This window comes from Ruegeria sp. HKCCD7251 (genome assembly GCF_013031165.1).
Lineage (GTDB): Bacteria > Pseudomonadota > Alphaproteobacteria > Rhodobacterales > Rhodobacteraceae > Ruegeria.
Window position 1 is genome coordinate 1 of sequence record NZ_WPZC01000004.1, and the last position, 57,671, is coordinate 57,671.

Annotated in this window: 51 protein-coding genes (1 of these 51 running past the window's edge); 14 read left to right on the plus strand and 37 right to left on the minus strand. The window is 53.4% G+C overall.

Going from position 1 to position 57,671, the window contains the following annotated elements:
* From GOX75_RS11555 to GOX75_RS11590, 8 genes are all read right to left on the minus strand, one after another.
* Nucleotides 1-775, minus strand: a 775-nt coding sequence (locus GOX75_RS11555) for a DUF6538 domain-containing protein (protein WP_371808174.1), incomplete at its 3' end; no start/stop codon positions are given.
* Nucleotides 776-811: 36 nt separating this feature from the next.
* A complete protein-coding gene (locus GOX75_RS11560; protein ID WP_171123236.1) occupies nt 812-1,003 on the minus strand; it encodes a hypothetical protein in 192 nt (63 codons plus the stop codon).
* Complete coding sequence (locus GOX75_RS11565) at nt 996-1,163, minus strand: hypothetical protein (protein WP_171123238.1); 168 nt, start codon at nt 1,161-1,163, stop codon at nt 996-998. The genes GOX75_RS11560 and GOX75_RS11565 overlap by 8 nt, the downstream gene beginning before the upstream one ends.
* A 795-nt stretch (nt 1,164-1,958) precedes the next feature.
* Nucleotides 1,959-2,909 (minus strand): sulfotransferase, encoded by a 951-nt coding sequence (locus GOX75_RS11570; protein ID WP_171123240.1) that lies wholly within the window; start codon nt 2,907-2,909, stop codon nt 1,959-1,961.
* 64 nt (nt 2,910-2,973) lie between these two features.
* Nucleotides 2,974-3,351 carry a hypothetical protein gene (locus GOX75_RS11575; RefSeq protein WP_171123242.1) on the minus strand — a complete coding sequence of 126 codons (378 nt, stop codon included), beginning with the start codon at nt 3,349-3,351 and terminating at the stop codon, nt 2,974-2,976.
* A gap of 8 nt (nt 3,352-3,359) precedes the next feature.
* On the minus strand, nt 3,360-3,611 hold the full coding sequence (locus GOX75_RS11580; RefSeq protein WP_254428790.1) for a hypothetical protein: 252 nt from the start codon (nt 3,609-3,611) through the stop codon (nt 3,360-3,362).
* A gap of 15 nt (nt 3,612-3,626) precedes the next feature.
* On the minus strand, nt 3,627-4,970 hold the full coding sequence (locus GOX75_RS11585; protein WP_171123244.1) for an arylsulfotransferase family protein: 1,344 nt from the start codon (nt 4,968-4,970) through the stop codon (nt 3,627-3,629).
* Between the two features lie 394 nt (nt 4,971-5,364).
* Nucleotides 5,365-5,934: a TetR/AcrR family transcriptional regulator gene (locus GOX75_RS11590; protein ID WP_171123245.1), complete on the minus strand. Its 570-nt coding sequence runs from the start codon at nt 5,932-5,934 to the stop codon at nt 5,365-5,367.
* 125 nt (nt 5,935-6,059) lie between these two features.
* Between GOX75_RS11590 and gntH the strand changes: the two genes are divergently transcribed.
* Together gntH and GOX75_RS11605 are read left to right on the plus strand one after the other, a co-directional pair.
* Complete coding sequence (gene gntH / locus GOX75_RS11600; RefSeq protein ID WP_171123249.1) at nt 6,060-7,253, plus strand: guanitoxin biosynthesis MBL fold metallo-hydrolase GntH; 1,194 nt, start codon at nt 6,060-6,062, stop codon at nt 7,251-7,253.
* A 9-nt stretch (nt 7,254-7,262) separates the two neighbouring features.
* Nucleotides 7,263-9,074, plus strand: a complete 1,812-nt coding sequence (locus tag GOX75_RS11605; RefSeq protein ID WP_171123252.1) for a hypothetical protein — start codon at nt 7,263-7,265, stop codon at nt 9,072-9,074.
* Nucleotides 9,075-9,340: 266 nt separating this feature from the next.
* On the opposite strand, the gene GOX75_RS11610 is transcribed toward GOX75_RS11605, so the two are convergent.
* The 12 genes from GOX75_RS11610 to GOX75_RS11665 form a co-directional block, all read right to left on the minus strand.
* Nucleotides 9,341-9,955: a transmembrane anchor protein gene (locus GOX75_RS11610; protein ID WP_171123253.1), complete on the minus strand. Its 615-nt coding sequence runs from the start codon at nt 9,953-9,955 to the stop codon at nt 9,341-9,343.
* Between the two features lie 12 nt (nt 9,956-9,967).
* Nucleotides 9,968-10,621, minus strand: coding sequence for a HupE/UreJ family protein (locus GOX75_RS11615; RefSeq protein ID WP_254428805.1), 654 nt, complete (start codon nt 10,619-10,621; stop codon nt 9,968-9,970).
* A 123-nt stretch (nt 10,622-10,744) separates the two neighbouring features.
* Entirely contained in the window at nt 10,745-11,098 is a 354-nt protein-coding gene (locus tag GOX75_RS11620; protein WP_171123257.1) for a hypothetical protein, read from the minus strand.
* A 29-nt stretch (nt 11,099-11,127) separates the two neighbouring features.
* On the minus strand, nt 11,128-12,093 hold the full coding sequence (gene dmeF / locus GOX75_RS11625; protein ID WP_171123259.1) for a CDF family Co(II)/Ni(II) efflux transporter DmeF: 966 nt from the start codon (nt 12,091-12,093) through the stop codon (nt 11,128-11,130).
* 29 nt (nt 12,094-12,122) lie between these two features.
* Complete coding sequence (locus GOX75_RS11630; protein ID WP_171123261.1) at nt 12,123-12,395, minus strand: metal/formaldehyde-sensitive transcriptional repressor; 273 nt, start codon at nt 12,393-12,395, stop codon at nt 12,123-12,125.
* Between the two features lie 88 nt (nt 12,396-12,483).
* Complete coding sequence (locus tag GOX75_RS11635) at nt 12,484-13,362, minus strand: CopD family protein (protein WP_171123263.1); 879 nt, start codon at nt 13,360-13,362, stop codon at nt 12,484-12,486.
* Nucleotides 13,359-13,703 carry a copper resistance CopC family protein gene (locus GOX75_RS11640; protein ID WP_171123264.1) on the minus strand — a complete coding sequence of 115 codons (345 nt, stop codon included), beginning with the start codon at nt 13,701-13,703 and terminating at the stop codon, nt 13,359-13,361. Before GOX75_RS11640 ends, GOX75_RS11635 begins: the two co-directional genes overlap by 4 nt.
* Before the next feature lie 12 nt (nt 13,704-13,715).
* The gene (locus GOX75_RS11645; RefSeq protein WP_171123266.1) at nt 13,716-14,180 is read right to left on the minus strand and encodes a cytochrome c; all 465 of its coding nucleotides are present in this window, start codon (nt 14,178-14,180) and stop codon (nt 13,716-13,718) included.
* The gene (locus GOX75_RS11650) at nt 14,180-14,515 is read right to left on the minus strand and encodes a DUF411 domain-containing protein (protein ID WP_254428789.1); all 336 of its coding nucleotides are present in this window, start codon (nt 14,513-14,515) and stop codon (nt 14,180-14,182) included. Before GOX75_RS11650 ends, GOX75_RS11645 begins: the two co-directional genes overlap by 1 nt.
* 190 nt (nt 14,516-14,705) lie before the next feature.
* Nucleotides 14,706-15,041, minus strand: coding sequence for a hypothetical protein (locus GOX75_RS11655; protein ID WP_171123270.1), 336 nt, complete (start codon nt 15,039-15,041; stop codon nt 14,706-14,708).
* 209 nt (nt 15,042-15,250) lie between these two features.
* Complete coding sequence (locus GOX75_RS11660) at nt 15,251-15,790, minus strand: luciferase family protein (RefSeq protein WP_171123272.1); 540 nt, start codon at nt 15,788-15,790, stop codon at nt 15,251-15,253.
* A gap of 65 nt (nt 15,791-15,855) precedes the next feature.
* A complete protein-coding gene (locus GOX75_RS11665) occupies nt 15,856-16,446 on the minus strand; it encodes a YceI family protein (RefSeq protein ID WP_171123274.1) in 591 nt (196 codons plus the stop codon).
* 124 nt (nt 16,447-16,570) lie between these two features.
* Here GOX75_RS11665 and GOX75_RS11670 point away from each other — a divergent pair, with 124 nt between their 5' ends.
* The gene (locus GOX75_RS11670) at nt 16,571-17,152 is read left to right on the plus strand and encodes a TetR/AcrR family transcriptional regulator (protein ID WP_171123276.1); all 582 of its coding nucleotides are present in this window, start codon (nt 16,571-16,573) and stop codon (nt 17,150-17,152) included.
* A gap of 535 nt (nt 17,153-17,687) precedes the next feature.
* Complete coding sequence (locus GOX75_RS11675; RefSeq protein WP_171123278.1) at nt 17,688-20,426, plus strand: cation-translocating P-type ATPase; 2,739 nt, start codon at nt 17,688-17,690, stop codon at nt 20,424-20,426.
* A gap of 246 nt (nt 20,427-20,672) precedes the next feature.
* Here GOX75_RS11675 and arcC read toward each other — a convergent pair whose 3' ends face one another.
* The 6 genes from arcC to GOX75_RS11705 form a co-directional block, all read right to left on the minus strand.
* Complete coding sequence (arcC, locus tag GOX75_RS11680) at nt 20,673-21,611, minus strand: carbamate kinase (protein WP_170555729.1); 939 nt, start codon at nt 21,609-21,611, stop codon at nt 20,673-20,675.
* 3 nt (nt 21,612-21,614) lie between these two features.
* The gene (argF, locus tag GOX75_RS11685) at nt 21,615-22,613 is read right to left on the minus strand and encodes an ornithine carbamoyltransferase (RefSeq protein ID WP_171123280.1); all 999 of its coding nucleotides are present in this window, start codon (nt 22,611-22,613) and stop codon (nt 21,615-21,617) included.
* 55 nt (nt 22,614-22,668) lie between these two features.
* Nucleotides 22,669-23,895, minus strand: coding sequence for an arginine deiminase (locus GOX75_RS11690; protein WP_171123281.1), 1,227 nt, complete (start codon nt 23,893-23,895; stop codon nt 22,669-22,671).
* Nucleotides 23,892-25,271, minus strand: coding sequence for an amino acid permease (locus tag GOX75_RS11695; RefSeq protein ID WP_171123283.1), 1,380 nt, complete (start codon nt 25,269-25,271; stop codon nt 23,892-23,894). Before GOX75_RS11695 ends, GOX75_RS11690 begins: the two co-directional genes overlap by 4 nt.
* Nucleotides 25,272-25,280: 9 nt before the next feature.
* Nucleotides 25,281-26,768 carry a YfcC family protein gene (locus GOX75_RS11700; protein WP_171123285.1) on the minus strand — a complete coding sequence of 496 codons (1,488 nt, stop codon included), beginning with the start codon at nt 26,766-26,768 and terminating at the stop codon, nt 25,281-25,283.
* 370 nt (nt 26,769-27,138) lie between these two features.
* A complete protein-coding gene (locus GOX75_RS11705; RefSeq protein WP_171123287.1) occupies nt 27,139-28,518 on the minus strand; it encodes an amidohydrolase family protein in 1,380 nt (459 codons plus the stop codon).
* A 162-nt stretch (nt 28,519-28,680) separates the two neighbouring features.
* Here GOX75_RS11705 and GOX75_RS11710 point away from each other — a divergent pair, with 162 nt between their 5' ends.
* The 3 genes from GOX75_RS11710 (at nt 28,681) to GOX75_RS11720 (ending at nt 34,255) form a co-directional block, all read left to right on the plus strand.
* Nucleotides 28,681-29,643: an AraC family transcriptional regulator gene (locus tag GOX75_RS11710; protein ID WP_171123289.1), complete on the plus strand. Its 963-nt coding sequence runs from the start codon at nt 28,681-28,683 to the stop codon at nt 29,641-29,643.
* A gap of 129 nt (nt 29,644-29,772) precedes the next feature.
* Nucleotides 29,773-31,398, plus strand: a complete 1,626-nt coding sequence (locus GOX75_RS11715; protein WP_371808173.1) for a murein L,D-transpeptidase — start codon at nt 29,773-29,775, stop codon at nt 31,396-31,398.
* Nucleotides 31,399-31,510: 112 nt separating this feature from the next.
* A complete protein-coding gene (locus GOX75_RS11720; protein ID WP_171123291.1) occupies nt 31,511-34,255 on the plus strand; it encodes an AsmA-like C-terminal region-containing protein in 2,745 nt (914 codons plus the stop codon).
* Nucleotides 34,256-34,265: 10 nt separating this feature from the next.
* Here GOX75_RS11720 and GOX75_RS11725 read toward each other — a convergent pair whose 3' ends face one another.
* Complete coding sequence (locus tag GOX75_RS11725) at nt 34,266-34,766, minus strand: hypothetical protein (RefSeq protein WP_171123293.1); 501 nt, start codon at nt 34,764-34,766, stop codon at nt 34,266-34,268.
* Between the two features lie 101 nt (nt 34,767-34,867).
* Between GOX75_RS11725 and GOX75_RS11730 the strand changes: the two genes are divergently transcribed.
* On the plus strand, nt 34,868-35,320 hold the full coding sequence (locus GOX75_RS11730; protein WP_174825852.1) for an SOS response-associated peptidase: 453 nt from the start codon (nt 34,868-34,870) through the stop codon (nt 35,318-35,320).
* Nucleotides 35,321-35,541: 221 nt separating this feature from the next.
* On the opposite strand, the gene GOX75_RS11735 is transcribed toward GOX75_RS11730, so the two are convergent.
* The 3 genes from GOX75_RS11735 to GOX75_RS11745 form a co-directional block, all read right to left on the minus strand.
* On the minus strand, nt 35,542-37,518 hold the full coding sequence (locus GOX75_RS11735) for a bifunctional 2',3'-cyclic-nucleotide 2'-phosphodiesterase/3'-nucleotidase (protein WP_170388910.1): 1,977 nt from the start codon (nt 37,516-37,518) through the stop codon (nt 35,542-35,544).
* 496 nt (nt 37,519-38,014) lie between these two features.
* Nucleotides 38,015-38,506: an ATP-binding protein gene (locus tag GOX75_RS11740; protein ID WP_170388911.1), complete on the minus strand. Its 492-nt coding sequence runs from the start codon at nt 38,504-38,506 to the stop codon at nt 38,015-38,017.
* A 16-nt stretch (nt 38,507-38,522) separates the two neighbouring features.
* The gene (locus GOX75_RS11745; RefSeq protein WP_171123296.1) at nt 38,523-39,422 is read right to left on the minus strand and encodes a LysR family transcriptional regulator; all 900 of its coding nucleotides are present in this window, start codon (nt 39,420-39,422) and stop codon (nt 38,523-38,525) included.
* Nucleotides 39,423-39,518: 96 nt separating this feature from the next.
* Here GOX75_RS11745 and GOX75_RS11750 point away from each other — a divergent pair, with 96 nt between their 5' ends.
* Nucleotides 39,519-40,166, plus strand: a complete 648-nt coding sequence (locus GOX75_RS11750) for a class I SAM-dependent methyltransferase (RefSeq protein WP_171123298.1) — start codon at nt 39,519-39,521, stop codon at nt 40,164-40,166.
* Between the two features lie 282 nt (nt 40,167-40,448).
* Nucleotides 40,449-42,821: an autotransporter outer membrane beta-barrel domain-containing protein gene (locus tag GOX75_RS11755; protein WP_254428788.1), complete on the plus strand. Its 2,373-nt coding sequence runs from the start codon at nt 40,449-40,451 to the stop codon at nt 42,819-42,821.
* A gap of 371 nt (nt 42,822-43,192) precedes the next feature.
* Here the strand turns inward: GOX75_RS11755 and GOX75_RS11760 are convergent, their stop codons facing one another.
* The 4 genes from GOX75_RS11760 to GOX75_RS11775 form a co-directional block, all read right to left on the minus strand.
* Entirely contained in the window at nt 43,193-44,497 is a 1,305-nt protein-coding gene (locus GOX75_RS11760) for a DUF6538 domain-containing protein (protein WP_171123300.1), read from the minus strand.
* A gap of 40 nt (nt 44,498-44,537) precedes the next feature.
* A complete protein-coding gene (locus GOX75_RS11765) occupies nt 44,538-44,729 on the minus strand; it encodes a hypothetical protein (RefSeq protein WP_171123302.1) in 192 nt (63 codons plus the stop codon).
* A 357-nt stretch (nt 44,730-45,086) separates the two neighbouring features.
* Entirely contained in the window at nt 45,087-45,956 is an 870-nt protein-coding gene (locus GOX75_RS11770; protein WP_171123304.1) for a class I SAM-dependent methyltransferase, read from the minus strand.
* Between the two features lie 768 nt (nt 45,957-46,724).
* A complete protein-coding gene (locus GOX75_RS11775) occupies nt 46,725-47,615 on the minus strand; it encodes an AraC family transcriptional regulator (protein ID WP_171123306.1) in 891 nt (296 codons plus the stop codon).
* A gap of 161 nt (nt 47,616-47,776) precedes the next feature.
* Here GOX75_RS11775 and GOX75_RS11780 point away from each other — a divergent pair, with 161 nt between their 5' ends.
* The gene (locus tag GOX75_RS11780; RefSeq protein ID WP_171123308.1) at nt 47,777-48,730 is read left to right on the plus strand and encodes an SDR family oxidoreductase; all 954 of its coding nucleotides are present in this window, start codon (nt 47,777-47,779) and stop codon (nt 48,728-48,730) included.
* A 527-nt stretch (nt 48,731-49,257) separates the two neighbouring features.
* On the opposite strand, the gene GOX75_RS11785 is transcribed toward GOX75_RS11780, so the two are convergent.
* Nucleotides 49,258-49,584 (minus strand): hypothetical protein, encoded by a 327-nt coding sequence (locus GOX75_RS11785; RefSeq protein ID WP_171123310.1) that lies wholly within the window; start codon nt 49,582-49,584, stop codon nt 49,258-49,260.
* Nucleotides 49,585-49,830: 246 nt separating this feature from the next.
* On the opposite strand from GOX75_RS11785, the gene GOX75_RS11790 reads away from it, so the two are divergent.
* The gene (locus GOX75_RS11790; protein ID WP_171123312.1) at nt 49,831-50,733 is read left to right on the plus strand and encodes an FkbM family methyltransferase; all 903 of its coding nucleotides are present in this window, start codon (nt 49,831-49,833) and stop codon (nt 50,731-50,733) included.
* Nucleotides 50,730-52,850 carry a glycosyltransferase family 2 protein gene (locus GOX75_RS11795; protein WP_171123314.1) on the plus strand — a complete coding sequence of 707 codons (2,121 nt, stop codon included), beginning with the start codon at nt 50,730-50,732 and terminating at the stop codon, nt 52,848-52,850. The genes GOX75_RS11790 and GOX75_RS11795 overlap by 4 nt, the downstream gene beginning before the upstream one ends.
* Nucleotides 52,851-53,604: 754 nt before the next feature.
* Here the strand turns inward: GOX75_RS11795 and GOX75_RS11800 are convergent.
* Nucleotides 53,605-54,267 carry a substrate binding domain-containing protein gene (locus tag GOX75_RS11800; RefSeq protein WP_171123315.1) on the minus strand — a complete coding sequence of 221 codons (663 nt, stop codon included), beginning with the start codon at nt 54,265-54,267 and terminating at the stop codon, nt 53,605-53,607.
* 354 nt (nt 54,268-54,621) lie between these two features.
* On the opposite strand from GOX75_RS11800, the gene GOX75_RS11805 reads away from it, so the two are divergent.
* Nucleotides 54,622-56,679 carry a DEAD/DEAH box helicase gene (locus GOX75_RS11805; RefSeq protein WP_171123317.1) on the plus strand — a complete coding sequence of 686 codons (2,058 nt, stop codon included), beginning with the start codon at nt 54,622-54,624 and terminating at the stop codon, nt 56,677-56,679.
* 757 nt (nt 56,680-57,436) lie between these two features.
* On the opposite strand, the gene GOX75_RS11810 is transcribed toward GOX75_RS11805, so the two are convergent.
* A protein-coding gene (locus GOX75_RS11810; RefSeq protein ID WP_371808330.1) for an SMP-30/gluconolactonase/LRE family protein crosses the window boundary here: on the minus strand, nt 57,437-57,671 show its 3' portion. The gene runs 134 nt beyond the window's last position; the window shows 235 of its 369 coding nt (coding positions 135-369); the start codon falls outside the window, past its right edge; its stop codon occupies nt 57,437-57,439.

Consider the following 57,671-nt stretch of genomic DNA (forward strand, 5'->3'; position numbering starts at 1 on the left):
CATCGTCCGTTGGAACTGCATAGGGTTGAGGACGCACCTTGCGATCGAAGAGAACAGTTCGGAAGGGGTTAACCTCCAGATGTCCCTCATAGACCACCCAGTCGAGGAAGTGATTGACCTGAGACCAGATCCGCCGCTGGGTTCTGGCCGTTATGGTCACCGACCCACGAGACGAGAACTCGACTAACTGGTCCAGGGTCAGCCCTCGGGTCCGTTCCGACTTGCCAATCATCGGAGACAGTTGGGCTATGGCGCTCAGAAAGTCGCGTCCGTCAGCCCTCGTCAGACTGCAAACCGGCTGGTCACCAAATTGGCTGGAGAATAGCCCGACAGAGTATCGGACCGATTTGAACCCGCTGGGTCGAAGTTCATTACTCCGCTTGTTCAGATAGGCTCGGCTCAAGTCACGAACCGGCACCTTTACGGGCTCTGATGGCCTGATGAACGCCGACCGCTCCAGATTGCATCCAGAGTCCTCCAGAGTGGCCCGGAGACGGGCGAGAGAAGTCTCTGGTTGGTCAACCCAATCAGGAACGTCAGCAGTGCTCTCCAGGGCAGACAGAGTCTCCTCTGCCTGCGATCGAACCTGTTCCACTAGTGTCTCGAACCGGGCATTAACTTCAGCGGCACGAACACGGGCGGTGTTACGATCACTGGTCTTGAGGCTCTGCTTCAGCGCCTGAGCGCCCAGCGCAAGAGCCACGTCAACGGGATAGTTGCGTCTGAACAGCCACGTATGGCCCTTCAGATAAGCATAGCGAATGTGAGCAGACATGGGCCTCCTCCTTTTCTGTTTTGATTTTTTAGGGTGTTAGTCGTAAGGGACGATCCGCAGGATCATCTCGAGTGCCGGTTCGCCATAGGACCCAGCCAAAGGGCCAGTGACGGCAAAGCCGGTCACACAGTCTTCGAACACCTCTTCCACGCGGAACAGATGTTCAGGGACGTCATCAAAGGCCTGGATGACCACGACGTCACCGGGGTTCAGTTCCAGCTCAGTCATCGTTGGGCCTCCACGTCCAGAGAACCGCCAGTAGAACCAGAGCCGAGACAGCGGGGTGAGACCGAGCAACCACCCAGAGCATCGTCGTCAGGACAGCCTTGGGCGGTGGGTGCAAAAGAAAACCCCCGACGAGAACGCCGAGGGCAGACAGGTACTTCATGGATCAAACTCCTGCAGTTGCTTCTTTATTTAGATGCAGGAGGGTCCTCGGTTTCTGGGGGGGGAGGTGTGAGTGATACTCGCTGGCTTGTTTGCGCCCGACACCTGCGTTAGCGTGCATGTCCCAAGGCGAATACTGGGTGAGGCCAGAGCAGGTCCATTGCACAGGGTTGAGTTGTCAACGATTTCGCGGGGTATGAAAATGGCCGATACTGAATGCAACTATCAACGGATAGTCTCGGTTGAGGAAGTCAGGTGCGCTCTTGAAGAGGCGCAGTGTCAACAATGTGGCATCACCACCAAAGAGTTAATGTGGCGCGGGGAGTTGCTCGAGATTTGCGGTGAGGAACTTTGCTCCGACATCTCAACGGGCAAGAAAACGTTCATCACGATTGCACTATGCCCAAGTTGTCATGCACGGGCTCATCAGGACGCCGAGAACACGCATAACCCCTGCCAGATAAAGGCTCGGTGGAGTCGAGAGGGCCTAGCGTAGCGGGTTGCCGGGCACCCGCCTCTCGCTTTGTTTTCTTACTTTCTACAAAGCGGACGTTGGTTGAAGGCGGGCTGAATGACGGCTCTGCGGACAAAACAGTCGTATGCTGACTTTCAAACCGATGGACGTACTTAGCTTAAGAAAAGAAAAACGATCGAGTTAAACTTTTAACGCGTGTCTCGGCCGTAAAAGCGATTTCGCTGAGGTGAGGGGTGGATCGCTGATCAAAGGCGTTAGTGCTGATGCCATGATTAAAAAAATGCTGCGGGATGTAGGACAACTTCGCCCGCGCCAACAGTTTCACAGCGCTTTCTCTGACAAGATTTGATACAATTCGGTACAGTCCGAAAGAAGTTGGGCAGAACAATCGATTTCGTTTTGAGACTCGCGCAAGGAAAGGTCAGGTATGTCTCCAGATGACAACTCCAAATGCTCACAAAGCGCAGGCCACACGTTTGCAGTATCTTCGCAGATCCGCTCGTATGAGACAAATACGCAAGAGGCATTGGCTTGTGCAATCAGGTACTGGTACGTGTCTCGCCACAGCTTTAACCAATAATCCACCGTAAGTGTTTCAATTGCCAGTTCGGCAGGTTTTGTCTCTTCTTTGAATTTAAACGGTCGATGGTCCATGCCAAACTCATGGTGAACGAGCCAGCGCATGTAATCGAGGGAGAATGGATCTTTTGCATGTTTTTTTGTGAATAGCAGGTGCTGCCGAAGCAACGAGATTGCGTGTTGTAAAGGGTTGCGAAACGGAACAAGAAGTGCCGCGCGTGGAAAGCAATCGGCAAGTGCCTGAAGTCGAAGAATATTGTTGTTGTTTTTTGACAAGTACCGCGTACGTTTGTCGGAAGCCAGAATGTTGGCAACGTATCTCACAAAGGCCGTTTTCGTTTCTTTTGTGACACGTATAGGGACGAGCCGGTCGGCGAGAATGTAACTATCACCGCAGAAAACGCGCCAAAAGACTTCTTCAAGGGCTTCCGGGCTATCGAAGTCGACATAGACTCCGTCGCCATGTGCCCTTTCTGAAGCAGATTTGAAGCGAGTTTTTGTTGGCATTACCCTGCTCCACAGGTTGGGAGCCAGAACAAAGGGCATGTCCCTGTACGTCAGCGAGCGATACATCCCGGTCTCATGCAAGCTACGCATCAGCACAGTCGTTCCGGCCCTCGCCAGCCCGGAAACGAAGACATGTCTTTCGTTCTTTACTCCGTCAAGATTGGACTTCACCAACAATTGATCCATGTCGAATGATAGCTCCGCCAAAGGCTTGCTGAGTGCAATTCGGTGCAAAAATCTCGAAGCCGCGTTATAGTTTTTTTTTGACATAGGAACCGCGCAATTTTGCAAAACCGACACTGCAGATCGTCATGAAAACCATGCCACGCCACGTGGCGACAAACGACAAGAAATTAATTTCAAGTACTTGGCCAATATAGCTTAACACCAGCACTGGAACGCAAGCGGTCAAAATGATCAAAAAAAGCACGACTGACGACAAAAGAATCCTCATCGCGTAGCGAGGTAAGGACTTCTCTTTCCAATGGTCCGAGATATTGCCTGAACGCATCACTCTGCTGACGCGTCCAATCGTGCCGTTGAACCGAGCCAGTGTTTCAAAGAATGGCAACCTGCATATTGTTTCAACAAAGAAAACGCTGGCCAATACCGCAAAAAGCCATGTCATTGCCCGACCTATTTCGCTTCCTTGTCGGATTCACTTTCACTTCCAGCTGCTCGACGCTTTCTGAGTATTCGTTTGGCCGGATACCAAATAATTGCGAATATCGCCAGGAAGATGGATCCGATAACACCAAGAACAACGGCGATAGTACCCAAGCCAAGCCCAGGTCCGACATACGCCTGCGCTGTACCCGCCGACAAAATAAATGCAGCAGTAGAAATCGCAAGCAAACAACTAAATGAAAAAAAATTGGATGCCTTCATATTTGCGCTCCATTCTTAGCACTCGTTTTCCAGCCAAGCTTCAGCGGTATCAGACTTCACAACAAATGCTTCACTTACATGTAGCGTGATCCCTTTCTCCCAATCGTACGCGTTGATGAAATCAAACACAACATCGCCTGAAGCACGGTCAACTTCAAATATGCGTCCCTGCGTGGAACTAGATATGATAACAGTACCAGCCTCGGTCACATGCTGGCGACCGTTGAATTGGGAGTAGAAGTCAAAATCTTCACCGTCAACGACTACGTCAAATTTGTTGTGGACCGGATCGATCGCAACGATCCGCGAGTAAGCCGGAATACCTCGCTGCTCAGCTCTGAAACGATTATCGAACACCACGATTGTCCCGTCTGCCTGCCAATCTGGATCGTGGCCGCCATCCGCCGCTCCCAGATGCCACCACTTTATCTTCAGGTCATCCGGGTCCACAACGAACACAAGATTGGTTGCTTGGTAGTTGAGCACAAGATCACCCACATCAAACATAGGGAAGGCCTCAGCCAGATGACTTGGCAGCGGTTCCAAATCATTCGAATGCGTTGGATGTACTGTGCCGCTGGGCTGTCCGCGGAAGAGATTTAAGATCGCAATGTCCGGGTTTGCCTTCTCAACATCAGCCATGCTGATTTCCTTGATAGTTTCCCCGGTCGACGCGTCGAGCAAAATAAGAACGGAATGCATATCACGCTGAGCGCCGCCCAGCGTCCATAAGGCTTCAAAATTCTCGGTCGGTTCAGCGGAATGATGAAACTCACCCGGTTTTGTCCAAACAAGCTCACTACAATAGGACCGTTTGATCAATCCGCCGCCGCGTTCCTGTAAGTTGTAAATTATGGAACCGTCGCGCAAAACTGCAATGCCATAGGCGTTTTTCAAGGTGTCGGGCTGGTCGCTGAGCTGTTCAATCTCCCCATTCAGTTTCCACGAATGGACTACCTTGCCGTTAGGATCCAAAAGAATAGCGCCCCAGAACGCATCTTCGAAATCAAAAGCGCCTACTAAAATCCGATGAAAATCGGCTGAATTCGCAGAAAGCATGAGCCTTGGTTGATTACGCCTGGATTTCAGACCAGCAACTTCTACCTCAAAATAGACGGACCTGTCCTTCGGGCTGAACGTCCGGATCATGCGCTCTGGTCTTCCACCAAGATCATTTCTCAGTTTTTGAATGACACTTGTGTTCTCGGTGGAGTCGCCAGCTACAAAAGAGCTTATCTCATTTTTAACCGAAGCCATAACCCTTGCGGGCGGGAACATATAGCGCCCGGCTGCGAAGCCCCAAGCAAAAAAAGACATCGCCACCAAGTAAAATAGACCAAAAAAGGCTATCAATCGCACATGAAAAATCCAAACGTGAGTTGCTGCTAGCGCAGGCTCATGTTACGGCTTCTGGCCGTTTCTGGCAAAGCGTTTCCAGTTATTGTGGAAATTCCTCTAAGTTTAGGGGCGAATGGACATGAAACGGTTGCTTTCAGAGGTGTGTGCTAATGGAAAGTCATCGAAGTTCCAATGCGCCACTAACCGGCCTTTGGTAACTTCCGCTTTGGGCTCGAAGGGGTCATTCAACAAATTCGCTGGTATGTCGGGTATGCGGACGAAGCGGACCTTGATGGTCACAGACTGAACGTCGGCTTCTGGCATTGTTGCGTGAGCTGTTTCTACAGGGCAATTAAAAACTGGCTGTCCGCTTCGAGCAAACTTACAATGCCGGGCAACTTTCTTGTTCTATCTTCTACTTTCCGACAAGAATTGCATGTTCCCGCTCTATAACCTTTTCCCAATCGCCTCGCGCTTTCAGACCTGTCGAAGAGTCTCCCATTAGCGAAGTAACCATCAACCTTCCACGCGCTTTCGCTTCTTCTTTCGAAAACCCGGCCTGTTCAAACATCCAGGCGGCGAACTGGAATCGTTTGCCGATGGTTCTTTGATAAGCTTCTCTTACCTTCTCATCGGTATTCGCCCACACTGAGACAGCATGATCTGGCAACGCGGCGTCCTCTTCGATGACCTTTTTCATGAGAAGAAGAATGCGGTCTTCCGGGGGACCGCCAAATGTCTTTGCCTGTGTGATCACTTTGTCAGTCAGTTCCTGCTCCCAATATCTGAGAACCTCATCCAAAAGCTCACGGACGTTCTTGAAATGCCAATAAAAGCTGCCGCTTGTCAGGTTCATTCGCTTTGCCATTGGCACGACCTTTATCGCGGAAACGCCGCCCTCGTTGAGAACTTTGTAGGCCAGCAATATCCAGTCTTCCTTGGTCGCGGCGTTTTTGGGTGAGGCTCGGGTGACAGTTTCTGACATTCAGATTACAGCATTCTTTATTTGACATAGAGCAGTCTATGGAATTACCGTAGAGAAGTCTATGGTGAACGAGAGGTTCACGGTTTCGTGTTCTCTTACGAGGCTTCGCTTTGAAGGGGGGATCAATGAATAACTTAATGAAAACCGCAGCCGGTACATTGATGGCATTAGGCATGACGCTGGCTGGCACAGCCACGGCGCAAAACGCCTTGCCGACAGGTCGGAGTGCCACTGAAATCGAAAACGGTGTATATCCCGCTTCTTACTTTCCCAACACTGAAATCCTCGGCGAGGATGAGATGCGTATCACGGCATTGGGGACGGGGATGCCAAACCAAACCAAGGCAGCCGTTTCGATTTCGTTTTATGTGGAACTTGGGAATGGGGACGTCTTTCTGTTTGACGTAGGAACTGGCGCAACGGGAAACCTGTTCTCGCTGCGACCGGACTTCGCAAAGATCGACAAGGTCTTCTTCAGCCATTTGCATGTTGATCACGTTGGAGACTTCATGGGCCTCCACGTTGGAGGTTGGCTTTCCGGCAGATATACCCCGCTCCGCATCTTCGGCCCGTCCGGATCAGAAGATGAACTGGGCACCAAAGCCTATGTTGAGGGCATGTCCAAAGCTTACGCCTGGGACTTGGCCACGCGAACGGGCGCGCTGCCGGATGATGGCGCCAAGCTTGAAGTCACTGAATTCGATTACATGCAGGAAAACGAGATTGTTTATCAGGAGAACGACGTAACTATCCGTTCCTGGCCCGCGATCCACAGCCTAGATGGCTCGGTAAGCTACTCTCTAGAATGGAATGGGCTGAAATACGTCTTTGGTGGCGATACATACCCGAACAAATGGTATGTAGAATATGCCAAAGGGGCAGACATCGCGTCTCACGAGGCCTTCCTGCCACCGGATGCGCTAGCCCCTTATTTTGGCTGGGACATGAAACAGGCGACTTATGTAGCTACGCGCGTTCATACGGAACCTGCGGCTTTCGGCAAAGTTATGTCCGCTGTCGAGCCACGCATGGCCCTAGGGTATCACTCTGTTCTTTCGCCCGAAAACTATCAGGCAATCCTGGAAGGTGTCCGTTCGACATACGATGGACCGCTGACTCTGGCGCGAGACCTACAGGTGATAAACGTAACCAAGGATCAGATCGTTGTTCGGGAAGCGAGTGTTGACGAATATGCTCTGCCACCAGCTGTGAGCGACGAATACATCAATGCACCGCGTTCAAAAGAAAAAGAGCCTTCTGAAAAGGTTCAAGCCGGCAAATGGGATGGTTACACGCCACCGCCAATGCCGGAAAATTAACGTTCAGGGGTGAACAAAATTCTAATTTGGCGGTATCTGTGCCGACTATTCCTGATGCTGAGCGTGATGGTCTCGGGTGCACTGGCCGTTTCAGCAGATGTCGTTTTGACAAACGGTTCGGAAGTCGCACCCAATATTGCTGTCCTTCATGTCAAAGATGATGGGGTTTACATCGACCTTGAGATCTACGTCGAAGATATTCCGTTGTTTGCGGATATGTTACCAATCGGTTGGTCATCGGATTTCGTTGAGGGTGAGCCGGAGGCTGAACGGGAGTCCAATCAAGGCTCTGCCCAAACCGAAAGTCGGGCGCTGTCTATTGTTGCAAGGGACGAACAGCACCTACACGCTGAAATCAGAAAGTTAGAATACCGAACGCGCATCGACCGGGCCTCGCCGCTTGCAGGTCAGCGCGATCCATTCTCGGGCAAAATTGTTCCCAGCCCGCCAAAAGATCCGCGTGTTCTGTTCGTCGAAGTGTTCTTTCCGTTTCAAAACTCAGTTCCCAACGAGCTGACCATAATGCCTCCATCGCAGGATGGCGAACCACTGGTAACAATCGGGATGCAGGTTTTTGACCGAGAGGTTCCGGTCACGGATTTCCGCTTCTTGTCAAAGCCAGCAGAGTTAAAGATTCACTGGCCTGACCCTTGGGAAACCCGATTTTCCGCTGCGAGTCTGAATCGAAAAGCGCAGGACGGGACATCGACATTTCTTTATATCGAACCCCGAGAAGTTCGGCACGAGACCCTGATCCGCTTGCGTGAACTGGCGCCTTGGATTGATGAAACCATGGAAGTGGGACAAACGCTTTCGCCACAGCGTAGCGCCTTGATCGTAAACCAGGCGGCGTCCTTCCTGGCTTCACGTAACCCGGTGACAATTGATGGCAAATCAGTGCAACCGTCAAACGCAACCGCAAAACTCCTCGAGCTAACATCGCAGGGTTTTCAGGTTGTCGAGCCTGGAAAGGAAGTGTCCGTGAACAATGCGTTTATCGGCGCCATCCTGTCTTTCTCATCGGCAGAACTTCCCGATCATGTGACAGTCACATGGGATATGTTTGACGAGGAAATTTCCCGCGTTGCGACCATATCAAACGATATCGCTGGGCCATTCTTTGGAGCTGTGACACCAGCGGATCCACAGTTCCACTGGCGGAACCACTTGCTCCAATACGAAAAAGCATCTGTCATTCAGGTTCCAGTTGAGCGGCAGACGCAGCAGTACCCGGCAATCGCTTTGATCACTGGGATTGTCAGCGCCGTCTCACTTGGTTTTTTCCTAATGTGCAGAGGCAGAGTTGCAAAGCACGCCAGTTGCGTAACCATGCTTGTCGCGGCTTCAGCAACCGTCGCGTTTTCGGGATATTTGCCAGAATTACCTTGGAAGAAGCCTACCCACCCTGAGCCACAGGTTGCGGAAGATATACTGCGCTCGATGGTCGAAAACTTGAACACAGTGACCCTGGAAATATCGCCGGCAGCAAGAAAGGCAGAGCTGACACACATTGTGACGGAAGAGTCTCTGAGTGACATCGCAACAGAGGTTGAACGTGGTCTCGTGATCCGAACGCCAGGAGGCAGTCTTGCTGAAGTTACTGAAATTAGAGACCTGAATTTAGAGCGCGTTGACCCGACCCTCAAGCCGGGTGGATTTAGCACTCTGGCCAAATGGACAGTGAAAGCCCAAGGCGGTCATTGGGGGCATGCCCACATGCGCGCCGTTACGTTTCGGGTGCTGGCCGAGGTTGTACCTGAATCCGGGCAATGGAAGCTGGATGGATTAACTGTGATCGAGGCTCGCGATCCAAATGCATAAGTGTTTAAGACCAAAGGTTTTTGCTTTCGGCGCTCTGTTTGTCGGTGTGTTTTTGTCACTGACGCTGTCAGCCTCGGCGCATTTTTTGCTTAATCTCAACGTTCGAATTTCGCATGTCGATCATTCAGAAGGCGGCCTGCGTGTCTAATTGATGAGGCAGAGGTCATTCCGTGACCTCTGCCATTCTGGCTGATCAAATGCGGGTTGGCGCGACCATAGCCGCTTCGATGCCGCGCACCCGGTTCCTGGATGCGCGGCATGCGGATTTACTCGCTTCGAACAATTTCTGAGTAAGCGCCATTTAGGTTCAGTGTGACGGTAACCGCCTTATCGTCCCTGTTTCGCCAGAACCAGCCGTGATCACCGGCGAAGGGGGTTTCAAAACTGCCCTCGCCTTCGATTTGACCGCGCCCCTTCTCGTAGGTCACGTTTTGGTCGCCAGCATGCGCATGGAGGTCGAAGTTGATACGACCACCTTCAGCAACCCAGGAGTAAAACAGTGTCTCGCCCTCTTCCATGGTTGCCTTGATCTCGGTGAACTCACCCGGTTCGAGCGTGAACGTGATTGTATCCTGCCACGCCTCCTGAGCGAGTGCTGTGCCAACGAACAGACCGAATACGTTATCCCATAGGCTGGACGACTGTTCAGCGCCGTGAAGCTGTTGGTCTTGTTCGGCTTCATCCGCGAGTTCCTGCTTGATTTCACCCATCTCGGTCAGTCCAAGCACGCGGCCCGCCCCTGTTGCGTCAATGCCATATTCAGCGGGCAGCACAACAGCGACCAGTATTACCATAGCGCTGACGGCCGCGATGATGGTGGACCGAAGGAGTTGGGCTGAGCTTGGTAACTCTTCGAGGCTCGGTTTCTTTGCGTTAAACATTTGTGCTGTTCCTTATGCGGCCACGAAGTAGCCGGTGAGCTGGTATCCCATCAGCACAAAGCCGATGGTCATCATGACGACGTTGACGGTGTAGGCTTGTTCGAAGAACTTGGCGCTCTTTCGCCAGTACCCCATGACGATGAGAATGGCTGCGAGTGCCACAAGTTGGCCGATCTCAACGCCAACATTGAACGCCAGCAGGTTAGGCAGAAGCCCGTCCGGTGCGATCTGGTAGTCCAATATCTTCGTGGCCAAGCCGGTGCCGTGAAAGAGGCCGAAGATGAAAGTCGCAGCCTTGATGTTAGGCTGGAAGCCGAACCACCGCTGATAGGCCCCAAGGTTGTCGAGCGCCTTGTAGACAACGGACAGCCCGATAATGGCATCCACAATGTATGAACTAATGCCCCAGCCAAACCAGACGCCTGCAAGCATCGTGATCGAGTGCCCCACGGCAAAGAGGCTCACGTATACTGCTACGTCTTTCGACCGATAGAGGAAGAAGACGACGCCGAGGAGGAACAGGATGTGGTCGTAGCCCGTGACCATGTGTTTGGCCCCGAGATACATGAAGGGGATGATGTGCACACCCCAGATTTCTTGGATGTAGCCAGCATCGCCCGGCGTAACATCATGCGCCATGGCTGCGCTGGTCGATAGCAGCAACATGGATAGGACGAAGAACGCGAGACGCTTAGAATTGCGTCTGACGCCTTCATTGAGGGTTCTCATGGATTAACTCCGCTTAGTATTTGGATTGATCAGTGACGCGCGTGAGCTGCGCGGTGCCGATCAAGTGCGCGGAGGCCGGTCTATTCGGAACTGGCGGGACGGCCCATCCGTTGCCGCTATCCGCAACCAAGGTTCACTAAACGCGGAAGACGGCTCCGACCCTCGGCTGGGGGCAAGAAACGCCTGGTTATGGTCATGATCCGCCACATCGTGGCTGTGGCCATGCATCGCCCAGAACAGATCCTCCTCAAAACCATGCGAATGGCCATGATCCTCGACCATTTCCAGATGGTCTTGGATCGTCTCAAATATCGCCGGTGCGTGAGAGAATGATGGCGTTACGGACCAAACGACCAACGCGAGACAGAGGGCAGTCAAACCAACTCTCTGAATATGCTCGTAAGCCTGTTTCATCACATCTGTCTGCCCGGTGATTGCAGCCTTTATGCGGCTGCCACGATTTTGTTCACTTCTACCGTAGTGTGAGCCACGTGGTCAATTCCGCCCAACAAGCTCTTGTATTCGTCTGGTGATCTTGGAGCCGTTGAAGCGACCGAGACAATGACGGAATAGTATCCCGGGCCAACCTGCCAGATGTGCAGGTCAGTGATCTTGTCGGTATCGCTTTCGATTGCACTTCGCACCTCCGACTCAAGATGCCCACCGTCTGGGGTACGATCCAGTAGGACGCCGCCCGTGTCGCGGATCAGCCCCCACGACCAGCGCGAGATCACAATCGCACCAACAATGCCCATCAACGGGTCAGCCCAGAACCATCCGTAGGCTCGCCCCAACAGAAGGGCGACAATCGCAAGAACAGAGGTCAGTGCATCCGCCAAGACGTGCAGATAGGCTGCGCGCAGGTTGTTGTCTCGCCCGTGACCATGACCATGGTGGTGGTCGTGATCGTGGTGATGGTGACCCTGTCCATGATGGTGGTGATGATAATGGTGATCGTCGCGGAGTAGCCATGCACTCGCTAAGTTGACGATCAAGCCTACGACCGCGACCATAATGGCTTGATTGAAGCTGATCGGTACGGGCTCCACCAATCGCAGTACGCTTTCCCATCCAATAAGGAGGGCAATCAGCACCAGCACCACAGCGCTCGCAAAGCCAGCCAAATCACCAACCTTACCGGTCCCAAAACTGAAGTTGCGGTTGTTGGCGTTCTTCCGCGCATAACGGTAGGCCAGAACCGCGATCAGCATCACCCCGGCGTGCGTGGACATGTGCCACCCGTCAGCGATGAGCGCCATTGAACCGAACCAATGCCCTGCTGTGATCTCAACGATCATCATCGTGGCAGTCAGTGCAATCACAAGCCAAACCTTGCGCTCGTTGCGTTGTTGATTTGCGCCAAGAAAGACATGCTCATGGGTGAGCGCCGAGACATCTTGATTGCTCATGGCAGGTCCTTTCGTTGTAACCGCGATTGCTACTTCAAATACGACTTCAAAATCTGGATCATCTCATCCGCTCCCTTTTCGCGTGCAGGGCCATCAGCAGCGTCAACAACATGATTGCGAAGATGTTCCTCGAAGACTTCGTTGGTCAGACCCGTCATTGCTCCACGAATGGATGCAATCTGCCTCAACACTTCAGTGCAATCGGCGTCGTTCTCTAAAGCGCGCTCGACGCCTTCAACCTGTCCTTTGATCCGGCGGAGACGGGCAATGAGCTTCGAGTTGTCACGGCTGAGGTGGCCCATGAAGATACTCCAATATAGTATAGGGGGTTATACTATAATTGAGGGCAGAAGCAATCGCACTTAGTAAGGTAACTGGGCTACTAAGCCGTCAGAAATTGATGGGAGGTGTCGTCACACTGGTTAAGGTTGCAGTTGCCAACAGGATCAGGACAACAACCAACATCTCTATCGAAATCGACCGTCGGAGAGCAATTGCCGCGCCATGCTTCTCAGCCCTGAGAGCCGGAACAAGTCGTAACTTGTTCAGCGCCGCTAGGCCAAGAAGGGCAGAAACCATCACGACCTTGACCAAAAGTCCCAATCCATAAGCCGTCCCGAACAAGGCGGCCACAGAACCCGAAAGCAGCCATGCGAGCGCCGCGCCCGCAACAATCAGGATGGCAACTCCGTAAGCAGCGACACTGCCAAAGTGGTGAAGTAGATCGGCCCCGGTTGGGGTGAGTGCCGCTTTGCGCAAAGGCAGGAGAGCGCCGACCCAAAACGCGGCAGCCAGCAGATGCAGAACCAGTAAGACTGCGAGAAGCCCCCTGGGCTCTCCGAGGGAGTGTCCCACCTGGGCAAAGGAAACCGCAACGGCAAGGCTACCCGCCAAAGCGATCCATTGCCCGACGCGGGGAAGCAGGATTGCCAATATCGCAATTTCACCCACCCCTCGCCAAGTAGCGGCGGTGCCAAGCGGACTGTCCCAAACAAAACCAAGCATCATTGGGTCCGTCGCGCCCTCAAAGCCCATTCCGGATATCCGCGCCGCTCTGATGCCGAAACGCAAAGCCAGAACGGCGAGACCGAGAAGCGCCGCACCGACCGCGAGGTGACGTGCAAGGCGCAAAACGGTCGCCTCGGCGCGCTTGGCAAAGAGGACCGTGAATAGGACGCTACCCATCGCCAGCAGCGCCGCACCGTAGCCAAGTGCCTTTGCCAAAATGGCCAAGACGACGACACCATCTATAGGGGCCAGTCCGATCACTCAGCGACCGTGAAAGAAAAGCTGCCCTGCATCGGGTGACCGTCTGAAGCCATACCTCGCCAGTCGAAGCGGTAGCTTCCGGGTGCAAGCTCCTCCAAAGGCATAGCCCGGAATTCCGTGGTGGGGTCCATGCCCATTTCGCGTTCAATTTCGACGTCGCCATCGTGTGAGGTCAACGTGACCGAGATGATACGTATCGGATCATCGAACCGCATGGAAAGCTCCGGCACGTCCGTAACAGTCGCGCCGTCAGCCGGTGTCGTTGCCTCGGACTTTGAATGCGCAGCCGCAAGCATTGGAGCCGTTGCAACGGCCAAACCGAGAAAAGTTTGTTTGATCATCTAAGTTTTCCTCTATTCGGATTGGGCATTCAGTTTGTTGTGATACTCACGAATGTCATCAGGCCAGGTTGATTTAATAAAGGACAGCACAGCAATGATTTCGTCATCGCTGAGCACACCTTCATAGGCAGGCATACCGGTTGGGGGCGCATTTTCCATCAGTCCGGCCAGGCCAAATTTAGTCAGGGTGAAAAGCGTTTCATCATCGTGGTGCCACGTATGACCTGTGGCGTCATGCGGCGGTGCTGGTAGCAAACCATCCTCGGCGCGTATCTGCCAGTTTGGCTGTCCTTCAAGGTTCTTACCGTGGCAGGTAGCACATTGGTCCGCGTATATATCTTGGCCAACGGCGACCAGTTTGGCGTTATCCGGTGTCAATAGACCGACCGCTTCGGAGGGCTGGGCCAGAACGAAAGCTACGGCGAAACCGGTGAGCGCAAGCCCACCGGTGACCAAGAGTGTTGTGCGCCCTAGCATCAGGTGTCGAACGGCTGCGCGGTGCCCGCACGGTAGTATACTGTACCGGCCCCAGCCTCTCCCCCAAATGCAATGACGTCGTAACGGGCGGACGGATCGTCGCCCATACCAGGGGAGCCCATTGGCATGCCAGGAACGGCAAGCCCTGTAATGTCAGGCCGGTCCTTCAACACGGCTTCCAGTGCTTCAAACGGCACATGGCCTTCAAAGACATAACCATCGGCTTCTATCGTGTGACAGGAGGCGAGGTTCAGCGGGATACCCCGCGCTGACTTCTGTGCTTCGGGGTCGGTCAGTTCCTCAACGGTGACGGCGTAGCCGCGTGCGCGAGCCAAGTCGGCCCATGCGTGACAACATCCGCAACCTGGTGAGCTGAGCACATGTATTGGGGTGCCTGCTCGGACGGGAAGAGCGGTCGCGATGAGAGCAGTTGCAGACAGTGTAGTGAAGTGACGACGTGTGATCATGTCTGTCGGTCCTTTGATGTGAAATTTGAACGGATTGCGGGCGGGCGCCCGTTGCCGTTCAGGCTTTCGGAGGACCGGTGGGGACGCCCATTGCGAGGCCCGAAAAATCGGAATCAGCTTGCGTCACACCACACTCTGAGATCGCCAATGGAGCAATCGGCGAAATCCCCGGCGTGGCGACAAGATCACCAAAACAGGATGCTGAACTCATGCTGCTGGTGGTGTCGCAACAATCCGCAACAGTTTTCTCGGCATTAGCCAACGGATCGTCGTCCGCTATTTGAACATGATGACCAGAATGATCCGATCCATGGGTCAAGCCATGCTTCACGGACGCTGCGGATGCGCCAGAGAATGCAACAACAAGAAGTATCGACAGGATCAAGCGAAACATACCAAATATCTACTGGGGGTATGTAGTTTTGACAAGTTACGAGGATGTGTCGAAGCAAACGATCCTAGTTGCATCCATTGAAGTTGCGCCACATCTCTGGATCCGGCCCGTCTAGAGCGGTGGTACATGAATCACCTGAAATTCCGGTGAAACTGAATTTTGACTGACCTGCGCATTAGTCAGCAACGGAAAGGTCAGCAGGTGGGCATTTAGCCCAGAGTGATGCCGGTGATGAAGGTGTACGAGCTTTCAACCAGATCGATGACGACATCCAACTCTTCGGGTGTCGTCGGTGTATAGATCATGACAAAGCCGCTCCACCCAGGACGTTGATTGGCCCACGGGTGCGCTACGGCCCAACCCGCCTCAACTGCCCGTCGCGCCATTGCGGGGTCTAGCGAAGCGTGCAAGCTGCCATCAGGATGCATGTGCGCAAACTCAAACCCACCAACGATAGAGTTCGGTTGAGACAACAACATGTCGGGATCAAGCTGAAAACCAATTGCGCCAGGAAGCGATATGCGTGTCGGGCCAAGTGTGACCCCTGGAAATTGCGCAACACGCTTCAGCAATAGCTGGGCCAAATCGGCATCAATTTCGACACCAATCTGAGTATGGGGTACGCCGCTTGTCGTTTCGGGACGGGGTGAGGTGCGCTCCGGCAAGGAGCGTTCTTGCGCGAATGCCAGCGGGCACATCAGTGCCACCGCAGTCGCGGCAGCCGCCAGTAGTCTCAGGAACAAAATCATTTTGTTGTCAGCCAGTCAAAAGTTAAGAATGAGCGCTCAGCGCAGTATCAGCTCCCCTGCACACATCATTCAGCCTTTAACGCTTCGATATTGATCAAGAGCTCTATTTCGTCGCTCACCGCTGGTGCAAACGCCCCAAGTCCGAATTCAGACCGCACGATAGTCGCCGTGGCTGCTAGCCCCATGGTCGGCGTGCCCTCCTTTTCGCCAAACGGGTATGGCGCCGACTTGTTAAGCGTTGTTTCCAGAACAACAGGTTTGGTGACGCCATTCATGGTCAGATCGCCAGAAATATTCGCGGTATTGTCACCGGTCACTTCAATGCTGGTTGAGGCGAAGGTGACCACGTCATTGTCACTCGCGCTGAAAAAGTCATCGGACATGAAATGTTGCAGACGGGCGTCCCAGCCCGTGATCATGGTTTTTACAGGCATAGACACTGTGACAGATGACGCAGACGGATCATCTTCATTGAACTCTATCTTGCCGCTAAAACCTGAGAACATTCCAAACGTTTCTGAGAACCCGATGTGGTTGTAGCTGAACAAGACCTGGCTGTGTCCAGGATCCAGCTCGTAAGTGCCACTCTCGGACAGCGCGGTTGTCGCACCAATCGATAAGAGTACCGCCAGCAGGGTTGCTGCCACTTTGAACATTGATACGCTCCCATTTTGACAAGACGTGTTCGCGGAATTGAGTATTGAGCTTCAGTTTTTAGCCGGCCATACTTTTAGTACAAAATGTTCTGTTATGCAACAATATGTTCTATAGGAGGGGCGATTGAAAGAAGATCCCAGGCTGATCGCCACACGACAGGCCGCACTTGATGCGGCGCAAAGGATACTGATGGATGAGGGCGTGCTGCACGTAACTCATGGCGCGATTTCAAAGGCAACGGGCATTTCGCGCAGCACACTTTACAGGCACTGGCCAGATGCGCGCAGTCTGCGTGATGCAGCATTCAGGCGCATAGCAACCCCGCCGAACATACCGCCCAAAACCGATGGCCCGCTACGATCTGATCTACGCTGGTTACTCGGAGTACTGATGGGAGCCTTAAATGACACACCATGGGGCCAGATCGCGCCTCAGGTGGTCGCTGCTGCGTCCACCGATGCAGAAGCGCGGTTGGTGATCACTGAATTCATGAAAGACAGGTTCACAAGTGTTAAAGCAGTATTTGCAGCCGCAATAGACCGTGGTGAGATCACAGCCGACGTTTCGATTGACCAGCTCATAGAACTAGCAATCGCGGCGCCTTATTTCCGCAAGCTCATACGTCACGAGGCACTGGACGAGGAGTGGTTGGATCGACATGTTGATCTGCTTTGCAGTATCGCGAAATCCACTTCGGGACAGTGACTATCGCCTGACTTTGTAATCAAAGCGACCAGAAGCGGGCGCGAGATTACGGCAGAGCAGCGAATTAGATCAAAAGCATATCCAGCCAGTTCCCAATAGCGGTTGCTCCAAAAGGTCTCGGCAAAGATTCGCAATGATCGTTCTTCAAAGTTTGCAAAGTCCGCTTTCTGCGCAGTGCTGACATTTGTGCCGAACGCAACATCGGTCACTTTGGGCTCAATGCGGTCGTTTGCTGCAACTTGCGTGAACGTCTACTTTGCGGACATTGCTGCCCTTGACAGGAAGAGCCTAAATGTCGGCTAACCGCGGTCTCTCTAGGCTGGGCGTATTCCATTCAATGGCGGACATCTGCTTTTCTTACCTTTCTCGATTTAGCAGATGACAAAGCTCCGTCGCTGCTGGTATCTGGATAAAGGCGTGCGCATCACAAATTGGAGAACCGTCAATGAACTGCGCAGGTTGGCTCATTGGCTGAGAATGGGCACTGGCACCCCAAGACTTATCCGGTCACGCAATTGCTCATTCGGAGTTGAGAATGTCAGGTTTCGCACAGACAACCCCATCGGTTCTTGGAAACGCGAACGCACCTTGGGTGTTGGACGGTAGAGCGGTCGCCGAAAACCTCGGCGTGAACCCTGAGACGGGATTGAATCCGGACGAGGTGGCCAAGCGGCTTTCAACACACGGTACAAACCGCTTGGAAGAGACTGCAACAGTTCCGCCATGGAAGATGCTCCTGCGGCAATTCGCAAGCCCGCTGCTGATCATCCTGATAGCAGGTGCTCTTGTCTCGGCCTATACGGGGCATTGGGTTGATGCGATTGCGATATTCGCGATCGCCGTCTTTAACGCCTTCATCTCCTTCTGGCAGGAAAATAAGGCCGAGCAGTCCTTGGCAGCCCTGCGGGAGATGTCTGCACCGCAGGCCTTCGTGCGCCGCGGCGGCGAGATCGTCGAGGTACCGGCGGCGGATCTCGTGCCGGGCGATATTCTGCGAGTAAAAGCCGGTGACATTCTGGCCGCCGACATTCGCTTTGTCACCGCCAGCCGGATGCAGGTCGACGAGGCCGCGTTGACGGGAGAATCCGAACCGGTCGACAAACATGCCGATCCGATCGAGGACGAAGACGTCGTTTTGGCCGATCGTCTGAATATGGGCTTCATGAGCACGCAGGTCACTGGCGGCGCTGGTGAAGGCATTGTCGTGGGCACCGGAATGGAGACCGAGGTCGGTCACATCGCTGCCCTCATGTCCTCTGCGAAAGAGCCAAAAACCCCGCTGCAACTCAAGATCGAGGGCCTTTCCAAGGTGCTGATCATGGCGGCCCTGATCGTGGTCGCCATCGTGATCGGCATTGGCGTGGTCAATGGAATGGATGCGGCTGAGATGCTGAACACGGCAATCTCGCTGTCGGTCGCGGCGATCCCGGAGGGCCTGCCGACAGTAGTCACCATCGTTCTGACGCTGGGATCACAAAACATGGTTGCCAGCAACGCCTTGGCGCGACGGCTTTCCTCTGTAGAAACGCTCGGCGCGACCTCGGTGATCTGTTCAGACAAGACCGGCACGCTCACGCAGAACCAAATGCAGGTGATGCAATGCTGGGCCGGTGGCAAGGACTGGGAAGTGACCGGCGAGGGGTTCGATCCGCATGGCGAGTTCCGTTCCGAAGACGGCAGCGTGGCCGAGATCGAGGCCGAAACGGATCTTCGGCAGATGCTGGCCGTCTCCGCCTATTGCAACGATGCGCGTATGGTCGAGGCTGACGGGCGCCCGGCGATCCAGGGCAACCCGACTGAGGGCGCTCTGGTCGTGGCCGCGGCCAAGGTCGGGATTTCCCGCGAGAAGTTGACAGAAGCGCGGGTCGAGGCGCTTCGGCAATTCCCCTTCGATTCAACGCGCAAGATGATGTCTGTCTTCGCTCGATTGCCGGATGGGCGCACTGTACTCGGCGCCAAGGGGGCGCCTGATGTGATCCTGTCAAGGGCGAGCCATGTCCGCATGGCCGGGGAAACGCTTGAGATCTCCCCGGCTTTGCGGGAAGAGATCGAGGCGGTGATCGACAGTTTCGGCGAGAAGGCGCTCCGGACCCTCGCCGTGGCTTATCGGGAGGTGGCAGAAGAGGATCTGGACCATGCCGATCCCGAGCAGCGGATCGTACTGCTTGGCATTCACGGCATCATGGACCCGCCGCGCAGCGAAGTACCCATCGCCGTTTCGGAGGCAACCGGGGCCGGCATCCGAACAGTGATGATCACCGGCGACCACGCCGTGACCGCCCAAGCGATTGCGGAACAGATCGGCATTCGCACCAGCGACGCGCAGACGGTTCATACCGGGGTCGAGCTCGACCAGATGAGCGATCAGGATTTGAAAGAGATGGTGCAGCACGCGGCCGTCTTTGCCCGGGTGACCCCGGAGCACAAGCTGCGCATCGTCAATGCCATGCAGGAGAATGGCGAGGTGGCGGCAATGACCGGGGATGGCGTCAACGACGCGCCCGCTCTGCGAGCGGCGGATATTGGTGTCGCCATGGGCATCACCGGCACGCAGGTCGCCAAGGACAGCGCTGCCCTCGTGCTGCTCGATGACAATTTCTCCACCATCGTGACGGCAGTCCGCGAAGGCCGGCGCATCTTCGACAATCTTTTGAAATTCATTCGGCAGGCGCTCACCGCCAACGTGGCCGAGGTCTCAACGATCCTGTTCGCCTTCCTACTGATGGGGGCAGACCCGCTCCTGCCGATCACACCGCTGATGATCCTCTGGGTAAATCTTGTATCGGATGGGCTACCGGCTCTGACACTCGGCTTCGAGAAAGCGGAACCCGACCTGATGCAGCGCCCACCGCGCCCGCGCGACGATAATCTGTTCGGCGGCGGAATGAAGGAGCGGATTCTGATCCGGGGAACGCTGCTCGGCCTGCTGACCTTTTATGTCTTCCAGGAGTTTCTCGAACGAGGCGCCTCCTTGGAACACGCCCAGACAGCAGCGTTCATGACACTGATCTTTGCCCAGATCTGGCATATTTTCGACGCCCGAACGACCTCCACGCTCTACCGCAAGTCGCCGCTCGGCAACCGCACCTTGCTTGGAGCGGTGAGCATTTCCATATTGCTGTCTCTTCTCGCCATTTATACCGGCGCTGGACATTTCGTGCTTGGAACGGTTTCCCTGCCTCTGTCGCATTTGCTCGGAGTGTTCTTCATCGCCGCACTGCCCACGCTTCTGTTGTCTGCGCTGAAGGAAATGTTCGGACTGAAATGGCTCTGACGCTACCTTTGCTTAGAACGGCACTGAAGGTGCTAGAATGGACATCCTGAAGCACCCATTCGTTGTCAACTTCTTGGCGGAGGGTCTGCATTGTGCCTGGCCAGCATTCCGCCCACAAGGATGTCAGAGGAAGTTAAATTTTATGGCCTGATAACCCATACGCACGATCTAGTGACGCGCAGCGCGCAGTGTCGACCCCGGTGTCCCATAGAAGGCATTACAATCAACAAAGCCTATTCTTCGGGTCTAGTGAAACTGTGTTTCCCCCGCCTCTAGCGATACTGTCGTACCTTTTTCACCGCGAACGGCTGCAGGAACATCGGCTAGGGCGCAAATGATCGCACGACCACCCGAGGATCGCACAAAGTCTTGTGCCGCCTGAACCTTGGGGCCCATTGACCCGGCGGGGAAGTCGTACTCATCCAATGAATCCGGAGTGATCGATCTAATACCTGTTTGTTCAGGCGTTCCCCAGTTCAGGAACACGGCTTCTGCATCTGTAGCGATGACAAAGAAATCTGCGCCAAGGTTCTGCGCCAGAAGGCACGAGGCGAAATCCTTGTCGATGACGGCTTCGACCCCGACCAGTTTCCTTTCAGCGCCTGCCTCGTACATCGTCGGAATGCCGCCTCCGCCAGCAGCGATCACGGTCGCGCCCTTTTCCAGGATCCAACGGATCGGTTCGACCTGAAAGATACGTTTCGGGCGCGGCGAGGGCACCACGCGCCGCCAGTACTCGCCATCCGGTTTCACCGTCCAGCCCTTGTCAGCCGCCTCCTTCTTGGCGTCCGCTTCGGAATAAACCTGCCCGATGAACTTGGTTGGGTTGTCGAAGGCCGGGTCGCTTGGGTCTACCTCGATCATGGTCAACAGGGTGGCGATATGATGCTCGAAAGGCAGAATGTTACCAAGCTCCTGCTCGATCATGTAGCCGATCATGCCCATCGTTTCGCCGACCAAAACGTCCAGCGGGTACTCCTCGACATCCGTATACATAATCTCTTGCAGGGCCAGCATCCCGACCTGCGGGCCATTGCCATGAGTGATGACGGTTTCGTGCGCTTCGCAGAGCGGGGCGAGGGCTTCGGCGGCAATCTTCGCGTTCTTGCGCTGATTGTCCGCTGTCATCGCCTCCCCCCGTTTGAGAAGCGCGTTGCCGCCAAGTGCTACAACAACGCGTCCCATGGTTCAGGCTCCCAATGTCGCGACGAGGATCGCCTTGATCGTGTGCATCCGGTTTTCGGCTTGCTCGAACGCGATGTTCATATCGCTTTCGAAGACCTCCTCGGTCACTTCCATCTCGGTGATGCCAAATTGTTCGTGAATGTCCTGACCAACCTTGGTCTCCAGATTGTGGAAGGCGGGCAGGCAGTGCATGAACTTGACAGCCGGATTTCCTGTTTTCTTCATCAGATCCATGTTGACCTGATAAGGGCTCAGCAGCTCGATCCGCTCAGCCCAGACCTCTTTTGGCTCACCCATCGACACCCAGACATCGGTATGAATGAAATCCGCGCCCTCTACGACCGAGGTATCGTCGGTGATGGTCACACGTGCGCCGGTCTTTTCAGCCCGCTCCATCGCCAATTCGCGCACATCGTCATGGGGCTGGGTTTCTTTCGGCGAGATCATCCGGACGTCGCAGCCCATGATCGCGCCCAACATCAGCAGCGAGTTGCCCATGTTCGACCGACAGTCGCCCGAGTAGGCATAGACAATGTCCTTGCGGGGCTTGTCAGCGTGCTCGATCATGGTCTGCATATCGGCAAGCATTTGGGTCGGATGCCAGTCATCCGTCAGGCCGTTATAGACCGGAACACCGGCATACTCTGACAGCGTTTCAACCATGTCCTGACCCGCGCCGCGGAATTCGATCCCGTCGAACATGCGGCCCAATACGCGGGCTGTGTCCTTCATCGACTCCTTGTGCCCGATTTGCGAGCCCGATGGATCGAGATACGTAATGTTCGCACCCTGATCGTAGGCGGCCACTTCAAAGGCGCAACGGGTGCGCGTCGAAGTTTTTTCGAAGATAAGGCAGATGTTCTTGCCGGTCAGCGACGGCTGTTCGGCGCGGGCATATTTCGCGCGTTTCAGATCGCGGGCCAGATCCAGCAGGTACAGCATTTCACGCTGGCTGAAATCGGCGATTTTCAGATAGCTACGGCCTTTGAGATTGAATGCCATTTTGTCTCTCCCTAACAAAAATCAGTGGGCGCAGGGGACTGCACCCATGGTAAATTCAATAGGCGGGGTCGCGGTCGATCGGGCAGGTCATGCAGTGGCCACCACCGCGACCGCGTCCCAATTCCTGACCCGAGATTTCGATCACCTCGACGCCGGCTGCGCGCATCTTGCCGTTCGTAAACGTGTTGCGCGCATAGCCAACGACCACACCGGGCGAGAGGGCTACGACGTTATTGCCGTCATCCCACTGTTCGCGCTCGGCCTGGAACTCGTTGCCGCCGGTCGAAATGACCTCAAGCGAGTTCAATCCCAGGGCTTCTTTGTAGACGTCGAACAGGTGTCCTTTTTCCACGTGAATATCCAAGTCCCCGCGGTCACCCGGGCGGATCGAGATACAGGTGATCTGGTCCGCAACTTCCGAGAATGCAGTGACTTTGTCATGGTCAAGGCAAGTGAAGACGGTATCCAGATGCATGGCCGCGCGGCTTTTTGGCATCGCACAGGCGACGACACGTTCAGCACCGCCTTTCCTGAACAGCGCTTCGGCAACCTGGGCGACGGCCTGCCTGGTTGTGCGTTCGCCCATTCCTATGAAGACAGTACCGTCGCCCACCGGTTGAACGTCGCCACCCTCGACCGACGCCAGGCCGAAATCGTCGTCGCTGTCGCCCCACCAGAACTCGAACTCGGCGTCCTTGAACATCTTATGGTGGCGATACACCGTACGCATGATCAGGGTTTCCGGTTTACGAGCAGGCCAGAACATCGGGTTCGTCGTCACGCCATCGAAAATCCAGCAGGAGGGGTCGCGCTGGAACTGCGCATTGGGGATGGCGGGAAGGATAAAGTCGCCCAGAGAAACCAGATCACCGAACTGTTCGTCGATCATACCCTTGGGCAGGTCTGCGAAGATGATGCCGCCAAGCATATGGCGAGCAAGCAGCTTGGCGTCCATCTCGTCCAACCAAGCACGCATTTCTACGGAAAAGCCCAAGCCGACCATGTTGGGCGTGATCAGACGGTCCAGAAGGAAGGCGCGCGCTGCGGGGTCGTCTGCGATGGCTTGAGCCAGCAGATCCTGAATGTCGTAGACCTCGACCCCGCGTTCTCGCATCAGGGAACAGAATTCTGCGTGGTCCTTGCGGGCCTGCTCGACCCAGATCACGTCATCGAACAAAAGCTCTTCGCAATTTCGTGGTGTCAGACGATCATGCGCCAGTGAAGGGCGCGAGACGATCACCTTGTTGAGCTTTCCGATCTCGGAATGAACGCCGAGCTTCATGGCAACTCTCCTTTCGAACTATCCGTTTTCTGAATCTCTTCAATGTCATTGGCCTGGCTCCAGCGAACCCAGACATGGATAGGCACGCCCATAAGCAGCAGGACCGAGCCAACCAAAACAGTTTCGGCGCCTGAGCCGATGAAGGCCCAGACCGAATAAATGAACCCAAGCGCGCCCAGTACGATGACCTTCGCCAGTTCCGGGCCATGCAGGACCTGCCCGCCTTTCAGCCGGATCATAATCTCGGCCACAGAGCAGATGGCATAGGGCAACAGGCTGGCGACAACGGCGAGCAAAATGACAAAGTTGAATGCGGCGACCAGCCCTTGCGCATAGTTCATGATGATCAGAACCGAAGCCAGCGCATTCGACAGGATTAACGCATTGGCAGGCGTTCCAAATTTGGATTTTTGGCCCAAGGCTGCAGGAAAGACGCGATCCAAGGCAGCACCGTAAGGGACCTGGCCACTGAGCAGTGTAAAGCCGTTCAAAGTGCCAAAGGTCGAAATCACCGCGCCCACAGCAACAAGGACGCCGCCAACGGGACCAAACATCACCTCACCGACGGCTGCCAGAGGTGCGGCGGAAACAGCGAGCAACTCGGCAGGAATGACGCCCATCGAAACGGCGGTTACCGAGATATAGACGCTTGCGGCGATAATCACGCCGATCACGGTGGCGCGCGGGATAGTCTTTTCCGGCTCGATAACATCACCAGAGGGAACCGTCGCAGATTCAAGACCCAGGTAGGCCCAAAGCGTCAGAGCAGCCGCGGCAGAAATCGCCGTAAACGCCGTGGTGCCGCTTTGATTGACCGGAACATAGTTCTCGGTGTTGATCCAGAAGATACCCAATGTGCCAATCAATATCAGCGGAGCGAGCTTGAGCACGGTGGTCACGATCTGAACCAAACCAGCCCCTTCGACCCCTCGGATGTTGACCAAGGTGAGCGTCCAGATTGCAACCAACGCGGTCGATAGGCCGTACATTGGCACTTCGATGATAATTGGGAACAGGAAACCCAGATATCCCACCAACGCGACAGCAACAGCTGCGTTCCCGGTCCAAAGTGCGATCCAGTACCCCCAGGCAATAATGAAGCCTGCAAAGTCTCCGAATGCTTCTTGCGAATAGGCGTAGGGGCCACCGGGTTTCGAAACGACGCGTGACAGCCTTCCGAAAATGATCGCGAGAACAAGCGCCCCTGCCGAAGTCAGAATCCACCCACCAATTGCGATTGGCCCAAACGGTGCAAGTGACGCTGGTAGAAGGAACACTCCCGACCCGATCATGTTTCCAACAACCAAAGCGATACAGGCCGTCAGCCCTAGGGCACCCGATGTCGAAGTCGTCTCTGGAGCGGAGCGATCGGTCATTGCGACGGCTCAGTTCGATGTTGTGTCTGAAGTCTCGGTTGCCGGCCCGTCGATCCCCGGATCAGTTATGGCCCCAACGGTAAGTGCGGCGCAGATGATCACGGCTAGAATTACGAGCAGCGGGAAAACAAAGCGCAGCCACCGGTCATATGACACACGACCAATGGCTAGCCCTCCCATGACGACGGCAAATGTCGGGTTGAACAGGTTCACCCATCCGTTTGCTGACTGATACGCTGTAACCACCAGGTCACGACCGACGCCCGCAAAGTCTGCCAGTGGTGCCATGATCGGCATCGAAAGCGTGGCCAGCCCTGACGAGGACGGCACAAGGAATGACATCAAGATCTGAATGCCAAACATCGCGTTGATAAAAGCAAACTCGCTCAGCCCCGAGACAAACCCCTCGGCTCCGGCGAGGATTGTGTCGGTGATTTTGCCCGCGTCCATAATGACGACAACACCGCGCGCGACGCCAATGATCAGGGCAACGCCCAGCAAATCGCGCGCGCCATCAACGAAGGTTTCCACAAAGGTCCCTTCGTCCATTCTGGACCCTTCATCCGTTTTCCCGACCCACCAAACGATGATGCACATCACCAGGAAGAGACCGGACATCTCGGCCATCCACCACCCCAGCGCGACAACACCATAGATCATGATGGCGAAGGTAATCCCGAAAAGAACCAGAATGATCGAACGCGTCTTGGTCATCTCGGGGAACGTATCATCGCCTTCCGAACCCTTTAGGAAATGCGCCCGGTTTTCCTCGGCCTGATCGGCCACCACGGACAATGACGGGTCGGCTTTCACGCGTGATGCGTATCGCATGACGAATGCGATGCCCGCAGCAAGACAAAGGACAAGGATAATGAACCTAAGAACGATCCCGTTCGTGAACGGAATACCCGCACCTTGCGAGGCAACAACTGTCGCAAATGCGTTGAAGGTTGAGCCCAGGGTCCCAATGCCTGCGCCCAGCATGATCACCGCAACCCCGGTCAAGGAGTCGTACCCTGCCCGAATAAAAACCGGAATGATCAGAGCGTAGAACGCGAGGGATTCTTCGGCCATGCCATAGCTTGTCCCGCCAAAGGCAAAGGCGATCATCAGGATTGGGATCATCAGGATTTCCCGCCCTGCCAACCTGTGCAGCAACCAACCGATGCCGGCGTCGATAGCTCCTGTCTTGGTGACAACCATCAGGAAACCGCCGATGACTAAAACAAACAAAGCGACATCAATCGCCGCGCTGGATGAACTTCCCAGAAGACCAGGATCGTACATACCTGCAATCGGGGCAAGGATAACTGCCGTAAGTCCTTGGGGGTTCGGCTCAACTTCGTGGTAGGTGCCCGGGACAGGCGCTTCGCTGCCCAGAGCTTCGTTCATCTGACGGTCGTACTCACCGGCCGGAATAACCCACGTAAGGGCGGCCACGACGGCAATCAGTATGAACAGAATGGTAAAGGCGGTAGGAAATTTGAACTTGGACATATGAAACTCGCGCTGGGTGAAGCTGAGAAACTGGGCAGTCAAATATTTGAATATTTATGTCTCAACTTAGTACTAACGCGGTGACTTGTCACTTTCGTAAAACGTGAGGTTGTCGAACACATTGAACAATGTCTGCCATGGGCTCTATCCGGACCTTCGCTGCGCAGTGCATCAGTGACCGTTATGCGGACTTTGCTGCCATTGGCCCGCTTTCACCGGAGGACCGCACACAAGCAGAAGCAGATATTCACAAATAGGCTTTGTAAACAGCGCGAAGCGGGCAAAGTTGCTAATCGCTGCGGTCAAATCTGAAGAGTTTTCAATTGGAAAGGTGCGCGGAGTGCCGAGGTAAGTTCACTCCGCGCGACACTCATTCGAGTGCGTTCTTGTAGATCACCCCATCCTTCATGATGAAATCGATGTTTTTCTCATAGTCGACGAGGATAGTTACGTCTTCAACTGGATTGCCGTCCACTAGTAGAATATCGGCATAAGCTCCCTCCGATATCACGCCCAACGGGCCATCAACGTATGGATTAAGCTTTCCTGAAAGCGCGAGCAATTCAGCAGTCTTGGACGTTGCCTGAACTAGAATTTCATAAGATGACCAGACCTCTGTCCGATACTGGAATTCATCGTTCTGTTTCGAAAGCGCAACTGGGTCTCCAATGATGTCTGTTGAGAATGCGACCTTTTCTATTCCGAAATCCTTGATTAGCTTCATCTGGTTTCCAGCACCGGCTTGGACACTGAGAAACTTTGCCCCAGCACTAGGGCCAAGTGCTTTTGCTACTGTTTCTTCGTCCAGCCCCAGCAACGAGTAGAAGGGGACAATCCAAGCGTCAGCATCCTTGATTGCTTGTGCAGAGACTTCGGTCATTAGCTGTCCGTGTTCGATGCTGATTACGCCAGCTTCTAGTGAGCGCAGGATCGAGTCATCACTATATGCGTGGACCATGACATAAGTGTCCCAGTCCGCTGCGGCTTTAACCGAGGCTTCAAGCTCCTCAGGCAAGCCCTGTACAGTGTGCAGTGGGTCAACCGAAGAAGACACGCCGCCGCCAGCCATAACTTTTATTTGCGTAGCGCCGAGTCGCAGCGCCTCTCGCGTTGCACGCAGTACTTCTGGCACGCCATCCGCCAGGAACTCTACATGCTGATTAAAGAATGAAGGCTGTGCTCCCATAAAGTTGGGATGCGGTTCGGTGTAAACGCGATGTTCTCCATGACCCGATGTTTGAGAGATCACAGGTCCAGACGGGTATATTCGTGGTCCGACGGCCTTTCCTCGATCAATTGCTTTTTGCAATCCAATTGCAGGGCCTCCGGCATCCCGGACAGTTGTGAAGCCACGCAACAACATTTTTTCTGCTTCTGACGTGGAAACAGCGCCCCAATACATCCAATCAAAGTTATCTCTTAGATCAGCCACAGGCTCCGTTATTGCCATATGTACGTGGGCATCGATCAGGCCCGGCATCAGAGTTCTGCCTCCACCGTCGATTATCTTAGCGTTGGCTACGGCAAGGGGTTCAGATGATACCTCTGCGATCAGATTATCGACTACCACGACATTCGCGTTCTCAATTCTCTCTGCATTCACGCCGTCAAAAACATGCACGTTAGTAAAGAGTATCGGAAAGCTAACCTCTTGTGCGAATGTCGGAGCGGAAAGAAGTCCCGCAAAGATAACTGAGGCTGCACTTCTTGACAGTGCTCGCTTGAAACGCAGCTCAAAGGGAAAGTTCATTTTCCAATCTCCGAATAAAAGGTATCCAAGGTGGCGATCATGCTATCAAGGGTTTTGAGAATTACTTATTGTCATTTGAGGACAAATTCAATTTTCTCTGTCCAGTAAAGATAACCAGGATGACATATGTGCGCTCAGGCTTCTCAAGTGACGATCCCAGTCATGCAGTCAAAATTTTTGTCAGCGGTAGTGGGTCGAGCTTGCGAATTGGGCGCCGACAGAGAAAAGGTCTTGGAAGGCTGCTTACTCAGGTCAGAAGTTTTATCTGGTCCTACCCAACCAATTCCTAGCGCATGTGTGTATCGCGCGTCCAACCGTGCCGCCAGATTTTCAAAAAATCCATATCTTTGCGCAGAGATTGCTAGTCAATTTGATTGGAGTGACGGTTTCGTCCCACCTGAAACTTTAAGTTACTCGCCTAGCTTGGGAGACCTGCTCGTTGCTTGGCTTCACTTTGTGGAAGCCGTGCAAATTTCAATGAATTACACAATGACGATTGAAGATGGACGGGCCATATTGATGGGTCGCCGGATGCTTCAAGCCTCTCAACCTCCCGGCCAAGCAGACGCATGGGATATTGTTGCATGGTCTGAAATGCTGAAGGCGAGATTGGGGCCAGTATGGAACAGCGCATTGGTCGAAGTACTTGTCTTTGATCCGAAAGCTATCCCGCCAACTTTTATTCCAAAAAGTCAGGTTCAAAGATGCGATGCATGGGGCCTTAGTATGTCGTTCCCCGCATCTTGGTTGATGCAGCAGTCAAAATTTGAACGAAACGAGACGACGGAAGCGACCAGCTCCATTCAAAAAGTACTCGACTTGACCGACTTGTTCTCTGTGATTGACTACTCCGCATGGCCTGGCTTGGACGGGTTTGCAAAATTCATTGGTTTGCATCCCAAAACGCTTCAAAGAGAACTTGCAAGACACGGCACGACAGGAGCAAATCTCGTAGACAGCGCGAAAATGCGTCAGGCGGAGCAATGGCTGACAGAGGGGCGCCTTTCTATAACAGATATCGGAAAGAACTTGGGCTACAAAAACCCAAGTGCGTTTACACGAACGTGTCGCCGTTGGTTTGGATCGTCGCCTTGCCAGTTAAAGCACGACCTCGATGTTCGATGATATGCCCGTGAAGTAGGTCCGCTTTGCGAGCAAAATCTGAGAACAATAAATTACGATTTGATTATACAAAATGTTGGAGTATCCTATGTCGCAGCAACCAGATATAGATTGACTATTCAGGAGGGGATGGTGAAAGTTCTTAGATCAGCGGTTGCAACTGCACTAACTGCAACGCTGATAACATGCCCTAACTTGGGCGCAGCAGACCAAGTCTCGGAGCAGATAAAAGCGCTGCTGCAGTCAAATACGAATGCGAGTAGTACACTTTCAAACAGCAAGAGTTTGGACGCAGAAATCCTTGTACCTCGTTTCTATACGGACAGAGAATTTACGCCAGCTTGGACCAGTTTTGAATTGGTTGACGAGCTTTTTGAGGAGTTGGACGGAGCAATTGATCAGGGTTTTACGCCGAGTGACTTCAAACTAGAAGAGCTTCGATCCGCATTCAAAGCCTCACAGGATGGCGATGCCTCCAGTCGAGCTTTATTCGATATTCTGGCGACTGACGCGGCCGTAAAACTCGTACACCATTTGGTGTTTGGAAAAGTCGATCCAAATGCGCTAGACGACGCTTGGAATTTCTCAAAGCCAGTAATACAACAAGACCCTTCCGTTGTATTGAGCCACTATCTTCAAGATGAAGGCTTCAGCGCTTTAATTGAACGCATCGATATCGACAACGGGCAATATACGATGCTCGTTGATGCATTAAGCAAATACAGAGCTATCGCATCAAAGGGCGGCTGGAACACAGTCCCCGAAGAAACGATTCTGAAGCCGGAAATGGTGGATCCTGCCGTCGCCGAACTGCGCAAAAGGTTAGCGACAGAAGGCTACGATGGAACAAATGAATTTCCAGAAATCAGCCAAAGCGGTATAAATCCAGCTTGGGTTTATGACGATCATTTGGTGCGACAGGTAAAAACCTTTCAAAATCGTCACGGCTTGGAGGCAGATGGCGTCGTTGGTGGTAAGACCTTCGCGTCTCTCAACAAACCTGTCGAAGATCGCATAGATAAATTGCGGCTCAGCCTGGAACGAGGCCGCTGGCTCATGCGCGAAATCGACGAAGAGTTCGTGCTGGTAAACATTGCAGGCGCTCGTACTTACTTGGTCACGTCCGATGGGACGCTTTGGACCACTCGGTCGATCACAGGATCAGCCTACCGAAAAACCCCAGTGTTCCGAGATGAAATTGAATACATGGAATTCAATCCGACTTGGACTGTTCCCGCCTCGATTTTTCGGAAGGATAAGCTTTCGCGCATCCGCAAAGATTCAGCCTATCTGGCGCGCAATAATTACGTAGTTCGGAACAAAGACGGGCAGACGATTCCTGCCAACGCTGTGAACTGGGGGGCAAAGAACCCTGGCGTCACTTTGGTTCAGCAACCGGGCCCAGACAATGCGTTAGGATTAGTCAAGTTCATGTTTCCCAACGAATACGCAGTGTACTTGCATGACACCAACGACCGCAGTCTCTTCGACCGAAATGAGCGAAACCTAAGTTCAGGCTGCGTGCGTCTTGAGTATCCATTCGAATTTGCCAGCCTTTTGATGGAGGGAGAGCCGGACTGGAGCCGGCAAAAGATGCAATCCATCCTGGATAGCGGGAAGACAACGCGAGTTAACCTACCCGAGCCCATGCCGGTCCTTTTGACCTATTGGACTGCGTGGGTCGAAGACGGGACCGTTCATTTCCGCGAGGACCCTTACGAGCGAGATGCTCGAATACTTGCGGCTTTGGACCGATGAACACGTCATCCTAAAAGAGATGCGCAATTCTAAGCGTGCTAAATTGCCAGTAGGATTGGTGACTTCTAATTGGCGGAAATTCGAAGCAGTGTGAGCTGCAATAGGGGAGCACATGAGGGTTTGGCTCGTAAGAATAGTTGGGCTTGTTGCATTTCTAGCCTTCGCTGCAATCGCTTTTGTCTGGTTGTTGCTTGCTGCTCCGATGTTCTCGGACATGCGACGTGGCCTTGTAGAAAGAGTACTATCGGAACAAATTGGTCGGCCTCTATTGGTCAACGATGATGTAAGCGTCGCGCTTGGACGCATTAGTCACATTTACGTCGGCGGGGTGGTCATCCCGAGCCAGACAATGCCGGAGTCACCACTTGTAGAATTGAACCTGCTGGAACTGGAGTTGGACATTGCCGCGTTGATCAATGGACGTCTGCATTTTGACAATCTGGTAGTGGAAGGCCTCCAAGCGAATATTCTTACAGCCGCAGACGGCACAACAAGCTGGCGAAAAAACAGGCCAACACCCAAGCCGGTGTCCGAGAAAACTGTATCAGCGGATGATCAAACAGACGTCGCTAGCGCTGATAGGATCAATGAAAGCGACACTGAAGGCAGTGGGATCCTGAACTTTCTGAGCGACAAGAACGTCAGTTTCACGTCTATCGGGTTAAACATCGACGACAAGGTCTCGGGCTTCTCGTTTGTATTTGACCTCCATTCACTCGCGCTCGCACTATTCGACAATGGGCAACGAACAAAGGTCTTTGGTTCCGGCTCCGTCAACGGTCAGGGTTTCAAAATCGATGGCGACTACCCTCGCGCCGCGCCATTTACTACGCGGGCCAGTTTTGGAGAAATGACCGTGAGCTATGATGGCGAACCCTTCACGGAAGACGAAGGTGGTGGCTATCGAGCTGTATTGGAGATGGACACCGGAGAATTCGGTGATTTTCTGGATGTCATTGGATTGGAACGTGTTTTGGAAGGCAATGGCCAGTTGCAAGCTGAACTCGTGTCCCAAGACGCCCTAAAAATCGAAGCGTTTACAACCACCGTAAGCTTGGAGGGAGGGCAGAAACTTGAAGCTGAGGGTTCAATAGATGACCTCTACACCGCTCAGGGCGTCGATCTGCTTTTCAATGCGCGGCTTCATCCCGAAGGACAGCCGCCGCCAGCAGCAAAAAGTATCCAAGAGCTGAAATTCACCGGCTTTGAAATGCATATGGTCGGATCTCTGACGTCCTTCGAATTCGAGAAGCTACTTTTTCAAACAAATGCGTTTGACCAGGGGTTAGACGTAATCGGTCCAGCCTCTATCGAAACCATTCGTCGCATGCCGGACGGCCGGCTCGCCATGCTGGGCATCGCGCTGCAAGCCGGTCCAATTGAAGAGCCTGTCCTGAAAGCCGAGGGGGAAATTCTCGATCTGCTTCAGCTTCAGGACGTAACTTTCGATGGGGAGCTGAACGGGCCCGCCAAGTTGATTTTTCCCAACCTCGATAAAAGCTACGTTGACCAATTCGGCGGTATCGAAGCTGATTTCAACATATCCAATACAGGCGGCCCGGTTTCTCTCAATAGGTTCAATGCTACCAACTATGGCACCGAACTATGGGCGCTCGATCTCGCACTATCTGTCAACGAACTCAAAGGTCTGGCCGGTCTCGATTTCGATGTGGAACTGGATGTCGACGACGGTGCCCAGTTTCTGACCGCGCTCAACCTGCAACCTGTTGAAATCGGAGCACTCGCTATCGATGCTGAAACCTCCAGGCAGGGTGAAGACTTTGATGCCGCAATCCAGTTCGAGGCCGGGTCTTCGCATCTTCTTGCAGCTTTGGATGCACAGTTTCCCGAAGGTGCATCCGTCGTCCGTGGCAACATCACGAGTGAAAAGCTCGACCTCAACGACCTGAAGAACCTGACTGCCGTGTTGGACCAACTGAAAAGCTTGATGGGCGAGGCCTCAAAAGAACCTGACGCCGAAGTTCAGCCCTTGGTTTTGCCGAAGGAGACAGATGTCCAGCCCCTGGTGTTGCCAAAGGAAAAAGGGAAACCTGCCGATCTTCTGGATGTGCAACGCGTGCTAAGAGAAGCTGACGTCGAGGTACAAATCGAATTCAAAGAGATTTTAGGCCAACAAGGCGTAACATCTGTTTCCAGCCAAATGTCTGCCAAAGAAGGAACCGTGGATTTCGGACCTCTTCAGATGTCTTATGGCGGCGGAAACTTCAGCCTGCGGGCGGTCATGGACCTGATTGACTCACCTGATTGGCTTTCATTGTCAGGATCGACCTCAGGATGGGAATTTGGTGAAATCCTTGATGAATTGGGAATTGGAATTGATGCCTATGGCCGTTTGAGCGGTGAGTTCAACGTTTCTGGCAATACTGCCTCGGGCAAGGCCTTCATCAACTCGATGCGCGGCAACGCGTCTTTGTCGATGTCGCAGGGCTATATCAGCACCAGCTTATTGGAATTGGCGGGGCTGGGCATTTTCCCCTGGCTGTTTTCAGAGGAGTTCAGAAAAGGCTACACCGACATAACTTGCGTCGTTGCCCCGGTTGATATCCATGCCGGACAAGTCAGTTCAAATTCCATCGTAATAGAAACAGGATCGGTTCAATTGGTTGCAAGGGGGCAAGTGGATTGGCTGAATGATACGATAGCAATAAGAGCGGAGCCGCGGCGCGTTGGCAAACCCCTATCCCGAAGCGCCTGGCCCTTTGATGTGACTGGCCAGCTTTCGTCGCCAAAGTTCAAGCTTGATGTGGGCGGGTCCAGAAACAAGGCCCCTGAAGGCGCTGATGCTATGCCAGCCGACAGGCAACCCTGCGTGCCAGACATCAATCAATTGCAGTAATCGGACGCACCTAGTTCTTCAGTGGTTCCGGCTGTTCGGCCTGACACGCCAGAACCGCTTCGATTGCTTTTGCAGACCCGCTGAGATCTAGTTCAACCTCAGCCCCGCTTTCACCAATAATCGTGACACTTTGGCGTTTTCCAAACTCGGTTACAAATGCCGGGTTGTCGAAAAAGGCGTAACCACCGGGCACGCCATTCTTAAAGACACCCACCGCTTCGCCTTCAAACTTCGCATCACCAAAATCGAACTGTACGACCCCGGTCGCCCCATCCTCGATTTGAATCCAGGCCGGATTAAAAGCGGCAAAAAAGCCGCCGGCCTGATTGGGTGCTGCGCCGATTTCAACGGTCATGTCATTTTCAAAGGGCTTCCATGCGAGACAGCCGTTGCCCTTTTCGGGATCAATCAGGATTGTCCAGTCGCCGGTTTCACCCCACCGCTCCATACCAGCGGCATGAAGTAAGCTTGCAAAAAACAAAGCCAATGTTGTCAGCACATACCTGTACATTTTTAACCCCAGATTAGTTTTGAAGGTTTACCCATCCTACCGATCAAGGAAGATCAATCAAACGATACAGGACCAAGAAATCAAAAAAGACTGGCGCCATCCTGCAACCTCATGCCTGGAACAATGCGCGGGACGACCAGGTCCTGAAGAGCGGGCTGTGGAAGAACAGCTTCGAAGAGCGCCGTTGTCTCGTACCTGCAAGTTCGTTCTGCGAGGCGCAAGGGCGCAATCCAGCCACATACCACTGGTTCGCACTCAAGGGCTCCGGGGCTCGCCCACCGTTTGCGTTTGCCGGGATGTGGCAGGTCTCGCGATACGAAGGCAAAGAGGGCCCAGAAGAGGTTCCCGCGTACACTGTGATAACCACCTCAGCGAATGACACTGTGCGTCCGATACATCCGCAGAGAATGCCAGTCATACTCCGTTCTAGTGACTATGAGGCCTGGTTGGATGGCAGCGCAGCGCAGGCCTTTGAACTGCTAAAGCCCTATGCCTCAGATGAGATGGATATCGTCAGATCGGGCGTAGGAGAAAAGTCTGACATTAGTCTTTGAACGGCACGGTGTTTGAGAGAGTTCCGATCATTGAATGTCCGCTTACCATCTCGCCTTGGACATCCGACGTTTTTTGTCAGATGTCTGCACCGAGCCCAAAGCAGACGTTCATTCTGACCACTGATAGCTTTTGAACATCGCAGACGGGCGGTCAGCATAAGCCAGATGGTAGCTGCTTTAGTTGACCCCCAGCTCCCCCAAAGTATGCAAATGAGATTGAACTAGAGCTTGATGCGGAAAGCCGCGAAACCGTCTGTGCCTTCTCCGGCGTCTTCGATTGAAACGCCTTTGACGTCGCCAATGTAGTCTCGGGCCTTTGGGCCGGTTTCGAAAAGAACGGTTGTGTTCTCAAGAGGCGCAAAGGACCAATTAGCGTCCGCTTTTGGGTTGATCGTTCCCTGTTCAACAATATAGCGCACAATGACGTCGCGATTGGTGTCTGGGGCCTCGAATACGATTGTATCACCCAGTGCGCCAGGGAACGAACCGCCGCCCGATGCACGATAATTGTTGGTGGCAATGATGAACTCCATGTCATCAGTGACCGGTTCACCTTGGAAGGACAAGTTCACAATTCGGGCTGCATCGGGATTCGCCACTTCGCCCTTTGGTCCAAAGCGCGACGGTTGTGACAGGTCGATCTGGTATGTCACACCATCCATTACATCGAAATTGTAAGACGGAAACTCAGGATTCAGTAGAACCGCGTCTTCTGAGCCTGACTCGATCGTGTTGAACATTCCGGCCGATCGCTCCAGCCAACCACGCAGCTGAACACCGTTCACTCGCACCGCGCGCACCGTATTTGGATAGAGATACAGATCAGCCACATTTTTTATAGCAACATCCCCAACCGGGACATCGGTGTAATAGTCGGGGCCTCCGCGACCACCCGCCTTGAACGGCGCCGCCGCTGACAGGATCGGCAAACCTTCATGCTCGGTGCCTTTTAGCATTTCTTCGACATACCATTTCTGCGCGATTGAAACGATCTGAACAGACGGATCATCAGCAACCAGCGCGAAATAGCTGTGCAATGGAGCAGATGTCTTGCCGACTGCTCGACGGACATAGGCGAGCGTTTCGTCGTGATCCTTCGCAACCGAGTCGAGAACCTTCTGATCGTCTCCGACCAAAGCGGTGATTGAGCGGTCTTCATTGCGTTGGGAAATCGCACGGGCCTCAGACGTAGTGGTAATCACACGCCACTCATTTCCTTCCCGTTCCAGCAGCAGATCCAGCAAACCAAGATGTGAACCCCAGAAGCCGCCCATGACAGCAGGTTTGCCCATAAGGGTGCCCTTTTCGACATCGATGCCGGGTCGGTCCGAAAATGTCGGCGAGGGGAAGACAAGGTGATTGTGGCCCGTGACCAACGCGTCGATCCCGTCAACACCCGCCAAAACGACTGATGCGTTTTCCATACCGTCGACATGATTGGCGTCACCGATCCCAGAGTGTGAAAGGGCGATGACTAGGTCACAACCTTGTTCTTTCATCTCTGGCACGTATGCCCGCGCGGTTTCGACGATATCGCGGGTTTGAACATTGCCTTCCAGGTGCTTTCGATCCCAGTTCATGATCTGCGGCGGCGTAAAGCCAATTACTCCAATTTTGATCGAGTGCTTAGTCCCATCACCCATTTCGATTTCACGGTCGATGATTGCATAAGGCTTGATCAGCGTTTTGTCGTCACGCGGAGTTGCACCTTGTGCCTTTGAAACATTGGCCAAAACGACCGGGAACTCCGCACCCGCGAGTGATTTTTCCAGGAAATCCAGCCCGTAGTTGAATTCGTGATTGCCCAGAGTTGCGGCATCATAGCCAACGATGTTGAACGCGGTGATAATGGGGTGGGCGTCCCCTTCTTTCATGCCACGCTCATAGGCGATGTAGTCACCCATCGGGTTCCCTTGAAGAAAGTCACCATTGTCGACCAAGATCGAATTTGTCGCCTCAGAGCGAATTTCGTTGATGATCGAGGCCGTACGGGACAAGCCCACGGTGTCACGGGGTTTGTCAGCATAATAGTCATAAGGGAACACATGGACGTGGATGTCGGTTGTTTCCATAATGCGCAAATGCGCTTGGTTGTTGGCAGCCAAAACTGAAAAAGGATGCAAGGTGATCGCCGCTGCACTGGCTGTTGTTGCAAGAAACTGGCGACGCGAAATTGACGAGCGGCTGGAAAATGACATGGGTGACCTTTCGAATTGGCTGGCAACGAGAATTGTTGCCGCTTTTGCATAACGATCTTATGACAGTATTTCCTATCACATCTTGCAGACTTATTTCAGGGGTTTTGGACGAGCACCAAGCACCAACTCAGGGCAGTTGTTAAGTGATTGCGTCCGGTGAAACCAAGCTAGGAGTGTTTTGACAACGTATTTGCAAAATACTCAGTGCCATTTACCTTCGTCCGTGCGGCATTGACGGCGCTGAACTATTCTGAAGGTGGTCGCCGGAGCCAGTACTGGCCAGTGCGTTGCTCGAGCCCGCCAGTGACGTACGTTAACCAATAATCGGTGTAAACGACATTGCGGTTTTGCCTTCGCCTTGAGCCATGAAGGACACACACGCATGCACCTCTTGTTGCCGCGCGTACTCCGGACTTGAGACCCCGTGAAAGCTGTCTGTGAGCATTAGCCATCCGTCGATGCAGAGCAGGTGCTCGAAACATGTTTGGTGCCGCCGCTACTGACGGTGAGTTATTATGTTGAAACCTTCTTCGGGCAATGGTGGCACGAAATGCCGCGCAATACGGCGATATTGATCTTCTGTTGGTGCAAAGGCATGCGCGCCTTCTCTGTTGCGCTTATGCAGCCTGTGCAGACAAACTTCATCTGGCAAATCCAAAAAGTGAAGGTGCTGCTGCGCAGCCGTGTCTTTCAGCAAGTCGCGCATCCAAGCTCTATTTTCAATTGTGTTCGCTGGAAAATCGAGAACCACTGAAACGCCAGCCTTCAGCAAAGAAGCCACGTGACGCCCCATGACCGGTCGCAGTTTCCAAGCGCAATTCACGTAGTCCTGCAGGGACTTCATCTGGTCGCCAAACAGGGCGCTAAGCCATTCATCTTCTGAAATGAGCACGACTGCGTCTCTTTCCGCTAGTTCCGCTGCCAGAGTAGATTTTCCAGAAGCGACTTTGCCGCATAGCAAGTGAAGCGTTGGAATAGCCTGTGACATAGAACGAACTCCCGGATTACCTGATGGTCCCTGCGCTAAGTTGGTCCGCTAGTTGATCAAATACCAACCTGATCCTTCGTGCGGTATGTAACTCGGAGTGTGTCGCCAGCCAAATCGGGAACTTAAACGGCTCGCGGTCGGGGAGCACGCGCTCCACACCAGGTGTTAAGGCAGCCACATCATCCGACATTACACTTACGCCAAAACCTTGGCGCACCAGTTGCCAGGATACAAACCCGCTTTGTGAGCCAATCCTGAAGCTCTTTCGGGTTACTTTAATGCCCGCCGGATCGAGAAAACCGATCATCGTGTCGATGTCCCCAAACCCGACAAAGTCCAATTTCGCAATTTCGTTTTCATTTTTCGGCCGTCCCACCTGATCAAGGTACGAAGGTGCTGCGTAAAAATGGGCCGTGGCCTCGGCGACAAGCTTTGCTGTCAGATCCGGCTGAGTTGGACGCACATGTCGGATGGCGATATCAGCCTCACGTCGCTGTATGTCTCGTATGTCATTTGCAGCAACGATGTCGATCTCTAGTCGCGGTGCCGCAAGTCGGATCTTTTTCAGTATAGGTGGCAGCTGATAGGCAGACATCACATCGGACGCAGTAATCCTGACTTGCCCTTCAACAGCTTGCGACTGGCTTGTCGCAGTAAGAGAAATCCTGTTCGCCACATCCGCCATTTCTCTGACATGCAACAAAAGCTCGGCGCCAGCAGTCGTCAAATTAAGCGACTTGCCGACTCTTTCAAACAGAGTGATGCCAAGGGCCGTTTCCAGCGCAGCAACTTGACGGCCAACAGTGGGTTGAGTTTGCTCAAGAACGCGTGCGGCTGCGGAAAACGAGCCTTCTTCGGCTGTCGCAAGAAAGGACCGTACCTGGTTCCAGTCGAAATTGATTGCCTTCCAGTTCATGCATTTATGAATAACACTTCTGCAAATTGTGGCAATTCCATAAATGATTGTTTGGAAGTAAAGGATACGGCGACAACCTTTTTTGAGAGTAATGAAATGACTGCTTTGTCCAAGGATGCCGCGTTCTGGAGCAATATCTCACAAAAGTATGCGGCAGACCCAATCCGCAACATGGAAGGGTATCTGAAAACACTCGAGCTCACGAAGTCGTATCTGAAAGCGGAGGACAACATACTGGAAATCGGGTGCGGGACGGGTTCAACCGCGCTGCTGCTTGCACCGCATGTCGCCCATGTCACTGCCACGGATCTCGCTCCGGGCATGATCAAGATTGCCGATGAGAAGCGTGCTAAAGAAGGATTGGAGAACGTCACTTTCAAGGTGGCTGAAGTTCTTGAGCATGGTTTAGATGAAGGTTCTTACGATGCGATCTTGGCGCATAATTTGCTTCATCTTCTGCCCGATTTGGACCAAGCGCTCGAGCACATTTCCGCACTTACAAAACCCGGTGGGCTTTTCATATCCAAAACCGTCTGCGCACCTGAGAGCGGTGGTTTCAAGTATGCGATGATCAGTCGGATCGCCATCCCAATCATGCAGGCTCTTGGGAAAGCCCCGTTTGTGCATTTTGTGTCTGGATCAGTGCTTGAAAGGAAAATCGCGTCCGCAGGCTTCGACGTGCTTTATTCTTCTGATCAAGCCTCAATGCTCCAGAGCCGCTATATTGTCGCGCAAAAATCTTGAAGTTTTAGTTCGTTTAGCTGCATCCGTTGAAACGATCTTTGCGTAAACTTGCACGATACTTTCATACTGGAAGGAACGGAGTTACCTCGGCCTGCTTGTACCTTAAGAGTGTTGTTGCGAAAGGCCGTTTTGTCCGCATAGCAGTCGTTCATGCCGAGTATGGCGAACGACTGCATAGAGCCCAAAGCAGTCAATCGTTCAACTTTTTTCGAGCACGCCAAAAGACTCACAGTGTATCACATTTGGGTGTACTCTCGCCGATGGAATAAGAGGAGAAAGGTGATGGAAACAAAGAGCTCGGCACCGACGGCACAACATGCTCAGCGTTCAGTTTTCATTAATTCAACACTGGGAGCCTTGGCTTTTGTGCTGGTGACGGACGACGCGCAAGCTCAAAGCTCGCAAGCCTGCGTAGAATTGGGTTCTCCTCGGATAGAGTACTCTTCTGGATCTGAAAGCACTCGCGTTAATCAAACAATCTCAACGACGGAACGCACGTGTCTTCCGATCCCAAACGGGCCCATTACAGGACTAACAATTGGAAACTCCTCAATCACGTCCTCAGGTGAAATTGAGTTGTACGTTCCCGGCCAAAATACCGTTCCAAGCAATGCTTCAGTTTTAACTCTTCTGAATGTTGATGTCGCGGCGGGCAGCGGAGACTTTGTTTCCCGAGAAGCCTTGGCGACAAACATCAACGGGAAGCTCCGAGTGAACCTTATTGGAACGTCGATCGGTTCCGGCAGGTCAATGACATTCGCGCCATTCAACGGGGCGAATATCGACCCCACTGAAGTCTACTTCCAGTCTGACCGACCGTTAACCTATGACAACCTGACTGTTATGGGAGCGACCGAGGTGGTTTTCGGGGCGTATTTTATCCAAACCCGGATTGCAGAGGCTTCTGACTTCACGCTGACGAATAGTTCGATTTCTTCGACCAGCGATATGGCGATAGCCGTAGGTACAACCGTTCGTCTTGATGCGGCAAGCAGTTTGAACACCGTAAATTTTGAGAACTTTGGCACGCTGGCCGGAACGGGAACCGTGAACGCATTCAACTTCACAGTTAAGAACGGCGGGGTGCTTTCGCCAGGCTTTTCAATTGGTACACTCAACAACAGTGGCGGAATCGCCTTTGAAACTGGGTCACGGCTCTTAACTGAAATCGATCCGACGGCCGGGCAGAAAGCTGACTTGGTGTCATCCAGCGGGCCAGTTACAGGAATTAACCGCGCCACAATTCAAGTAGAGGCTGCCCAACCTGGTCTGACTGCACAAGATTATGCTGCTGGCAACAATTACACTGTTTTTCGGGCTTCCAGGTTTGATGGAGACTCACCGACGCTTGTTGCAGGAGGATCTCTTCCTGCGTTGTCTAATTTGACGATAGCCAACACGCCGACCACAGATGGTCAGATTGATATAGCATTCACGGCGCAACCGGTCTCAAGCTTACCTCAGAACCCAGCAGTTACCAATTCGCCAAATGCCAGCAATCTGGCTGGCGCGGTGGCCAACACCACAAACATGTCACCCGGAACCAATCTGACCAATGGGTCAACCTTGGGTAATGCCGTAAACACGCTTACCAATTCAGGTCTGGCTGGGTTTAACCGTGTGCACGCCGAACCTTATTCCTCCAACTTGACCATTGGGCTTGAGCAATTAGACCTGATAACCAACACAGTTCTGAGCCACGCTGACTGCCGCAAATATCAAGCGGTCGGCTTCAGCAACAAGGATCAACCCGTTGCATCAGGCGGCATCGACACGGCCCAGAGCCCGACTGGCGCAATCGACTGCTCTGATCGGCGCTGGTGGATCGACACGGCCTATGTGAGCGGGGACGTTGATGGAAGTAACGGCCTTGGCACATTCGACTATTCGCTGGGCACCATTTTGGTCGGAGCGGATGTCGCAAGTACCGATAGAGGAGTTGTCGGCGTCTATGCGGGCTTCGGGACGTCCTCCATGGATGAGCACGATCAAGTCGATCAGGACTTTTCGACCGACAGCTATCACGTGGGTGTCTATGGGCGTACAACAACCGGAACATGGGAGTTCTCTGGGCTGATCGGTTATATGTTCGGCGAAACGGACGCCAACCGGAATAACCCTTCTGTTGATGGCTTTACGGGAGGCGAGGCAAAGTCTGATTTGGACCAAGAAGGAATTCACGCCGGTATCCAGGCACGGAAGCTGCTTAACCTGGACAGCGGTGCAAGGGTCTCTACGGTTTTTGGATTGAACTACGGGCGTATTCAACAAGGTTCAGGCTCCGAGACTGGCGGTGGTGATTTCAACTACTCAATTGAAAAAGCGAACGCGGAGTCCCTGGTCGCTTCCATTGGAGTTGATTATCAACGCGACTTCTTGACAGAGAGTGGTTTGCTAACCCCAATCGCCTTTGCCCGGTATGAATATGACTTCTTTGCCAACAAAGACAGTGAGCACGAAATCACTGTAACGAGCCCGATATTTGGCACGTTCACACAAGTCGGACAAAACCGAGGGGCAAATGGCTTCGTGCTTGGTCTAGGGCTAGGGTATCAGATTTCTGATCTGGCGAGACTAGCGGCAGGATATGGCTACTCAGTTCGCTCCAACGGCCAAGAGCATGGCCTCGGTGCAAACTTAAGCGTTCGGTTCTGATAAGGCAGTACTGTTGTTTTTCCTTTAGGCAGGAAACTGGCCAACAACCATGTCGGGACATTTTTCAGTGAGCCTTGTGGATGCCATCTTTGTCCGCATTGCAGTCATTCATGCCTAGCGCAGCGAGTGGCGGGATTTAGAAAAAAGAAAGCAAAGTCAGCACCCCCGGGCAACCCGCTAAGGGCCGCCGAGGGTTAGGTGTCAGGGTGGTCTACGGTTGACGACTTAGTCCGCCAACCACTGCCAATAAGCTTCAGTGTCACGGAACCCTTGAGCCCTAGCAGCCAGATCTTCCGCCGCTCTACGGGTGCAACCGCCATCGTATTCGGCGATAGCAGCTCGCTCCTCGAACGCATCAATGTCGGGAAAGCTCATACCGGAAGCCGTATCTGATCGACGATGGACCGGCGTTGCTCGTCACTGATCCCAGCCGAATAAATCCCGTAGGTGATCCCGTTCTCCGACCGTGCCGATTGGTGACCAACCAGAGATGCCGTGAAGTGTTCAGGAACACCTGTTCTTTCGCACTGGGTCACAAACCACTTGCGGGTCGAATGAAACACCAATCCCGGTCGCGCCAAGTCTAGCCTACGTCTCAGTCTCGCAAACCCCTTGGTGACATGCGCCACGGTGAGATCAGGAAACAGAGGGCCAGATGCGGGTAACTGCCGGAAGGTCTCGTCCAGAACTGGGTGAACCGGGACCAGTCGCTCCGCCGCGTCGGTCTTTAGCAATCTCAGTTCATTTGGTTTGACATGAACGAAGCACCCTAGATTGCCCTTGGTCACGAGGTCTTCCCGGAGTAACCCAACCGCTTCCCCCGCTCGCATTCCTGATAGCAGGCAGGTCAGCAGAACTGGATGCAGTTCCCGGTCCTTGGCTCCCAGCAAGCGCACGACTTCATCGTCCGTTGGAACTGCATAGGGTTGAGGACGCACCTTGCGATCGAAGAGAACGGTTCGGAAGGGGTTCTGTTCCAGATGCCCCTCGTAGACCACCCAGTCGAGGAAGTGGTTGACCTGAGACCAGATACGCCGCTGGGTTCTGGCTGTTATGGTCACCGATCCCCGAGACGAGTATGTCACCAGTTGGTCCAGGGTCAGTCCACGGCTCCGCTCTGACTTTCCGATCATCGGGGACAGTTGGGCAATTGCGGACAGAAACTCTCGTCCGTCTGCTCTGGTCAGGCTGCAAACAGATTGGTCAGCAAAGCGACTAGAGAACAACCCGACAGAGTATCGGACCGATTTGAACCCGCTGGGACTTAGCTCGTTACTTCGCTTGTTCAGATAGGCTCGGCTCAAGTCACGAACTAGCACCTTCACCGGCGCTGATGGTCTGCCGAAGCTGGACCGCTCCAGATTACACCCAGAGTCCTCCAGAGTGGCCCGGAGATGGACGAGAGACGACTCCGGTTGGTCAGCCCATTGAGGAACGTCAGCGGCGCTCTCAGGGGCAGACAGGGCTTCTTCGGCTTGCGACCGAACTTGTTCAACCAGCGTTTCGAACCGGGCATTAACTTCAGCGGCTCGGACGCGGGCGGTGTTGCGGTCACTGGTCTTAAGGCTCTGCTTCAGCGCCTGAGCGCCCAGCGCGAGAGCCACGTCAACGGGATAGTTACGTCTGAACAGCCACGTATGGCCCTTTAGATAGGCATAGCGAATGTGAGCAGACATAGGTCTCCTCCTTTTCTGTTTTGGTTTTTGGGGATTGCCGTTAGGCGCTAGAGACAACCCGTAGGATCATCTCGAGGGCCGGTTCGCCGTAGGTACCAGCCAGAGGGCCGGTGACAGCAAAGCCGGTCACACAGTCTTCGAACACCTCTTCCACGCGGAACAGATGTTCAGGGACGTCATCAAAGGCCTGGATGACCACGACGTCACCGGGGTTCAGTTCCAGTTCAGTCATCGTGGGACCTCCACGTCCAGAGAACTGCCAGCAGAACCAGCGGCCGAGACAGCGGGGTGCGACCGAGAGACCACCCAGAGCATCGTCGTCAGGACGGCCCTGGGCGGTGGGTGCAAAAGAAAACCCCCGACGAGAACGCCGAGGGCAGACAGGTACTTCATGGATCAAACTCCTGCAGTTGCTTCTTTATTTAGATGCAGGAGGTTGCTCAGTTTTGGCTGGGAAGCGGACGTTCAGGTTTTACGCGCGGATGGCAGGTTTGCGAACGGCACCTGCGTTAGCGTGAATGTCCCAGGGCGAATATCCATACGGCGTATTTTGAGTGTCACTTAGTGGGCTTTGTCTACTATTTTGTCGTCATTTTTTTGTAGCAAGAAAGACCAAATGACCTGCGAAGACCAACTTCAACGTATTTTCATACCGAATACCGGGTGTTGTTTTCGCGGGTTCACCGTTGAGCACTGAATTGAGAATGGAATTTCTAAAATAGGGACCCATGTCCTTTCGGTTGACACTCCAGTGGTGAAGTAGAAGTGATAAAGCGTCGATTCCGGAATATAGCTTTTCCAAAGTAAACCCGTGATCTTCTACAACCGTCTTCCAACCCAAAGGCGTGAAGTTAAAAAGACTGTGCCAATGATAAGGCTCGCCTCCTGAGAGACTCCCAAAAAAGATTCCACCCGGTTTCAAAACACGGTTAATTTCGTTGAGCAGCAGTTCAGGATAACGAACATGCTCAAAGACTTGCTTGGAGTAGCAATAATCGAAATAGCTGTCATCAAAAGGAATGTTCACCCCGTCGTAAATCGACACTCCTTCCGGTAGATTTTGCAAATCAGAGATATTGTATGATTCTTTTATTTCGATGCCGCTCCACTTGGTCTCGTTGTTTATTTCATTAAACATGCCTTTAGACCGTCCAGAGCCACAGCCGATATCCAAAACTCTTGGTGTTCCAGTTTTTGAGAAAATCTCGTTCGCCAAAAAATTAGGGTTCATTGCTTCATAGCGTTCGCTTGGTACTGAATCACCCAACAATCTGACTAGTGACTTGTAAGCAGGGTTTACGTAGTCGTCGAATCGAGAGAGTTTAATACCGTTGATCTCTACCGCTGCAATTTGATCAACCGAAGTTGGATCCTGTTCATCAGCATGAGAGTCTTTCGCCCACTTTTGATCAATTATGGGTTTGGTTTTTTGGACGAGTTTGGCTAAAGCTTGTCTCATTCTGTTCGATATTCTTTTGGCCACGTCGATTTCTGTTTCTGATTAAATATCAGGCAACTAGTGTGCTCTTTAGGTTGATTTTTCTGCAGCAGGACAACTAAGGAATAGCAGTTAAAGAAGTCGACGTGAAGAGGCTTATCATCTTTGTGGTTGCAATATCGCAGGCTGGTAGACAATTTCTTCCGGTTTATGACTCTTGTTCGCCATTCTCGATCCTCCGTTTCTCAAACATAACGGTGTTCCAAAACAAATGGGGCTCTAACAAGTCCTTCGCTACGTAAGAAATGAACATCCGCTCCGCCCCAACCCGCCAGCACCAGCGAGCCCCCGAAATCGATCGTCAGCGGTTGTCTCAGCGCCAGTGGACGGGTCAGCGGTCTCGACAGCACCCGTTAACAATCTCTCTAGCGGTCAGAAATGCCCCTTGCTCATTCCGCTGATGCTCCATTCCGCCCCCGAAACCGCCCCAGTTTCTGGGGCTTCGCTGAAAAGCCCTTAGCAATCATCGGAGGGCAAGGATTCCTACCACCCCAGCCAGATCATCGGAACATGGAACGACACTAGGCACTTGGGGCTAAACCCTCGGCGGCCCTTAGCGGATTGCCGCGGGTGCTCACTTTGTTTTTTTCTTCAAAGCAGACGTTGTTGGTTGCGGACTGGCTAAATGACCGGGGTGCGGACAAATCCATCATTCGGTACAACGCACCTAATGACCGTAGCACCACCTCAAACGGACATTCGTCTCAAACGTAAGCTCACTGTTACACCTTAGGCCATTCGTTCGGGCCCCTGCGCCGCATGGCTCCATTGCCGAGGCGACTGGCCGTACATCCGTTTGAACTCCCGGCTGAACTGAGACGAGCTTTGATAACCTACGTCCCATGCCGCCTCCGACACGGTCTTTCCTTCGGCAATCTTCATGGCGGCGTTGTTCAGCCGCATAGATTTCACGAACTGTATTGGAGACATTGTCGTGGCTTCTTTGAAACGCCGATGGAAGACCGCCCGGCTCATGCCGACGTGGTCGGCCATATCGTCGATGGTGACCTGTTCATTCAAGTGGTTTGAGACGTAGTCGATGGTGCGCGCGATTTCGTTGCCGACGCCAAAGGCTCGTCTTGCGGAGGCCCCGGCCTCGCCCATGAGCACCGCGTAACACAACTCGCGCATTCGCCCCTGCCCGAGCACCTCCAGCTCAACCGGATTGTCGAGCAGATCGAGAAGCCGCAGCAATGCCTGCGTGAAACCACTATCCCAGGACGCCAATGCCAAAGCCGATGGCGCGCCATCCCGCAATTGTTTGTTGCCACCAGCGGCGGCCTCGATCTCCATGGTGAGCTCGCGCATCATCCGTGGCTCCAGCGTAATCACCACGCCGAGCAGAGGATCGTCCTTGGACGCCAATGGCGTGCCCGCCTCCACCGGTAAAGTCATGGGGCACAGCAGGTATTTGTCGCTGCCATAGACGTGGTGCTCACCCTCCAGAACAGCTTCCTTGCTGCCACTGAGAATAGCCACCACCGTGGGTTCGTAGACAGCAGGCACGCAGGGCATGGCCTCGGTCACCCGGAAAAGCTGGACGCCTTTCAACGCGGTATCGACGAGGCCTGCCTTTGGCAGACGTCGCTCGATAAGGTCTTTGATCTGGTCTTTGTTCATGCACTCTAGCTGGCAGAGGACTTTCATCTTTGCAATGGGGCTGAGACGATTGGGCAAGTAATCGAGAGTATATCGCCTGTTTCCGTGCCCAGTCAGGTTCTATCTGTGCATTCAAGCAACAACACCTTAAACCGCCAGCTTGGGCCGGCAGGAGACAGAAAATGGCAGATACGACATTCGGACCCAAAGGCTGGACACCCGAGCGCCTCGGCGACCAGTCAGGCAAGACCTACATCATCACTGGCGCCAACGCTGGCGCAGGCTTTCAAGCCGCGCGCATTCTTCTGAAGAAGAACGCCAAGGTGGTGATGCTGAACCGCTCGGCCGAGAAATCCGAGGCGGCAATCGCGGACCTGAGACAGGAATTCGACGCGAAAGCCGACGTGAGCTTCGTCCGCACGGACCTATCGGTTTTGGACAGCGTGCGCGAGGCTGCCGAAGAAGTTCTGAAGACGGTGCCTCGGATCGACGCGCTTATCAACAACGCGGCCATCGCGCAGGTGCCGACGCGCAAGCTGACCGTCGACGGGTTCGAAAGCCAGCTTGGCACCAACCATTACGGACATTTTCTGCTCAATGGTCTGCTCTTTGACCGCATCGCGGAAAGCAAAGGCCGGATCGTGGTCGTCGCCAGCCTCGGCTACAACATGGGTCTCAAGACCATCAAGTTCGACGACATGAACTGGGATGAGGGCTACGGAGCGAACACCGCCTATTCGCAGAGCAAGCTGGCGCAGATGATGTTTGCTTACGAGCTGCAGGACCGGCTGGCCGCTGCAGGGCGCAGAGAAGTCGAGGTCTTCGTCTGTCATCCCGGCTCATCAGCCACATCGCTGATAACCACCAGCGGCAGCCGCACGATGCGGTTCATCTGGTGGCTGATGACCAAGACGCCGATGGTACAGACTGCGGAACAGGGCTCATACCCAGAGGTCATGTGCGCGACAGAAGAGGCCCTGACCGAGCAACGGGCCCTCTATGGCCCGACGGGCCGAATGGAAGCGGTCGGCCCGGTCGGCAAGGGCACACTGAACGCTCACGCCCATGACAAAGCTGTCATGACACGGCTTTGGGAGGAGTCTGAAAAAGCTGTTGGGTTCGATTGGAAACTCTGACCACTTGATTGAAGTCAGCTACCAGCGCACCAGTTCAGAGAGCGGACATTGGTCCGCTGGGCAGCATGTGGGAGGTTTGGTGATCAGCCCCACCTGAGTGGTCCATTTTGTATACTCATTGAAGGAAGGCTGGAAATCGCTTCCTGAAATAGACATCGTTCACGAGGGGTGGATGGATGGCGTGTTTTAGGTATCTCTCGCAGTAATCCCCTTTAATAACAATGCTTTTATCTTTCAAAGCAACACTCCCCGAAATTGCTGCCCGGAAAAACAATGCACAGGCAGATCACTCAACAACCCATTTAAGAACGCCGCCCACTCTTTCCGACGAAGAGGCCGGGCCATGTCACTTTTCGGGTTTATGCGAAGTCTGCAGAAATTCACCACCGTTATTGCGGAGGGGCGCGAGCTTTGTTCCGTATTAGTTCACTGTTTTTGAAGAAAGCTAGGTTGGTTCGATTTCGTCTATCAACACCCGAAAGACAACTATACTGCACTTTGCGGTACTCTCGACGAGTGTGCCGGCATCACATTGAAACAGGATTCGGGAAGTACAGGGACACTGTTCCCTCAAGATCGTCATTGCCCTCAAGATGAGAATTTAAGGAATTGGTAAGGGCCAGATTTGGGAACTCTTCCTGCATGAAGCTTAAGGTTTTTCCGGAAATCGGAAAATGAAACTCTCGCAGGCAGCGCGAAAATGCATCGGCCCCCGCAATTCCAGAATTTAACATTTCGAAAGTCATCTCGTCAGCCTTACTATAGGGCATATCAATTTCACTTACGGTCGATTTATGCCTCCTATTATACGGAAAAACAGTAATCTTAACTTTGACGCTTGAAGTCTGCTTCATAATATTCTGCTTTTGATTTTTGCACGGCAGTCGCGCCCGCTTTCAGAACCAACTGTTAGTCGTGTCGAAGCCAACCCTCTATTCGCAGACACCAACACTTTAAGCGCGACGTTGTGCAGTTCCGCAATGAGGCACAGGCACCTTCACCATCGCAGCCTTTGAGATTCCTTGCAAGAAGGCGCGGCTTGATCTAGCCATTTTGTCGAAGTACTGGGAACTCGCGTATTTGAAAAAGACAGTAACCAAATGATACAAGCACAGGCGGAACGATGGTCATTCTTGCACGAGGTTCTGCCTATTGAGCGAAACCCCGTTGTCGTTGATGTCGGCGCAAACCCTTTGGAAGACCCAGCCTATAAACCATTGATGACCCAAGGGTTATGCGATGTGGTCGGTTTCGAGCCGCAAGAAAGCGCCTATCAGGAGCTGCTTAAGATCAAAGGGGACAATGAAACTTACTTCCCTTTAGCGTTGGGGAACGGAACAGAGGCTGAGCTGAATATATATTCCGGGTCCGGCTTGTCTTCCGTTTTATCATTAAGTGAAAAGACCCGTGCGTTTCTGGGCCGCTCCAAGCGTGCGGCGAAGCGGCTAGATTCTGTTAAAATGCGGACGTCGCGGCTAGACGATATCGAAGAAATTACTAATTTGGACCTGTTGAAAATCGACGTTCAAGGCGCCGAGGTCGACATTTTCGAGAATGGCCGCGAGAAGCTTCGTGATGCGGTCATGATCATTTCGGAAGTCCGGTTTTATGAGCTCTATGAGGGTGAACACCTTTTTGACGAACAAATAAGGGTGCTTCGTAGCATGGGGTTCTCAATTCACAAGTTCATGTCGCTGAAGTCCAACCCCATTCACAATTCTCATATCGGCTATCTCAGGAAAAGACGCTTTGGCAGCCAGCTTTTAGATGGCGATTGTGTCTTCCTGATGAATCTACGGGACGTCGAGGCCGTTTCAAATGAGCAGCTTTGCTGCGCTGCCATACTAGCGGACGCCGTAGTGGAAAGTTTCGATGTCACACTCAAATGCCTTGAGGCACTCCGCAAGCGCAATAGCTTGGACGCCAGCGTCTTAGACAAATACGTCGATATGCTGCCGAACCGCGTAAAGGCTGACCCCTTAAAGAAGCTTAATCATTCATGACCCTGACAGTGCAAGACATTGAACTTTCGGGGTTTGTTTTACCCTATGATGACGACCAACTAATTCGCCGGGATATCCACGAAGATATTGCTGACCCGGAAAGCTATTACAAAAGATACGACCAAAAGACACTTTTCTACGATTGTTTTCTTGATCAAACCGGAACTCAGGTCGTCCTGCTTGGGCCACGGCTTTTTAATCTGAAACGTCTCCTTGAAGACACGGATTTCCGCTTAGATGGGATACCGATTAAGCCGCTAGCTGTTGAGAAGCTCTCAAGATGTTCCGTCGTTTTGTTGCCAACAGCAGGCGCAAAGCCAGCCGTGCTGACACTCAGCCATGACAGGTTTGGTGGTAATATTCCTGTTGGCGCGTCTTTTGTTGAGGCGTATCGCGACACCAATGCGCTGTTCGCACTTTCCAAGAACAACGAGCTATCGTGGATTCAGGATTGGCTATATTACAATCATAAAATTCATGGGGCAAACGCGGTTGTTTTCGCGGACAACGTGTCGACTAAGTACAGCCGTGACGAACTGGTTCGCGCCATCTCCGCAGTCGAGGGCATAGAGCAGGCAACAGTGGTTCGGGCCCGGTACCGGTTTGGCCCCACGGAGGAAAAATTTGACAATGCCTTGTTTCTGCAGCGTTCGCTGGCAGAGCTTTTTCGTCGCCGTTTTCTGGGGGCTGCGCGAGCTGTCATAAACACTGATGTCGATGAGCTTTTCCATTCGAAATCAGGCCGTTCGATCTTTGACGCAACTGCTGAAAGTGAAAGCGGTTATGTCCGAGCCGACGCTCGTTGGGTGTATGTCAACGACACCAAAGGCGAATTTTTGCCACGGCACCGACATCATGGGTTCGTCACCAAAAGCGGCAAGCCGAAGTCCAACAGGAAATATGCTGTCGCTCCCGCAGGGTCGCAGGCGGGGCGACAGTGGCTTACCCATTTCATTCAGAGCCGCCGGGACCCGGTCGACCCAGATTTTGAACTTTGGCATTTTCGAAACTTGAATACTGGTTGGAAAGAGGATCGCAGCATCAGTAGCGGGGCGCTTGAGGAGTATTCGCCCTTGCAAGACGCGATGTCAGCCGTTTTCGGCGGCAGGGGGGGGCGGCCACCTCTGGTTCCCCTAAGCAGACACCACAATGCGGACCGACAAAAGCTGATTGTAACCGCAATGAAAAACGAGTCTTCATTTATTCTGGAGTGGATAGCGTATCATCGCGCCATCGGCTTTAATAATTTTCTCGTGTATACTAACGATTGCAGCGACCACACAGTCCAGCTTCTGGAGGCGCTGCAAGCGAGAGGATACCTGTCGCATGAAGAAAACCGCGTTTTGCGCCGGGGACCGCAGAAAAGCGCGTTGAAATATGCACGCGAGCATCTGGATGCAGAACAGGCGGACTGGGTTCTGGTTTCTGACATAGACGAGTTTCTGAATATTCACATCGGCAACGGCACCGTAGATGAATTGATTGACAGTCTTCCGGGTGCTGATGCCATTCCTGTGACCTGGAAGATTTTTGGGTGCGGCGATGTAATCGAATATGCCGATCAGCTGGTTACCAACACATTCTTTGATAGTGAACGTTCCATCGGCGACGGCGGCATGGAAAACAGATTTGCAAAAACGCTGTTCCGGCCAACCAATGATATCGAGCGGTTCGGCACCCACGGCCCTATTGTCGTGGAGGGTGCCGATTTCGTCTGGATGTCACCCGACGGGCGGATATTAGGGGAGGACGACAACCTGACGCGCCCAGTCAGCAGCTTTTCCTATGAGGTGGCCCAGATAAACCATTACGCTGTTGGGTCTGTCGACGCGTTCCTCGTTAAGCGTGACCGCGGACGAGTCAACCACTATAGGCAGACAATGGACATGGACTACTGGGCAAAAATGAATAGATCAGGCGCCAAGGACTCCAGTATCTTGCGCCACCGTGACCGCATGCTGGCGGAAATGGATGCGCTGCTCGCGGATCCAGAGATCAAAGCTCTTCATGACAAAGGGGTGGAATGGCGGCGGAAAAAAATCGAAGAATTGAAAGGGAATCTGGTTTTTGCAGAAATGCGGGCCTCTATCCTGGCTAAATTGGGTACAGGAGACTGAACTGGTTTATCCACCAGGGTTCGACCAAGCCTCGGTTCGATGCAGACGCCGCGAACTTAAGCGGTACAAAGCCTTCATCACCCAATAGAAACATCGGTGCGTGTCGACTCAAGCGTAACCCGTGAGTGGTGTTTAGTCTTGGCCGCTGCTACTTTGAGCATTCTCACTTATCATTCGTTTTCAATTACTTAACCCTATATCCGACGTTTCTCAGCCATGACTGCTATCGGCCTCTCACTCTGTTTGGGGGAGGTCACCGCTGACGTGCAGACAGCAAGACAAACTAGCAAGACGCGTGTGATCTGAACGGGGGCATTTCTCGGAGGGATTAATCCCAAGTGCCTAGTCTCGTTCCATGTCCTGATGAACTGGCTGGGGTGGTAGGAATCCTTGCCGTGCGAGGATTAGACACAGCTTTTTGGCGAAGCCCGAGAAATTGGTTCGGTTTCGGGGGCACTTCTGACCGCTAGGTCGACCGCTGGAGGGCCGATTACGAGACCGCTATGTCGTCAACCGAAGACCACCCTCGTAGACATAACCCTCGGCGGCGCCTAGCGGGTTGCCGGCGGAGTTCCGCTTTGTTTTCTTTTTCCTGGAAGCCGCCATTCGCTACGCCAGGCATGAATGACTGCCCTGCGGACATAGTTGCCATTCAACAATTTCCGTTGAAAGTCCGCTGTCAAAAAAAGTACCAAAGCCAAGGAATTCGTTCGCGCAGCGAAATTTATGCGCCGTCACGGGAACACTTGCTACTCTATTCTGCCAAGAAATCAATCATTGCACGGGTCTTAGCCGGCAAATTTGAGCGGCTTGCATAGATGACATTCACTCCGGCGGGTGGCGAGCTGTACTCTTCCGGGATCGGAACTAAAAAGCCTCTCGAATTCTCCTTTTGGCAAGCAAGTTCTGGTAGGCGCGTAATGCCGCGACCCGCCAGCGCAAATGCTTTCTCGGTTTGCGCGTCATTGCAGCGAACCTTGGGAGCGATTGGAACATTAATCGTTTCAGAATTTTGCCCGGGATATGTCCAGCTCTGCGAAGTTCCATGTGCTGTGAAATCTATCAAATCGTGGTTGGTCAGATCACTGGGATGGATCGGCAGCCCCTTGCACTCCAAGTAAGACGGTGCGGCGACAGTAAGACGTCTGGCCTTGAACAACTCGCGGGTGATGAAGTCCGACGGTCGCAATGCTCCGATCCGCACCAATAGATCAATGCCTTCGGAAATCATGTCGGCGCGTCGCTCGGAGACGTCGATGTTCAAAGTGAAATCGGGATAGCGCTCAAGAAATTCGGGAAACCAGTGGTTCAGGCATCCATGGGCGAAGACGACTGGAACGCTCATGCGCAATTCGCCGTAAGGTCTGTCCCCGATGGCATGAAGTCGGCCTTCGATCGGGCGGGTTTCTTCTATCATCCTGCGGGCGTTTTCAAAATACGTCTGGCCAGGTTCCGTCAGGCTAATCTTTTGGGTTGTCCGATTCAGCAAACGGGCACCCAGTCAGGTTTAAAGGCGCGCAAGGCACGTGCTCGGCTAATGTCCCACCTTGAAGGAAAACACTACCCATGAAGCCTTTGTTCAAATGCGTGCTAACGGCAAACGTACGATTTCGAATTTGGTTTAATCAAAACTCTCACGGCGGCCATCGGTTGAGCGGGTGAAAAAGTCCATTTCCTGTGATTGACACATTCTCTTTCAAACGCAGTTTACGGACTATACATCCGCACCAAATACCACTATCGCCAGGTCTTTCCCGGCATTTGGTGACCCATGCAAGATTTCTCTGACCTTCCGAAAACCTTATCCATAGCACTTTCCCAAAAAGGCTACAGCGGCTTGACGCCTGTACAAAAGGCTGTGTCAGATGAAGCGCTGGCGGGAAAAGATCTGCTTGTCTCTGCGCAAACCGGGTCTGGCAAAACCGTAGGCTTCGGGCTGGCGATGGCGAAAGAGCTTCTCGACAAGCACGGTCGGTTGGACCGACCAGCCGTGCCGCTGGCCATGGTCATCGCACCCACGCGCGAACTGGCCTTGCAAGTCCGGCGAGAGTTCGACTGGCTGTTTGCCGAGGCCGGAATAGTCACTGCGTCAGCCGTCGGTGGCACGGATGCCCGCACCGAGCGCCGGACGATTGAGCGCGGCGCGCATGTCGTGATCGGCACACCCGGACGGCTGCGTGATCATATCTCACGTGGCGTCATCGATCTGAGCGATTTGCGGACTGTCGTTCTCGACGAAGCCGACGAGATGTTGGACATGGGGTTCGCCGAAGACCTTCAATACATCCTTGACCAAACGCCTGAAAACCGCCGCACCTTGATGTTCTCGGCCACTGTTCCGCGAGGAATCGCCAAGCTTGCCCAGACTTACCAGAAGGAAGACGCGCAGCGGATCAAGGTTGGAAACGCAGAAGCACAGCATTCGGACATTACCTATAGCGCCTTGAACGTAGCCCCGTCAGATATCGAAAAAGCAATCATCAATTTGCTGTGCTATCACGACGCACAAACCGCGATCGTGTTTGCAAATACCCGATCCATGGTTGCGCGTCTGACCGCAAAATTCTCCAATCGGGGTTTTTCTGTCGTCTCACTCTCAGGGGAACTCAGCCAGACAGAGCGCACCAATGCACTGCAAGCCTTGCGTGACAGGCGCGCGCAGGTCTGCGTTGCGACAGACGTGGCCGCCCGTGGCATTGATCTTCCAGGGTTGGAGTTGGTGATCCATGCAGATCTCCCGTCGAATGCGGAAACTTTACTGCATCGCTCGGGGCGCACGGGCCGCGCCGGGCGCAAAGGAATGTCCATCTTGATCGTACCAGGACGGCACCGCTCGAAGGCGCAACGATTGCTGAAAACGGCCAAGTTGGAGGCCGAATGGGGCGTCCCTCCCTCAGCGGATGAGGTGCTCGCTCGGGAAGAGGCGCGCATCATTTCCAATCCTGCCTTAGATGAGCTGCCAAGCGTCGAGGAAACGGCTTTTGCAGAACGGCTGCTTAGGGGAAGGACACCAGAGCAGGTCGCGGCAGCCTATTTGCGCCTCTACCGAGAGCGCCACTCAGCGCCGGAGATTCTGGGAACGGTGTCAGAGACTAATAAAAGCAAATCTGAAACGCGCGCGGCGTTTGGGCCAAGCACTTGGTTCTCACTTTCCTTGGGGCGCAAACAGCGTGCAGAGCCGCGTTGGTTGTTGCCAATGCTGTGCCGCAATGCGGGTCTCTCCAAAGACGCCATCGGCGCAATCCGCGTTCAATACCAAGAGACTTTTGTCGAGATTGCCAATGATGCAGTGCCTGCAATGAAAAAAGAATTGGGTGCCGAACTCACCATAGAGCAAGGTGCGACGCTGACTGAGCTGGCGGGCACACCAGATTTCGATGCCTCGCCTAAGGGGCCACCTGCGGCACCACATTCATCAAACGACGCTGCCAAGAACAAAAGGCCTGGTTCAGGCAAACCGTCAAATGCTGCGCGCACCTCCAAACGCTCAGAGCAAAATGCCCAGATTGCGTCCGAACGCCCAAAGGACAGAAGAAAGCCCGCGGCAAGCACATCGGATAGGCAAGCTAGAGAAGACAAACCAAAGCAGGCAAATGCTTTGCGCTCGCAGCGGACAAGCGAGAACGGAACGGAAAAATCACAGCCCACCGCGAAGGGAAAGAAGGGGCAAAAACATGACGAGAACGCCTCTGACTCATCTAAATCTCTGAGAGCACGAAAAGCGCTTCACAAGGCTAAAAACAAAGGTTCCAACGCATCTCGTTCAAAACACAGAAACGGCAAGGGCGGAGAAGCAAGACCGTTCCGCAAGCCTTCAAAGAGAAGCTGAGCGTTCAGACACCTGTCGGTAGGTGTTGGGAAAAGATATCGAATGTGTCTCTTCGCACGGGCAAACCACAATAGTATGCCCATGCGGCACGTCCACGTCTTTTGGCAGCAATTTAAGGTAAAAATTTGAATCCAACGCGACCCTAACCAACTTTCTGGAAATCACCGATATCGCCGGTATGTAGTTATTCATGTAGAGCCCAGCAGTTAGCAATTTGAGCTCTTAACAGTCCTTTGCGACACTAGACCTGAACGACAGTGCCCCCCCACCCGCCAGAACCTGAGACCGCCTTCAGCCACCCTGAAACCAGTCGTCAGCGGTCGTCTCTGGGCCAGTAAACCGCTACTTTGGCGATCGGGAATACACTGACAGATCCTATAGGCTGGGCAGCGAGAGAATGATGTCCACGCCAAATTTCAAGGCGGCCAATTATACCGATCTGTCAATCATGTTAACCGCCGCATCCCGTGGACACCATACTCAGCGAATAGAGGTACCAAGGCAGATTGTTCCGCTATGCGGCGCCGGAAGGGCCTCCGTATCTCAAAGCACAACATAAACCACTGTCGAGCTGTATCTTGTAGATGGCTTGATACCTGCCTTGGCTCCGCTTGGCTAATCTCGTTCTCAGGCCTTAGTGCATGGTCGCATATTTTGAGAACCCGGAATGCAGCCGTTCAAAGAATGGTGGCGTAAAACTTAGGGACAACAGCTTCGATCAATTTTGCTCTGTCTTTGTGTAGCTTTAGGTCTTTGGTCACTTCGGTTCAAACGGTGTTTCGGGCAGGCCCTGATAGTCTGCCTGCGCCACAAAAAGAGCGCCTTCGTCGGGGTTGTCGGCCAGCCCCATGGCGTCCAGATGTTTTGACTGCGTGGTGATGTAAAGCTGATCCCGATTTTCCCCGCCAATGGCCCACACAGTCGGATACGTGGCCAGTGTTTTCACGGCCAGATCCAGACACCCATCTGGCAAGCGGCGCTCAACCTGCGCG

What these genes read in the sequence shown, in the direction of transcription:
- GOX75_RS11565 (WP_171123238.1), bottom strand. Translation starts at nt 1,163, where the DNA reads ATGAAGTACCTGTCTGCCCTCGGCGTTCTCGTCGGGGGTTTTCTTTTG.
- GOX75_RS11630 (WP_171123261.1), bottom strand. Translation starts at nt 12,395, where the DNA reads ATGGGCCACCTCAGCCGTGACAACTCGAAGCTCATTGCCCGTCTCCGC.
- GOX75_RS11615 (WP_254428805.1), bottom strand. Translation starts at nt 10,621, where the DNA reads ATGTTGCTGCTATCGACCAGCGCAGCCATGGCGCATGATGTTACGCCG.
- GOX75_RS11610 (WP_171123253.1), bottom strand. Translation starts at nt 9,955, where the DNA reads ATGTTTAACGCAAAGAAACCGAGCCTCGAAGAGTTACCAAGCTCAGCC.
- GOX75_RS11705 (WP_171123287.1), bottom strand. Translation starts at nt 28,518, where the DNA reads ATGAACTTTCCCTTTGAGCTGCGTTTCAAGCGAGCACTGTCAAGAAGT.
- GOX75_RS11725 (WP_171123293.1), bottom strand. Translation starts at nt 34,766, where the DNA reads ATGTACAGGTATGTGCTGACAACATTGGCTTTGTTTTTTGCAAGCTTA.
- GOX75_RS11755 (WP_254428788.1), top strand. Translation starts at nt 40,449, where the DNA reads ATGGAAACAAAGAGCTCGGCACCGACGGCACAACATGCTCAGCGTTCA.
- arcC (WP_170555729.1), bottom strand. Translation starts at nt 21,611, where the DNA reads ATGGGACGCGTTGTTGTAGCACTTGGCGGCAACGCGCTTCTCAAACGG.
- GOX75_RS11800 (WP_171123315.1), bottom strand. Translation starts at nt 54,267, where the DNA reads ATGATAGAAGAAACCCGCCCGATCGAAGGCCGACTTCATGCCATCGGG.
- GOX75_RS11750 (WP_171123298.1), top strand. Translation starts at nt 39,519, where the DNA reads ATGACTGCTTTGTCCAAGGATGCCGCGTTCTGGAGCAATATCTCACAA.
- GOX75_RS11720 (WP_171123291.1), top strand. Translation starts at nt 31,511, where the DNA reads ATGAGGGTTTGGCTCGTAAGAATAGTTGGGCTTGTTGCATTTCTAGCC.
- GOX75_RS11560 (WP_171123236.1), bottom strand. Translation starts at nt 1,003, where the DNA reads ATGACTGAGCTGGAACTGAACCCCGGTGACGTCGTGGTCATCCAGGCC.
- GOX75_RS11790 (WP_171123312.1), top strand. Translation starts at nt 49,831, where the DNA reads ATGATACAAGCACAGGCGGAACGATGGTCATTCTTGCACGAGGTTCTG.
- GOX75_RS11640 (WP_171123264.1), bottom strand. Translation starts at nt 13,703, where the DNA reads ATGATCAAACAAACTTTTCTCGGTTTGGCCGTTGCAACGGCTCCAATG.
- argF (WP_171123280.1), bottom strand. Translation starts at nt 22,613, where the DNA reads ATGGCATTCAATCTCAAAGGCCGTAGCTATCTGAAAATCGCCGATTTC.
- GOX75_RS11745 (WP_171123296.1), bottom strand. Translation starts at nt 39,422, where the DNA reads ATGAACTGGAAGGCAATCAATTTCGACTGGAACCAGGTACGGTCCTTT.
- GOX75_RS11805 (WP_171123317.1), top strand. Translation starts at nt 54,622, where the DNA reads ATGCAAGATTTCTCTGACCTTCCGAAAACCTTATCCATAGCACTTTCC.
- GOX75_RS11675 (WP_171123278.1), top strand. Translation starts at nt 17,688, where the DNA reads ATGTCAGGTTTCGCACAGACAACCCCATCGGTTCTTGGAAACGCGAAC.
- gntH (WP_171123249.1), top strand. Translation starts at nt 6,060, where the DNA reads ATGAATAACTTAATGAAAACCGCAGCCGGTACATTGATGGCATTAGGC.
- GOX75_RS11735 (WP_170388910.1), bottom strand. Translation starts at nt 37,518, where the DNA reads ATGTCATTTTCCAGCCGCTCGTCAATTTCGCGTCGCCAGTTTCTTGCA.
- GOX75_RS11765 (WP_171123302.1), bottom strand. Translation starts at nt 44,729, where the DNA reads ATGACTGAACTGGAACTGAACCCCGGTGACGTCGTGGTCATCCAGGCC.
- GOX75_RS11645 (WP_171123266.1), bottom strand. Translation starts at nt 14,180, where the DNA reads ATGCTAGGGCGCACAACACTCTTGGTCACCGGTGGGCTTGCGCTCACC.
- GOX75_RS11575 (WP_171123242.1), bottom strand. Translation starts at nt 3,351, where the DNA reads ATGACATGGCTTTTTGCGGTATTGGCCAGCGTTTTCTTTGTTGAAACA.
- GOX75_RS11665 (WP_171123274.1), bottom strand. Translation starts at nt 16,446, where the DNA reads ATGTTCAAAGTGGCAGCAACCCTGCTGGCGGTACTCTTATCGATTGGT.
- GOX75_RS11570 (WP_171123240.1), bottom strand. Translation starts at nt 2,909, where the DNA reads ATGGATCAATTGTTGGTGAAGTCCAATCTTGACGGAGTAAAGAACGAA.
- GOX75_RS11660 (WP_171123272.1), bottom strand. Translation starts at nt 15,790, where the DNA reads ATGATTTTGTTCCTGAGACTACTGGCGGCTGCCGCGACTGCGGTGGCA.
- GOX75_RS11590 (WP_171123245.1), bottom strand. Translation starts at nt 5,934, where the DNA reads ATGTCAGAAACTGTCACCCGAGCCTCACCCAAAAACGCCGCGACCAAG.
- GOX75_RS11620 (WP_171123257.1), bottom strand. Translation starts at nt 11,098, where the DNA reads ATGAAACAGGCTTACGAGCATATTCAGAGAGTTGGTTTGACTGCCCTC.
- GOX75_RS11775 (WP_171123306.1), bottom strand. Translation starts at nt 47,615, where the DNA reads ATGAACAAAGACCAGATCAAAGACCTTATCGAGCGACGTCTGCCAAAG.
- GOX75_RS11760 (WP_171123300.1), bottom strand. Translation starts at nt 44,497, where the DNA reads ATGTCTGCTCACATTCGCTATGCCTATCTAAAGGGCCATACGTGGCTG.
- GOX75_RS11710 (WP_171123289.1), top strand. Translation starts at nt 28,681, where the DNA reads ATGCAGTCAAAATTTTTGTCAGCGGTAGTGGGTCGAGCTTGCGAATTG.
- GOX75_RS11770 (WP_171123304.1), bottom strand. Translation starts at nt 45,956, where the DNA reads ATGAGACAAGCTTTAGCCAAACTCGTCCAAAAAACCAAACCCATAATT.
- GOX75_RS11580 (WP_254428790.1), bottom strand. Translation starts at nt 3,611, where the DNA reads ATGAAGGCATCCAATTTTTTTTCATTTAGTTGTTTGCTTGCGATTTCT.
- GOX75_RS11695 (WP_171123283.1), bottom strand. Translation starts at nt 25,271, where the DNA reads ATGACCGATCGCTCCGCTCCAGAGACGACTTCGACATCGGGTGCCCTA.
- GOX75_RS11700 (WP_171123285.1), bottom strand. Translation starts at nt 26,768, where the DNA reads ATGTCCAAGTTCAAATTTCCTACCGCCTTTACCATTCTGTTCATACTG.
- GOX75_RS11785 (WP_171123310.1), bottom strand. Translation starts at nt 49,584, where the DNA reads ATGAAGCAGACTTCAAGCGTCAAAGTTAAGATTACTGTTTTTCCGTAT.
- GOX75_RS11690 (WP_171123281.1), bottom strand. Translation starts at nt 23,895, where the DNA reads ATGAAGCTCGGCGTTCATTCCGAGATCGGAAAGCTCAACAAGGTGATC.
- GOX75_RS11740 (WP_170388911.1), bottom strand. Translation starts at nt 38,506, where the DNA reads ATGTCACAGGCTATTCCAACGCTTCACTTGCTATGCGGCAAAGTCGCT.
- dmeF (WP_171123259.1), bottom strand. Translation starts at nt 12,093, where the DNA reads ATGAGCAATCAAGATGTCTCGGCGCTCACCCATGAGCATGTCTTTCTT.
- GOX75_RS11655 (WP_171123270.1), bottom strand. Translation starts at nt 15,041, where the DNA reads ATGTTTCGCTTGATCCTGTCGATACTTCTTGTTGTTGCATTCTCTGGC.
- GOX75_RS11795 (WP_171123314.1), top strand. Translation starts at nt 50,730, where the DNA reads ATGACCCTGACAGTGCAAGACATTGAACTTTCGGGGTTTGTTTTACCC.
- GOX75_RS11780 (WP_171123308.1), top strand. Translation starts at nt 47,777, where the DNA reads ATGGCAGATACGACATTCGGACCCAAAGGCTGGACACCCGAGCGCCTC.